Annotated in this window: 50 protein-coding genes, 4 pseudogenes and 1 CRISPR repeat array; of the genes and pseudogenes, 38 read left to right on the top strand and 16 right to left on the bottom strand. The window is 44.6% G+C overall.

The window, feature by feature from the left end; all coding sequences use genetic code 11:
- Together QUB08_RS14155 and lnt are read left to right on the top strand one after the other, a co-directional pair.
- Positions 1–156: pseudogene (locus QUB08_RS14155) on the top strand (photosystem II q(b) protein); the annotation flags it as partial.
- Between the two features lie 187 nt (positions 157–343).
- Positions 344–2,116, top strand: a complete 1,773-nt coding sequence (lnt, locus tag QUB08_RS14150; protein ID WP_445300918.1) for an apolipoprotein N-acyltransferase — start codon at positions 344–346, stop codon at positions 2,114–2,116.
- Between the two features lie 52 nt (positions 2,117–2,168).
- Here the strand turns inward: lnt and QUB08_RS14145 are convergent, their stop codons facing one another.
- A complete protein-coding gene (locus tag QUB08_RS14145; protein WP_333225281.1) occupies positions 2,169–3,074 on the bottom strand; it encodes a bestrophin family ion channel in 906 nt (301 codons plus the stop codon).
- A gap of 318 nt (positions 3,075–3,392) precedes the next feature.
- Here QUB08_RS14145 and recJ point away from each other — a divergent pair, with 318 nt between their 5' ends.
- Complete coding sequence (gene recJ / locus QUB08_RS14140; protein ID WP_333225280.1) at positions 3,393–5,486, top strand: single-stranded-DNA-specific exonuclease RecJ; 2,094 nt, start codon at positions 3,393–3,395, stop codon at positions 5,484–5,486.
- A gap of 121 nt (positions 5,487–5,607) precedes the next feature.
- Here the strand turns inward: recJ and psb30 are convergent, their stop codons facing one another.
- The gene (psb30, locus tag QUB08_RS14135; RefSeq protein ID WP_015175616.1) at positions 5,608–5,748 is read right to left on the bottom strand and encodes a photosystem II reaction center protein Ycf12/Psb30; all 141 of its coding nucleotides are present in this window, start codon (positions 5,746–5,748) and stop codon (positions 5,608–5,610) included.
- 350 nt (positions 5,749–6,098) lie between these two features.
- Between psb30 and QUB08_RS14130 the strand changes: the two genes are divergently transcribed.
- The 3 genes from QUB08_RS14130 to QUB08_RS14120 all read left to right on the top strand — a co-directional run bounded on the left by QUB08_RS14130 (position 6,099) and on the right by QUB08_RS14120 (position 8,037).
- Positions 6,099–6,473: a YkgJ family cysteine cluster protein gene (locus QUB08_RS14130; protein WP_333154073.1), complete on the top strand. Its 375-nt coding sequence runs from the start codon at positions 6,099–6,101 to the stop codon at positions 6,471–6,473.
- 202 nt (positions 6,474–6,675) lie between these two features.
- Complete coding sequence (locus QUB08_RS14125; protein WP_333225279.1) at positions 6,676–6,999, top strand: hypothetical protein; 324 nt, start codon at positions 6,676–6,678, stop codon at positions 6,997–6,999.
- A 750-nt stretch (positions 7,000–7,749) separates the two neighbouring features.
- Positions 7,750–8,037 carry a YggT family protein gene (locus QUB08_RS14120; RefSeq protein ID WP_333102770.1) on the top strand — a complete coding sequence of 96 codons (288 nt, stop codon included), beginning with the start codon at positions 7,750–7,752 and terminating at the stop codon, positions 8,035–8,037.
- Between the two features lie 224 nt (positions 8,038–8,261).
- Here QUB08_RS14120 and QUB08_RS14115 read toward each other — a convergent pair whose 3' ends face one another.
- The 3 genes from QUB08_RS14115 to QUB08_RS14105 all read right to left on the bottom strand — a co-directional run bounded on the left by QUB08_RS14115 (position 8,262) and on the right by QUB08_RS14105 (position 11,399).
- Positions 8,262–8,693: a hypothetical protein gene (locus QUB08_RS14115; protein ID WP_015175619.1), complete on the bottom strand. Its 432-nt coding sequence runs from the start codon at positions 8,691–8,693 to the stop codon at positions 8,262–8,264.
- A 107-nt stretch (positions 8,694–8,800) separates the two neighbouring features.
- A complete protein-coding gene (locus tag QUB08_RS14110; protein WP_333225278.1) occupies positions 8,801–9,850 on the bottom strand; it encodes a shikimate dehydrogenase in 1,050 nt (349 codons plus the stop codon).
- 184 nt (positions 9,851–10,034) lie between these two features.
- Positions 10,035–11,399 (bottom strand): P-loop NTPase fold protein, encoded by a 1,365-nt coding sequence (locus QUB08_RS14105; protein WP_333225277.1) that lies wholly within the window; start codon positions 11,397–11,399, stop codon positions 10,035–10,037.
- Between the two features lie 299 nt (positions 11,400–11,698).
- Between QUB08_RS14105 and QUB08_RS14100 the strand changes: the two genes are divergently transcribed.
- Both QUB08_RS14100 and QUB08_RS14095 read left to right on the top strand, forming a co-directional pair.
- Entirely contained in the window at positions 11,699–11,845 is a 147-nt protein-coding gene (locus QUB08_RS14100) for a hypothetical protein (protein WP_333225276.1), read from the top strand.
- Positions 11,846–12,362: 517 nt separating this feature from the next.
- The gene (locus tag QUB08_RS14095; RefSeq protein ID WP_333225275.1) at positions 12,363–12,569 is read left to right on the top strand and encodes a hypothetical protein; all 207 of its coding nucleotides are present in this window, start codon (positions 12,363–12,365) and stop codon (positions 12,567–12,569) included.
- Positions 12,570–12,595: 26 nt separating this feature from the next.
- Here the strand turns inward: QUB08_RS14095 and QUB08_RS14090 are convergent, their stop codons facing one another.
- A complete protein-coding gene (locus tag QUB08_RS14090; RefSeq protein WP_333225274.1) occupies positions 12,596–15,379 on the bottom strand; it encodes a phycobilisome rod-core linker polypeptide in 2,784 nt (927 codons plus the stop codon).
- 680 nt (positions 15,380–16,059) lie between these two features.
- Here QUB08_RS14090 and QUB08_RS14085 point away from each other — a divergent pair.
- Positions 16,060–17,280 carry a class I SAM-dependent methyltransferase gene (locus tag QUB08_RS14085; RefSeq protein ID WP_333225273.1) on the top strand — a complete coding sequence of 407 codons (1,221 nt, stop codon included), beginning with the start codon at positions 16,060–16,062 and terminating at the stop codon, positions 17,278–17,280.
- Positions 17,281–17,479: 199 nt separating this feature from the next.
- On the opposite strand, the gene QUB08_RS14080 is transcribed toward QUB08_RS14085, so the two are convergent.
- Complete coding sequence (locus tag QUB08_RS14080) at positions 17,480–17,761, bottom strand: hypothetical protein (RefSeq protein ID WP_333225272.1); 282 nt, start codon at positions 17,759–17,761, stop codon at positions 17,480–17,482.
- 492 nt (positions 17,762–18,253) lie between these two features.
- Here QUB08_RS14080 and QUB08_RS14075 point away from each other — a divergent pair, with 492 nt between their 5' ends.
- The 6 genes from QUB08_RS14075 to QUB08_RS14050 all read left to right on the top strand — a co-directional run bounded on the left by QUB08_RS14075 (position 18,254) and on the right by QUB08_RS14050 (position 22,199).
- Positions 18,254–18,499, top strand: a complete 246-nt coding sequence (locus QUB08_RS14075; RefSeq protein WP_190735412.1) for a hypothetical protein — start codon at positions 18,254–18,256, stop codon at positions 18,497–18,499.
- A 222-nt stretch (positions 18,500–18,721) separates the two neighbouring features.
- Positions 18,722–20,583: a CRISPR direct-repeat array (repeat unit 36 nt; unit sequence GTCCCCACTCGCTGGGGAAACTAATTGAATGGAAAC).
- A gap of 131 nt (positions 20,584–20,714) precedes the next feature.
- Positions 20,715–20,939: a DUF433 domain-containing protein gene (locus QUB08_RS14070; RefSeq protein WP_333225271.1), complete on the top strand. Its 225-nt coding sequence runs from the start codon at positions 20,715–20,717 to the stop codon at positions 20,937–20,939.
- A complete protein-coding gene (locus tag QUB08_RS14065) occupies positions 20,936–21,268 on the top strand; it encodes a DUF5615 family PIN-like protein (RefSeq protein WP_333225270.1) in 333 nt (110 codons plus the stop codon). The genes QUB08_RS14070 and QUB08_RS14065 overlap by 4 nt, the downstream gene beginning before the upstream one ends.
- A 123-nt stretch (positions 21,269–21,391) precedes the next feature.
- Positions 21,392–21,757, top strand: a complete 366-nt coding sequence (locus QUB08_RS14060; RefSeq protein ID WP_333225269.1) for a DOPA 4,5-dioxygenase family protein — start codon at positions 21,392–21,394, stop codon at positions 21,755–21,757.
- A gap of 152 nt (positions 21,758–21,909) precedes the next feature.
- The gene (locus tag QUB08_RS14055; protein ID WP_193972043.1) at positions 21,910–22,113 is read left to right on the top strand and encodes a type II toxin-antitoxin system HicB family antitoxin; all 204 of its coding nucleotides are present in this window, start codon (positions 21,910–21,912) and stop codon (positions 22,111–22,113) included.
- Positions 22,110–22,199: a type II toxin-antitoxin system HicA family toxin gene (locus QUB08_RS14050; RefSeq protein ID WP_332981394.1), complete on the top strand. Its 90-nt coding sequence runs from the start codon at positions 22,110–22,112 to the stop codon at positions 22,197–22,199. The genes QUB08_RS14055 and QUB08_RS14050 overlap by 4 nt, the downstream gene beginning before the upstream one ends.
- 166 nt (positions 22,200–22,365) lie before the next feature.
- On the opposite strand, the pseudogene QUB08_RS14045 reads toward QUB08_RS14050, so the two are convergent.
- Positions 22,366–22,485, bottom strand: a pseudogene (locus QUB08_RS14045) (cyclic pyranopterin phosphate synthase MoaA); the annotation flags it as partial.
- Between the two features lie 78 nt (positions 22,486–22,563).
- On the opposite strand from QUB08_RS14045, the gene QUB08_RS14040 reads away from it, so the two are divergent.
- A complete protein-coding gene (locus QUB08_RS14040) occupies positions 22,564–23,163 on the top strand; it encodes a Uma2 family endonuclease (RefSeq protein WP_333225268.1) in 600 nt (199 codons plus the stop codon).
- Positions 23,164–23,189: 26 nt separating this feature from the next.
- Here the strand turns inward: QUB08_RS14040 and QUB08_RS14035 are convergent, their stop codons facing one another.
- From QUB08_RS14035 to moaA, 6 genes and pseudogenes are all read right to left on the bottom strand, one after another.
- On the bottom strand, positions 23,190–23,486 hold the full coding sequence (locus QUB08_RS14035) for a helix-turn-helix domain-containing protein (protein WP_242717105.1): 297 nt from the start codon (positions 23,484–23,486) through the stop codon (positions 23,190–23,192).
- Entirely contained in the window at positions 23,483–23,833 is a 351-nt protein-coding gene (locus QUB08_RS14030; RefSeq protein ID WP_333225267.1) for a type II toxin-antitoxin system RelE/ParE family toxin, read from the bottom strand. Before QUB08_RS14030 ends, QUB08_RS14035 begins: the two co-directional genes overlap by 4 nt.
- A gap of 88 nt (positions 23,834–23,921) precedes the next feature.
- Positions 23,922–24,029 (bottom strand): annotated as a pseudogene (locus QUB08_RS14025) (cyclic pyranopterin phosphate synthase MoaA); the annotation flags it as partial.
- Between the two features lie 56 nt (positions 24,030–24,085).
- Positions 24,086–24,526, bottom strand: coding sequence for a DUF7689 domain-containing protein (locus tag QUB08_RS14020; RefSeq protein WP_333225266.1), 441 nt, complete (start codon positions 24,524–24,526; stop codon positions 24,086–24,088).
- 1 nt (position 24,527) lies between these two features.
- Positions 24,528–25,007, bottom strand: a complete 480-nt coding sequence (locus tag QUB08_RS14015) for a hypothetical protein (RefSeq protein WP_333225265.1) — start codon at positions 25,005–25,007, stop codon at positions 24,528–24,530.
- A 61-nt stretch (positions 25,008–25,068) separates the two neighbouring features.
- Positions 25,069–26,058, bottom strand: coding sequence for a GTP 3',8-cyclase MoaA (moaA, locus tag QUB08_RS14010; RefSeq protein ID WP_333225264.1), 990 nt, complete (start codon positions 26,056–26,058; stop codon positions 25,069–25,071).
- 185 nt (positions 26,059–26,243) lie between these two features.
- Between moaA and QUB08_RS14005 the strand changes: the two genes are divergently transcribed.
- The 12 genes from QUB08_RS14005 (at position 26,244) to QUB08_RS13950 (ending at position 34,522) form a co-directional block, all read left to right on the top strand.
- Positions 26,244–26,693, top strand: a complete 450-nt coding sequence (locus QUB08_RS14005; protein ID WP_333225263.1) for a nitrate reductase associated protein — start codon at positions 26,244–26,246, stop codon at positions 26,691–26,693.
- Positions 26,694–27,022: 329 nt separating this feature from the next.
- A complete protein-coding gene (locus QUB08_RS14000) occupies positions 27,023–27,484 on the top strand; it encodes an ATP synthase subunit I (protein WP_333225262.1) in 462 nt (153 codons plus the stop codon).
- 55 nt (positions 27,485–27,539) lie between these two features.
- The gene (atpB, locus tag QUB08_RS13995; RefSeq protein WP_242717111.1) at positions 27,540–28,298 is read left to right on the top strand and encodes a F0F1 ATP synthase subunit A; all 759 of its coding nucleotides are present in this window, start codon (positions 27,540–27,542) and stop codon (positions 28,296–28,298) included.
- Between the two features lie 128 nt (positions 28,299–28,426).
- Entirely contained in the window at positions 28,427–28,672 is a 246-nt protein-coding gene (gene atpE, locus QUB08_RS13990) for an ATP synthase F0 subunit C (RefSeq protein WP_242717122.1), read from the top strand.
- 97 nt (positions 28,673–28,769) lie between these two features.
- Complete coding sequence (locus tag QUB08_RS13985; RefSeq protein WP_006631106.1) at positions 28,770–29,255, top strand: F0F1 ATP synthase subunit B'; 486 nt, start codon at positions 28,770–28,772, stop codon at positions 29,253–29,255.
- Between the two features lie 87 nt (positions 29,256–29,342).
- Positions 29,343–29,870: a F0F1 ATP synthase subunit B gene (locus QUB08_RS13980; RefSeq protein ID WP_333225261.1), complete on the top strand. Its 528-nt coding sequence runs from the start codon at positions 29,343–29,345 to the stop codon at positions 29,868–29,870.
- Between the two features lie 3 nt (positions 29,871–29,873).
- Complete coding sequence (atpH, locus tag QUB08_RS13975) at positions 29,874–30,419, top strand: ATP synthase F1 subunit delta (protein WP_333225260.1); 546 nt, start codon at positions 29,874–29,876, stop codon at positions 30,417–30,419.
- A 118-nt stretch (positions 30,420–30,537) separates the two neighbouring features.
- Positions 30,538–32,055: a F0F1 ATP synthase subunit alpha gene (gene atpA / locus QUB08_RS13970; RefSeq protein WP_333225259.1), complete on the top strand. Its 1,518-nt coding sequence runs from the start codon at positions 30,538–30,540 to the stop codon at positions 32,053–32,055.
- A 324-nt stretch (positions 32,056–32,379) separates the two neighbouring features.
- Positions 32,380–33,333, top strand: coding sequence for a F0F1 ATP synthase subunit gamma (locus tag QUB08_RS13965; RefSeq protein ID WP_333225258.1), 954 nt, complete (start codon positions 32,380–32,382; stop codon positions 33,331–33,333).
- Between the two features lie 334 nt (positions 33,334–33,667).
- The gene (locus tag QUB08_RS13960) at positions 33,668–33,853 is read left to right on the top strand and encodes a hypothetical protein (RefSeq protein ID WP_333225257.1); all 186 of its coding nucleotides are present in this window, start codon (positions 33,668–33,670) and stop codon (positions 33,851–33,853) included.
- Positions 33,854–33,927: 74 nt separating this feature from the next.
- The gene (locus QUB08_RS13955) at positions 33,928–34,131 is read left to right on the top strand and encodes a hypothetical protein (protein ID WP_190657376.1); all 204 of its coding nucleotides are present in this window, start codon (positions 33,928–33,930) and stop codon (positions 34,129–34,131) included.
- Between the two features lie 16 nt (positions 34,132–34,147).
- Complete coding sequence (locus QUB08_RS13950) at positions 34,148–34,522, top strand: hypothetical protein (RefSeq protein ID WP_333054535.1); 375 nt, start codon at positions 34,148–34,150, stop codon at positions 34,520–34,522.
- 30 nt (positions 34,523–34,552) lie between these two features.
- Here the strand turns inward: QUB08_RS13950 and QUB08_RS13945 are convergent.
- Both QUB08_RS13945 and QUB08_RS13940 read right to left on the bottom strand, forming a co-directional pair.
- Positions 34,553–34,766: pseudogene (locus tag QUB08_RS13945) on the bottom strand (helix-turn-helix domain-containing protein).
- A gap of 54 nt (positions 34,767–34,820) precedes the next feature.
- On the bottom strand, positions 34,821–35,033 hold the full coding sequence (locus tag QUB08_RS13940; RefSeq protein ID WP_333225256.1) for a helix-turn-helix transcriptional regulator: 213 nt from the start codon (positions 35,031–35,033) through the stop codon (positions 34,821–34,823).
- Between the two features lie 152 nt (positions 35,034–35,185).
- Here QUB08_RS13940 and QUB08_RS13935 point away from each other — a divergent pair, with 152 nt between their 5' ends.
- The 10 genes from QUB08_RS13935 (at position 35,186) to QUB08_RS13890 (ending at position 42,344) form a co-directional block, all read left to right on the top strand.
- On the top strand, positions 35,186–35,629 hold the full coding sequence (locus QUB08_RS13935; RefSeq protein ID WP_333225255.1) for a hypothetical protein: 444 nt from the start codon (positions 35,186–35,188) through the stop codon (positions 35,627–35,629).
- A gap of 350 nt (positions 35,630–35,979) precedes the next feature.
- The gene (locus tag QUB08_RS13930; RefSeq protein WP_333225254.1) at positions 35,980–36,753 is read left to right on the top strand and encodes a hypothetical protein; all 774 of its coding nucleotides are present in this window, start codon (positions 35,980–35,982) and stop codon (positions 36,751–36,753) included.
- A 16-nt stretch (positions 36,754–36,769) separates the two neighbouring features.
- Positions 36,770–37,183 carry a hypothetical protein gene (locus QUB08_RS13925; protein ID WP_333225253.1) on the top strand — a complete coding sequence of 138 codons (414 nt, stop codon included), beginning with the start codon at positions 36,770–36,772 and terminating at the stop codon, positions 37,181–37,183.
- The gene (locus QUB08_RS13920) at positions 37,176–38,798 is read left to right on the top strand and encodes a hypothetical protein (RefSeq protein WP_333225252.1); all 1,623 of its coding nucleotides are present in this window, start codon (positions 37,176–37,178) and stop codon (positions 38,796–38,798) included. The genes QUB08_RS13925 and QUB08_RS13920 overlap by 8 nt, the downstream gene beginning before the upstream one ends.
- Complete coding sequence (locus QUB08_RS13915) at positions 38,795–39,253, top strand: hypothetical protein (protein ID WP_333225251.1); 459 nt, start codon at positions 38,795–38,797, stop codon at positions 39,251–39,253. Before QUB08_RS13920 ends, QUB08_RS13915 begins: the two co-directional genes overlap by 4 nt.
- Positions 39,254–39,354: 101 nt before the next feature.
- Positions 39,355–39,477, top strand: coding sequence for a hypothetical protein (locus tag QUB08_RS13910; RefSeq protein WP_333225250.1), 123 nt, complete (start codon positions 39,355–39,357; stop codon positions 39,475–39,477).
- A gap of 78 nt (positions 39,478–39,555) precedes the next feature.
- Positions 39,556–39,993 (top strand): CdiA C-terminal domain-containing protein, encoded by a 438-nt coding sequence (locus tag QUB08_RS13905; RefSeq protein ID WP_333225249.1) that lies wholly within the window; start codon positions 39,556–39,558, stop codon positions 39,991–39,993.
- A gap of 11 nt (positions 39,994–40,004) precedes the next feature.
- Positions 40,005–40,388, top strand: a complete 384-nt coding sequence (locus QUB08_RS13900) for a hypothetical protein (protein ID WP_172184559.1) — start codon at positions 40,005–40,007, stop codon at positions 40,386–40,388.
- A 55-nt stretch (positions 40,389–40,443) separates the two neighbouring features.
- The gene (locus QUB08_RS13895; protein WP_333225248.1) at positions 40,444–40,983 is read left to right on the top strand and encodes a Uma2 family endonuclease; all 540 of its coding nucleotides are present in this window, start codon (positions 40,444–40,446) and stop codon (positions 40,981–40,983) included.
- Positions 40,984–41,162: 179 nt separating this feature from the next.
- Positions 41,163–42,344: a GTPase gene (locus QUB08_RS13890; RefSeq protein ID WP_333225247.1), complete on the top strand. Its 1,182-nt coding sequence runs from the start codon at positions 41,163–41,165 to the stop codon at positions 42,342–42,344.
- The last annotated feature ends 114 nt before the right edge of the window (positions 42,345–42,458 follow it).

Genomic DNA, 42,458 nt, shown 5'->3' with positions numbered 1-42,458 from the left:
CAAGGTCGTGTCATCAATACTTGGGCTGATGTCATCAACCGCGCTAACTTGGGTATGGAAGTGATGCACGAGCGCAACGCTCACAACTTCCCCCTCGACTTGGCCGCCGGTGAAGTCACCCCAGTAGCAATGGTTGCTCCTTCCATCAACGGCTAAATTTAGCTTTTGATTTAACAAAAAGCGCTCCTAGAAATAGGGGCGCTTTTTGTTTTGGCAAGTAGAATTTGATAGATTTCCTTCTGTTAAATCCGTTAAATCCCATACACTGCGCGTTGCCGAGCTTCCTTCTTCCTGATTAATCTGATATATTGATTAAGAATTATTATTTTTGGCAATCATCAAAGTGGCGATATTTAACAGGCACAAATTTGAAAAACTCGTGGTTCATAAATCCCAAACATTAGCCTGGGCGATCGCATTTTTTAGTGGCATTTTGATGGCATTGACAACCGCACCAGTAAATGCTTGGCTATTGGCTTGGGTAGCCCTAGTCCCCCTCTGGATTTGGGTTGTTAGGTATGAAAGACCAAAGCAAGAAGTAAAACAACCAAAATTCTTTATTCTTCCTGCTTCATTCTTCCTTCTTCCTTCACTCTGGGGAATTGGCTATCACGGATTAGCTTTATCTTGGATTATGGGAATTCACCCGATGACTTGGTTGGGAGTTCCTTGGTGGCCGAGTTTGGCGATCGCACTTTTTTGCTGGGCATTCATCACCCTGTGGGGAGCCGCCTTAGTCGCCGTTTGGGCGTGGCTATTTGTAATTTTCAACTCCCTAACTTTACCAAGCAAAAATCCTATTCTTATTCTTAACTCCCCCCCTTTACAAGGGGGGGCTGGGGGGGGTAGCTCCGATCTTGTTCTTCTTAACTCCCCCCCTTTACCAGGCGGGGCTGGGGGGGGTAAAGCTCAATTTTTAGCATTAACTCGCGTTTTAATTGGCACAGCTTTGTGGTGTGCTTTAGAAAGTATTTGGAGTACAGGTTCGCTGTGGTGGACATCACTATCTTACACGCAAAGCCCCCACAATTTAGCAATATTACACCTCGGTCAACTCTCCGGACCCAGCGCAGTAACAGCCGCTATTGTAGGAGTAAATGGCTTAATCGCCGAAGCTTGGCTTGAAGGAAGAAGTCAGAAAGAAGAAGTCAGAAGCAAGAAGTGGATTCCTTATATTTTGCCTGCGAGTTTGTGTTTAGTTTTGCATATTGGAGGATGGAGCTTATACAACCGCCCTTTGAATCAAGAATCTGCAACAGCTTTAAAAATTGGCATTATTCAAGGCAACATTCCTAACGAGATTAAGTTTAATTCAGGGGGCTGGGCGCGCGCTTTGGAAGGTTACACTATTGGATACAAACAGTTAGCAGACAGGAAAGTCGAGGCTGTGTTAATTCCAGAGACGGCTTTGCCTTTTATCTGGACAAACGAGTATCAACGTTCTACTCTTTCCTTTTACCAAGCTATTCTCGATCGCGGCGTTGTGGCTTGGGTTGGAGGATTCGGACAGCAAGAGAATAGTATCACTAATAGCTTATTGGCGATCGATCGCACTGGAGAAATTATCGGCCGCTACGATAAACTAAAGCTAGTGCCTTTAGGCGAATATATCCCTTTTTACGAAATCTTAGGCGGGATTATTAATCGGCTTTCTCCCTTAGATGCTCATTTAGTAGCCGGCAATTCTCAACAATTGTTTGATACCCCGTTTGGCCGCGCCATTGTCGGAATTTGTTACGATTCTGCCTTTGCGGAAATTTTCCGATATCAGGCGGCGAATGGAGGCGAATTTATGCTCACAGCTTCCAACAATGCCCATTACAAACCGCCCATGTTGGATCAACATCATGCTCTAGATGTGATGCGGGCAATTGAGACGGATAGATGGGCAGTTATCGCAACTAATACTGGTTACTCTGCTTTTGTAAATCCTCGCGGCGAAACGATTTGGAAGTCGGGAATTAATACCTATGAAGTCCGAGATGCTACTATTTATCGGCGGCAAACTCGGACTTTGTACGTGCGGTGGGGAGATTGGCTGACGCCTGTATTGTTAGTAGTGGCTGGGTTAATGCGGTTTCTTGTTAAAAATCAACCAGAAGCTTTTAGATTTTAGATTTTATCTACCAATCTAAAATCTAAAATCTAAAATCTAAAATCGAATGACTCTACTTATCTTTCACGTGTTCATGAACGCTAGGAGATAAAGAAATTAAATCGTCGATATTGCGCTGCATGGCAGCACAAATATTGTCCAAAGGCAAATCATTGTCATCGTGCCCGAAGGGATTTTCTATTTCAATGCCGATTTCTTCGATACCGAACAAAGTAAAACTAATTAAAGCCACAACTAAGCCTGTTCCCCAACCCAAATCTTTCACCATTTGAAAGGGCAGTGCCAAACAGTAAAGCAACAATAGTTGTTTCAGGTGAATCGCGTAAGCCAAAGGGATAGGCGTCTTCAAAATCCGCTCGCAGCCGCCTAATACATCAATCATAGAGTTGATCAACTCCTTCATAGCAGTTAACTGATAGACATCAACGCAATTGCCCTCATACTGCTCGTGCAAGTAATCCTCAATCCAAAAGGCAATTTCTAGAGGCGGATTGTTCATCGACTTGAGCTTTTGGTACTGCGCTGGGGACATTAACGGCTCCAACTCTGGATTGACTGATTCTTGCCGCAAGTGCAATTTCAGCGCCACTGCAAAGGCAGGTAACAGGCGCAGGACTGACTTTTTGATCACGATATCCTGCGGGTCTTTTTCCTCAATTGCTACCCAGATTTGGCGCGCCAAATTGCGGACGTTGTTGACTAAAGTTCCCCAAAATTTTCTACCTTCCCAAAATCTTTCGTAGGCTGTATTTGTCCGAAAAACTAACAGTAAACCCAGGACAATACTCGGTACAATACTCGACAAAATTGGTAAGGAAACGGGCAATTTAAAAAAGTGCAGCAGGGAAATAAAAACTCCAAAGCCTCCGCACAGCAAAACCCGGGGCCAAATTGAGGGAATGACAGACCCCCGAACCTGTAATGCAATTTTAAACCAAGACGGTCGATCGACACTCATGCAAGTCTCCTCATTAAATTAAATTCGCCCTCTGGGCCCCAAGTCCATTTTCGATTTTCGATTGACTCCACAGATGCAATCTGGGGGTTGGAACTTTGGTCTAATTTTTTTTGCTCTCCACGACTCCTATCGGGCGCTGGTATAAGTATTTGCGTGCGGTGAGAGCTTCAGAAAAAAGCTTTCCTACAAACAACTTTTGGATTTTACCCAAAAAACTCATCAGCATCAATCTAAAATCTACAATCTAAAATCTAAAATGGATTGACTGATGCACTTAATTCGGTAAGATTAATCATGTATCTTTAAACCTCAGATTCCGTGCAAGAGCTACCGACATCTGTGCCCCCGCATTTTCACCGATTGCCAAACCAACGGTGGCAAATTTATTCGCCTCAACCACAGCAAGCCGAACAGTTTGCCGCTGAAATCGGTTTGTCGCCCTTGCTGGGACAGGTGCTGATTAACCGCGGCATCGATTCTCTGAAAGAAGTGCAAGGGTTTATCGAACCAGAATCTCTGGTTTTGCCCGCGCCAAAGGATGAGTTTCCCGATTTGGCTGCGAGTGTCAAATTTTTGCGGGAGGCGATTTCGGGAGGGCAAAAAATTGCGATTTGCGGCGACTACGATGCTGACGGGATGACGAGCACGGCTTTGTTGTTACGCGCTCTCAGGGTTCTGGGCGCGAATGTGGATTATGCTATTCCCAGCCGGATGCGAGAAGGTTATGGGATTAACGATCGCATTGTAGAAGAATTTCACGCCGAAGGTGTTGCTCTCATTCTGACTGTTGACAACGGCATTGCAGCTTTTGGTCCGGTGGCCAGAGCGCGAGAACTCGGTGTCAAAGTTATTATTACAGACCACCACGATTTGCCGCCAAAACTGCCGCCGGCTGATGCTATTCTCAACCCAAAATTAATTGCAGAATCTTCGCCTTATCGCGGTTTGGCTGGCGTAGGCGTTGCTTATGTTTTGGCGATTACTTTGGCGATAGATATGCAGAAAGTGGACGGGTTGGTGAATCCGCTGCTGGAGTTATTTACTTTGGGAACAATTGCGGATTTGGCACCTTTGACTGGAGTTAACCGCCGCTGGGTAAAGCGGGGTTTGCGGCTGTTGCCTCATTCGCAATTGGCGGGTATTCAGGCTTTGATTCATGTGGCAGGAGTCCAGCCGGGAAGTGGGGAAAGTCCCTCAATTCTCAAATCGCAAAATAAAACTAAGAATTCCTTAAAGCCTGAAGATATTGGTTTTCGACTTGGGCCCCGGATCAATGCTGTGGGGCGGCTGGCTGACCCTCAAATTGTGATAGAGTTGCTGACAACGGACGATCGCGAATTGGCTCTCAAAAACGCGATGCAGTGCGAACAAATTAATCAGCGCAGGCAGGAGTTGTGCCAGGAAATTGAGCAGGAAGCCATCGCTTGGTGCGAGGAAAGTGAGCTCGACTTGCAGCAAGAACGAGTTTTAGTTGTCGTGCAACCGGGTTGGCACCACGGGGTGATCGGGATTGTAGCTTCTCGGTTGGTGGAACGCTACGGCGTACCTGTGTTTATTGGTACTTTTGAGGATGAGGCTGTAGGGGCGGTGCCCCCGTGCCCGCCCGCTAAAATTGTGCGGGGTTCAGCGAGGGGAATTCCTGAGTTTAATGTATTTGACGGGCTGAATTTTTGCGCGGATTTATTAACTAAATTTGGCGGACACCAAGCGGCTGGCGGTTTTTCGATGCCGGCTGATAATCTCGAACAATTCCGCAATCAACTATCAATTTTTGCCAATCAATGTTTGCAGCCGGAACACCTAAAACCGCTGGTTTCAGTAGATGTGCGAGCGGATTTGGGTGAGATTAATCTCGACCTTTACCGACAAATTGATGCTCTGGAACCTTGCGGAATTGAAAATAAGGCTCCTGTATTTTGGACGCCTAATGTTTGCATAACTGAACAGAAAATTGTGGGTAAAGGAGGTCACGTTAAACTAACTGCAACTCAAGATGGAAAACTATCGGCTAGTGTGAAGGCGATTGCTTGGCGTTGGGGCGAATATTTTCCTTTGCCTCGGCGGGTTGATATTGCTTACCGATTACGGGAAAATAGTTTTAATGGCAAGACATCGGTTGAGTTAGAATTGTTGGGTGTCCGGCTTCCGGCAAATGCTGCTAGTTCCAGGCCGCCGATGTTCGGAAAAGTTGAGTTTGATTATTGCGATCGCACTTATTCTTGCAGTCTGTCTCCCGTCGGATCTAGCGAGGAATTGAGAATTCGCAACTCTCAAGGGCAAGTTTTGGCTGTTGCACCCGGACAAAACATCGGTTTGTTAGGCAACTCTCGCAAAGATGCTAGAGAAGTCGATGTATCTCTACCTTTTTTTGAGAATTTGATTCAAACTGCTAAACACGCCCTGGGTATTTGATAACTCGGTATTTGATAAAAAATCTCGTGCAGCATGGAAGAGTGGCGATCAAGCGTTGTGAATTTTGTATAATTTAAAACTCAAAACTCCCAACTCTCGATCGCCCCGGAGCGTGGTATAATTACAGGTCGCCGCCTTTAGCTGCCAAGAGAAAAATCACGATTGGGCCAGAAAGCACGACGGCCGCGAGTAAAGCTACCTGAACAATGAGTTGGTAGTCTACACCACCCAGACCACTGAAAAGATCGGTTATAAAGTCCATTTGTCCTCCTGACTGTAGTGATTAAGTCTAGATTGTTGAATTAGAAAATCCGCTTCTGATTTTACCGGGCGATCGACCATATTTTTTAAGGAACTTTACAAAATTCAACAAAATGTAAACTACGATCGACCTCTCAGTCACAGAAAACCAGGGACTTGATGCCCCTTCCCGGCAAGTCCCCCCAATCTAAAATCTCAAATCTCAAATCGAACCGCCCCTTCGGGATATCCGCCTCCGGCGCTGGCAATTGATATACTTGAAGAGCTTTAGTCTCCTAAAGTTTGGCATTTTCCACATAATGCTCCGAATCTAAAATCTAAAATCTAAAATCTAAAATCTAAAATCAAACTATGGCTACTTGGCGTTGCGTAAAGCAGTGCGGTGCTTGTTGTTACCTCGACCCAACAGAGCGCCCAGACTTAGACGAGTATTTATCTGAAGACGAATTAGCGCTTTATTTGAGCTTAGTCGGAGAGGACGGTTGGTGTATAAATTTTGACAAAACCACCAGAGAATGCGGAATTTATGCCGATCGACCGCGCTTTTGTCGGGTAGACTCAGAGGTGTTTGAGGAAATGTACGGCGTTGAGCCGACGGAATTGAACGATTTCGCGATCGAGTGCTGCTTGGAGCACATTGAAGATCTTTATGGCGATCGATCTTTGGAAATGATCCGCTTTAACTCTGAAGTCGGAATTCTCGCCTTACCTGACGGTGTTGCATAATTGCGGGATGATTTTGATTGTTTTGTGGGATGGGATCTCGTAGCCCGAAGGCGTGTATTTTCACAGCAGGCGGGACACCCCACAACCATCCTCCTCAAATTGTGCAACGCCTACCTGACAACAACTAACAATCTCCTGGTTTCTCACCGGGAGAGTGTCAAAATAAACAAATCAAGGAAATATCGCGCAGTTGAGTTGAGCTATGAGTAATCGAGAGGGTTTTACAGGGGGATTTATTGCCGGAGCTGCAGTTGGTGGCTTGGTGGGTGCAGTTTTAGGCGCGGTGCTGTCGCGGCGCGCTGCTGAAGCTTTGCTGAGTGAACCTTCAGACGCAAAAACCAGAAAAATCCGCCAGAGGAAAGCCAGCCAACTCGAAGCCGACGGGATGGAAGTAGCAAGGCTGAGTTTAGAAGATAAAATTGCCCAGCTAAATCAGGCAATAGATGACGTGCGGCTGCAACTGGGCGACGTAAACGGGAACGCGCAGGGACACAACAGCGAGGGTTCAATCGCCCAAGACTCCTGAATCCATTTAAAATTTTAGATTAGTCTGGCAGATCAATGGGGGCTACTAACATCTTGCGCTATTCTCAACAACTGGCTTTTGGGCCTGTTCCACAAACAGTGAATTTTATTGTGGGGAGTAGGGGTTGGGCATCCTGTCCTGCCCGCCCGTAAAAAGCCTGATGCTCCCTCTTCCTCCTCTATCACTCCCCCAGCTATGCTAAACTCAAAGTTAAAGTGTCTGTAAACTTTACCAAGAAATTGGGTCTAAAGCCCCGTCCTTATAGGACGGCTTTAATTAATTGCCTACCTTATAAGCGTTTAGTCAATTAATATTTATTTTTCCAATTTCACTGTATTCTATTAAAATAAAAATAGAGTACAATGATATTATACTACAGGTAGAATAACCGCCGATACACATGAGACACCAAGCTCAAACGACTGGTCGGGAAATAATAATGGTTAGTGGGTGGCGAAAACCACGAAAAAAACAGCTAGGCTAACTAACGTAAGCCAAAACCAGAAAAGTAAACTTTTGGAATTTAAACCGTACCGAGCGGGCATACGGAAACCTGAGAAGTAATTCTCGAACGCTTGGGGAGATAAAACCCTCTGGGACTAACTAAATTAGGCTCGATACTTGGTTCAATTGAACGGGTATTTGGTTTAAGTATTGCCGCAAGGATAGCTAGTTTTAAGGTGTGTCGCCAGAACCAAGAATCCCCGCTGCTTTAGCACGGGAGTGTCAATCAAACTAGAAGCAAAATTTATGAGTTCTTCAATAGGCCTTTTGGCAACCACGCTGTCCACATTTCTGCAAATCTATGTAGCCCTGATGATTATTCGGGTGCTGTTAAGCTGGTTCCCTAACATCAATTGGTACGACCCCCCGTTTTCAATTTTGAGTCAGTTAACAGATCCTTACCTCAATCTATTCCGCTCGATTATCCCCCCCTTGGGAGGGATTGACTTTTCGCCACTGATTGCGTTTTTTGTACTTCAGTTCGGATCGGAATTCTTGATCGGTCTTTTGACCAGCCTGCAAACATCTTTGTAGTTGGAAAAGCTTAAGTTTTTCAGCATCGAGCGTAAATTGTTTTGCCGACCTAGCTGCCGACAACTAAATTTTAGATTTGACATTTTTAGATAAACTCCCCGGTTGAAAAGCTGGGGAGTTCATCGTAAATTAGAAATGAGAAATTGCCGGCCACTCAACAATCCAAAATCGAAAACTGCATCGCAATTTCACGGGCAGCCAACCCAAAATCTCCAAGAGTTTTGTTAGCGGCGAACCACGCCAGTAAAACCTGTAGCTTTAAATTGCTTGAGTTTCAAAGGTGTTCGTTGATTGGCTGCAACGGAAATTCTGAGCTGAAAATCGCTCACTCCTGGAGGAACTTCTTCTATAGAACCCAAGCGAGTCCGGTTTTGCATCACCGGATTGTCGTCGGCATCATAAATGCGGCCGAAAATATCGGCATTGACAACGGGTTTGCCGGTACTATTTTCAGCTTTCCCAGTAATCAAAAAGCAGTTAGCTTCCATAGAACTGCCACTGGTGACTGTTCCTTCTCCCATTTCGGCGGGACATTCGCGATAAGAAAGGTCGGAAAGTTTAATCTGCGTCAGAGCCCAAGCAGGTGGAGTGAATACCAAACTAAAAATTCCGATTAGGCAAGTAGCAAAAAAAAGGCTGATAGCTCGAAATTTCATAAATTGCGGGGCAAGTATATTTTAATTCTCAGCTTAGCGCGAATTGGGCCTCAAATTCCTCCTTATAGGAATTCGGAAAACTCAAGCTACTTTTTGAAGAAATGGCATTAATCTAGACCTAAATGCTGTCGCAAGGCTTGGCGCATCACATCGACTGGGACAGATTCTTTATCCAGCCAAATTTTTAAGGCGGCTGCTCCTTGTTGAACTAGCATTTCGAGTCCGTCAATAGCTCGCGCTCCCCGAAGCTGTGCGTCTTTGAGAAACTTGGTAGGATTAGGGGTGTAAATTAAATCATAGACGATCGCACCTGCGGAAATTCGATCGATCGCACCAGCCGCAAGCGGCGACTTTTCCCCCTGCGGATACATCCCCACAGGCGTCGTGTTCACCAGCAAATCTGCCTGCGAGATTAAGCTTGACAAATTATCCCAAGTATGCACCTGCAAATTCTGCACGGGCATCGGAGAATTGACCCAACTCTGCTGAAATTCCCCTAAATTTTGTTCGCTGCGGCCGACAACGTGAATCTCTGCACATCCCAATTGAGCGCATCCAGCCACAACAGCTCTCGCAGCCCCGCCATTCCCCAAAATTACCGCTACTTTCTGACTCCAATCGGAACCCCCCCTAGCCCCCCCTTGGTAAGGGGGGGGACAGGATTCAACAGCCCCCCCTTGGTAAGGGGGGGGACAGGATTCGACAGCCCCCCCTTGGTAAGGGGGGGGACAGGATTCGACAGCCGTATTGCCCCTTTCTAAGGGAGAGGTCGCCTCTTTAGCCTCCCCTTGGTAAGGGGGGGTTGGGGGGGTTTGCAGCGGCGCGAGAAAGCCTTCAACGTCAGTATTTGTGCCACACCAACCTTTGTCAGTCAGGTATACGGTATTGACTGCGCCGATCGATCGGGCGATCGGGGAAACGGACGACAGCAGCGGTAAGATGGCTTGTTTGTGCGGAATCGTAATACTAAATCCCCGAACGCCGATCGCCGCAAATCCTGCAAGAGCAGCTTTTAAATCCCCTGGTTTTACCGGAAACGGCAAGTAAACAAAATCGACTCCCAAGTGGGAAATAGCAGCATTGTGCATCGCCGGCGACAGAGAATGTTCGACGGGATGACCAATTACTCCTAACAGTTTAGTAGTGCCTTTAATCATTTTTGTTAGTTGAGTGTTGACTGTTGACTGTTAACGGTTGACTGTTGAGTTTTGTTAGGTTTCATACCACATCCTGCTACAGTTGGGCCCTTATTCTTTAGTCAGCTAGCAGTGAACTTCGTTGGTTCAGAAGCGATTTTCCTCGCCGAGTGACTGTCAACCGTCAACTGTTAACTGTCAACTGTCAACTGTCAACTGTTTCCCGAAACTCTTTGGCGTCAGCCAAAATCGGATTGACATCAAACCAGTAATCCTCGCCGTAACGGTATTCAAACACCCAGAGACTCCGCAGCAATATTTGGTATTTAGTTTCCCCGTTCACAGTTTTGGTAGCGGATACTTGGCGCAGCAATTGCCACTCATCAGGTTCGATCGCCAAAGTAAGCTGGTGGCGGCGCTGGACGATCACATTTTCCAAAGTTTCCCGCGACAGAGGAGGGTCTTGTTTCTGCAGACAGCCATACAGTAGTTGCAGCAAATTGCGGACATGACCGCCGCTGACTCGACACAGGCGATCGAGAGTTTCCGCAGAGTCGAAAACTTTGCCCACCAAAGCATAGCGCTGCGAAGGATGCACCGTCGGAAAGGCACGCGCCAGAACCATCTGCCGCAGCAATTCCACACCCTCAGAGCACTCAGAACCATCGCTCAACTGTACCGGCACCATCGGCAAAACCTTCGGATCTACCCCAAATCGATTGGTCAACTGGCCCAAATCGTTAGAGAAAATCAGCACCAAAGGAATTGTATACACGACGTGGCAATTTAGTCTTGCCAATTGTTCGCCGCGATCGACAAACAGGTATTCCGGCTGCAGCCGCCCCGTCGGTTTCGCGCACAGGTGTATGCGATCGAGATTGTCGATAATTACTACAAGTCCTTGTTTCCCTTGGCGTTTGAGTTCTTGATTAGCCGGCTCCAGCAACTCCTTATTAAGCGCATCTAAAATTACGTTAGTTCGCGGCTCCAAATATTGCCTCAACTCCGATCGCAGATTCGGAGCATCTTTCGCCTTAGCAGTAATTTTGCCAATTCCCAACGCCAGAGAAAATTCTCCCTCCGTGCTGGCATTTATTTCCCCCAAACCAGGAACATTAGCTTCAGCCCTCAAGTCTATTTGAGTTTGAAAAACCTCAGCAACCCCTTTGAGCAAAGCTTTAAAACCCGTCGGTTGCAGCTTGATTTTCATTTTCTCAATGCTTTCGCTCACCTGACGAGCAACGCTCAACAAAATGTCAGTGATATCGACATCTGCCATGTCTAAGTCTTTACTCGACTCAAAGTAAACAACATGAAATCCTTCTTGCTGCAATTGAGCTTGCAGCCGCAGCAATTCTGTTGATTTACCAGAGCCGATGTGACCGGTGAATAATTGACAGGTAGGTGCATCCGGGGACAGACGGCTGATGGTGCGCTCCAATTGTTCTACGATTGTGCCGCCCCGCACTGATGAGAAATCGATATAGTATTGTCGGTCTTGTTGATTTGCTACTGCCAGGGTGTAGCTGGGATTGCAGGCGCTATAAAATTTCTGTAAATTTAGTTCCATACCCTGTTCCATCTTTCACAACATTATGCCCTAATTCCTTATTCGTTTCGCTACTTTACTAATCAGAACAAGTGGCCCGTTTATTGTACTGTTTTATTTTTCGGTCAATATCTTGATGTTGCTCATACAATTTGAGATTTGAGATTTGAGATGGGTAATGACTAATCACTATCGGGTTGGCTTATTCCCTCCCTGGCTATTCTTTTTTTAAACTTTTATCATCATACGCACTCACCAATTATACCTAATTTTTGCCTACAGGGAATGAAGGGAAGTCACTAATACCCGATAACTAGGCAATGGCTCTGTCTGTGCCGATCGCAATTTTGTATATTGAAATCAACGACGAAGAGTGGGCGGTAATGTTCTCGCGTCAAAGTGGCTATTTGAGTACGGTTAACCGAATATATAAAGGACGGGTGCAAGTTCCCGCCCCGACTTCATAAACCAATATATTGTGTTTTCTATGCTGAATAGTCCGATAAATTATCTATATTCAGCCTCGGATACAAAAAATACTTGTTGTCAGTTTGAATAAAAAAGACACGCTAGTATATAAACCGCCTTGGCGGTTGCTATATCGCCATTAACCGATTAATCATGGCTATAATTACTAATCATAAGGTTAGCGAAATCAAGAAGCTAATCCGCATTTAAATTGCAGAGTAAAATAAATTTTTCCTCTTGTGGGGAGTAGGGGTTGGGCCCGAAAGCCCGCCCTCAACATACAAATTAAATGCACAACAGCTTAGATCAACAAACCCATATTCTTTTCGTCCTATACTTTGTAGTTTGGTATTCTTGAGTGGCAGTTAGTGTGATTATTCAAATCCTAAATATACTCAGTACGGTCAGAGACCATACTGAATTGCCAACCATTTCTCACGCTTGCCAGCCCGTTATCAAATTTCTCTGTCTCATCAAACTGTGGTTCAATTTAGTCCACTTAAGTGGACTTCAGCTATGAGACAGGGATTTCAATCCCTGTCGGATTCTCGGACTCATCGATCGACCCCGATCGCACTTTTGGGGCGATCGGGTTTTGCTTTCAGTCCGCCGGGGATTGAAATCCCTGTCGGACTATGGAACTCGCCGATCGATCAACAGCGTAACATCACCAAAAATCCCCCGCTACAGCATTACCATAGCGAGGGATTTTTGTCAACCTAGAAAATCAACTTTCTTGCAGTTTGTTGTTAGCTTCTGTCGATCGCAGCCACAGGCTCAAAACTCGGAACCACAATCTCACCATTCTGCTTAGTCAACTGGTTGTACAGTCTTTCAGTATTCGGGAAATTAGCAGCCGGTAGAGTCGGAAAGCGGCGGTAAGGAACAGTATCCTCACCAAAAGCCTCAGCATATTCAACGCTGTTCAACATCGCGTTGATAAAGCCCTTAATCCCTTTACTTGCCAAGATTTGGTTATAAGTCCGAATCTCCGCTTGATTGCGGGGAGCACGGCCCAAGAAGTGCTTCGTACCCAACTCAATCACCTTAGTATTGGGATAAGGTGCGTAGAACTGTTTGACGTACAGCGACGAGCAGCCCAAAGCCTCAATGAACTCCTTCAGATTGATTTCATTGTTGCCAAGTTTGCTTTCTAGCGCCGTGAATTCATTCTTCACAACGTAGGGATTCAAGTCGCGTTCAAAAACTTGACGGTAAGCAGCTTGAATTAAAGTTTTCAAAGCTACTTTGTCCGAAGTAGTCGTCAGCTTGAACACCTTAGTTTGTTCGCGCCGCTTGCTGACACCTTGAGCAATCCGACTTTGCAACTCGATATCGCCCCGGTTGCCTGCTGTACCCAGTTCAATAAACCGAGGAGTTTCGGGCGTCTGAGCTTGGAGATTTTGCTCAGCGACGGAACCCGATCGCATCGTCCGCATCGACAAACCAGCGGGAGTTACATAGCGCTCGTAGGGTACTGTATCTTCCCCAAAAGCTTCGTTGTACTCCGTGCTGTCCATGATGCTATCAACCAGCGCGTAGAAACCCTTCTTAGCGCAAATGTCAAAGTAAGCGTTCATTTCCTGACGGCCATAGGTAGGGCGTCCCAGGAGTCGGCGGTGAATGTACTCGATCGCCTTACAAACGTAGAGCTTGCTCCAGTACATATTGCGGAACACATCAGACTTCGCCAACATCCGAATAAATTCGCGCATCGGAATCTCGCCGTTTTCCAGCTTAATTTCCGCCACCTTTTGGCGCTGGCCGTCGAACACATCGCGACCAAACACTTGCAGGTAAGCAGCCCGAATCACCGCTTGAGTCGAACTTTCGGTAAATTTGACACTGGAAGCATTGCTGTAGCTGCTAGAGACACCGCGGGCAGTTTTCTTGGAAGCGACATAGTTGCTCGGTAACTGGTCTAATTTAAAGACCTTGGGGCCCAGAGAACCAGGAGCAGCACCGCGAGCCGCCGGATTGCTCAACTGATTGTCAATACCTGCACCTTGACGGATCAGGATGCGGCGGGTGTCCTTGCCGAAGGGAGCCGGACGGCTCTTGGGGTTGCGAGTTTCTTTCGGGAAAATCGCGCCAAACTGAATTTCTAAGGGGTCATTACCAACACCGTAAACGTGCTGGTCTGGCAGAGGCTGCGTGTAGCCGGCAAACAAGGTGATGAACTGAGGAACCTTGCGGAACGGAGCGCTGAAATTGAACAAATCAATTTGCGGGCCCCAGTTGCGACACTCCTGAGCTTCTTGGCCCAAACCGCGCAGGTAAGGCACTGTTTCTTCACCGAAGTAGTCGGAATATTCCTGGGAATAAACCATCGCGTCTACGAGGGCTGGCAGGCCGCCTTTGCTGACGATCGCAAAATACTTGCTAAATTCCTCCCGCGAGCTCAAACCGCGGCCTAGGAAGTGACGGGCTGCCAATTCTACAGCGCGGCTGTTGACAAACGGCTCGTAGAATTGCTGACGGTACAGAGGAGATTTACCAAGGCGGCGAATAAACTCTTTCATCGAGATTTCGCCATTTTTGACCTTGGATTCCAAGTCAGAAATGCTTTGGCTGTATGCGCGGCTAATGTCGCGCTCGAATACTTGGCGGTAAGCTGCTTTGATTACTTCTAGCTTTTCGGCCGAAGACAGGCCGGTTTTCATGACGAATTTCGACCGTCGCTCCGCTGCGTTGAAGTAGATTTGAGGCAGTTGCAAGCCTTGCTGGTCGTTGCTTTCGCGTTGCCGCACCTTGTCTGAAGGTGTCGGAGCTTTGAATTCGGTAATTGCTACGTCGAAATACTGTCCGACGATCGCCGCTGCCTCTGCATTGTTTCTGAAATAGCCCAAAGATGCTGCCTTCATTTCCTGCATTGCCACAATTGTGGCCGCCGAAGAGCAAGCATTTTCGATGATTTCCCGCAATCCGCGCACGTTCACCGAAATAATATTTGGGTCGCCAGCTACGATCGCGTAGGTGATGTAACGCAAAAACCAGCTCAAATCCCGCAGAGATTTGGTCATGTTGCCCGGGCCGTAGCGCGAGACATTGATCGGCTGAAATCCTGCTGGGATTGGGCCGCTGTAGCCGCCACCGTTGCCAGAAAATAGATTTCCTAGCCCCAAGAAACCACCGCCACCGCCACCGCCACCGCCGTTGCCGCCGCCTGCGCGACCTTCAACGTAGGTAACAGTTCCCAGTTTCATGCCTTCAGAGACATTGCCCGATCCGCCACGAGCCGCACCGGCCATAGCCATCGCAGGTTCTTGTGGTCTTTCCAAAAATGCCAGCGGGGAACCGCCGGTAAAAATCCGGTTGGCTGCGCGGGATACTATCAGTTCCGAGTTTTGGGTCAGCGTCGCAGAGATATCGATCCGAAGAGCCCCGGAACTGAAATAACTTGCCAGTTCGCTGAGTTCGCCCCGCTGTAGGAAGCGGTCTTGCTGTTCTGCTTGCGAAATTGTTGCGACCGGTACAGTTTGATATAGTTGCGGACGCGCAACCGAGCTTCCACCACTTGCTTTTACAGTCATTAGACTCTTTCGCTCCCTATCCAAATAGTTGCAGCATTTAACCAGACTAACCTTGCCTTCTGATGCAGGTCAAAGTAGGTATTTTTGCTTTGTTTACTTTTTGCCTTTACCTGTCACGAGGTTCGGGCGCGCTTACTTTCTTAGATTAAAATGTTTTGGTTTCATCTTTCTGCCTGCGGGGAAATGTCCGATCCGAAGGCAGGCACGGGGTACTCCCTCCGCTGCGATCCGCCGGTATACCCGTGGAAAAAAAGACTCGGCAGGAGAGTTGCCTTTGGGCGATTGCAGCCAGTGCCTTGAATTAAAGGAAAAGAAAATCAAAAATTTTCTTCTGCCTGTTTCGGGGCTTTTGACTTTCTGCGGAAAGACGCCTCCGCTTTACCCGACAGTTCAGCGGTGGGCTATTGACAGTCCTTGTTTGTTAAAAAGCCTGTCGAGATTTATTGTATAGATTTAAGAGAGCTTATATGAGAAAAAATGATAAGTTTTATTACGCAGAAGCTGTCAGGGCTTGCTACCAGGGGTTAGTCGATCGCCCGATCGCTCTCTCTTAGGCTTCCCAACTTGGCGAGACGCCACTTTGGTTGCCAGTAACGCAGCAACAGAAGTGCATGGCGTAGCGCTGTTACCCCATAGCTACTGACAACCAATCTCAAAACTCACGCACAATTGCCTCACTTATGGATACTACGCCTGATATCAGTGCTGCCGTGCGGCGGCTTTACGATACTTTCCCTTTCCCGCCCGATCCTTTGTCAGATGAACCGCCCCCTGGGTACAACTGGCGCTGGAGTTGGCCTGATGCTTACAATTTTTGCACCGGCCAAAAGCCGCCAAAACTCGATATTCGGATTTTAGATGCTGGCTGCGGCACTGGTTCGAGCACCGATTATCTGATTCACCTCAATCCTGAAGCTTCGGTGACGGCGATCGACCTGAGTGAAGGTGCTTTGAAGGTAGCACAAGAACGCTGTCGCCGATCGGGCGCGCGAGAAGCTGATTTTCGCCACCTCAGCCTGTACGATGCCGCCGAGTTAGACGGCGAGTTTGATTTGATCAACTGCGTGGGCGTGCTGCACCACTTACCCGATCCGATCCGGGGCATTCAAGCGCTGGCGGCGAAGTTGGCGGAGGGTGGTTTGATGCACATTTTTGTGTATGCTGAGCTCGGACGCTGGGAAATTCAACTCATGCAAAGGGCGATCGCCCTTCTCCAAGGCCCGCAAAAAGGTGACTATCCCGATGGTGTGAAAGTCGGCCGTCAAATCTTTGCTTCCTTACCAGAAAACAACCGTCTTGTCAAGTACGAAAAACAGCGTTGGGCAGGAGAAAATCAGCGGGATGAATGTTTTGCTGATATGTACGTTCACCCGCAGGAAATTGATTACAATATTGAGACTTTGTTCGAGTTAATCGACGCTTCGGGATTGGAATTTATTGGTTTTTCAAATCCGGGATATTGGCAGTTAGAAAGACTTTTGGGGAAAGCACCGGAATTGATAGAAAGAGCTCAGGGTTTGACGGAACGGGAGCTTTATCGATTAATTGAATTGTTGGATACGGAAATCACTCATTACGAGTTTTTCTTGGGCAAAAAACCGGTTAATAAAATTGATTGGTCGGACGATAAAGCACTTTTGGCTGCTGTTCCTGAGTTGAGTGGTTGTATGCACGGTTGGCCGAGTCAACAAGTGTTTGATTGCAATTACCAATTGGTCAATTTGTCAAGTGCGGAATTTGAGTTTTTGCAAGGTTGTGTACCCCCCCCAGCCCCCCCTTGCCAAGGGGGGGAGAAAGAGGTACAGAAGACTGTTGGGGAGATTTTGGCGGATGTGGAGATGGGATTGGATGAAGTGCGATCGATCTTATCAAAACAGCTCATTTTGCTAACACCGAAATAAGACTTAGGCATAGGTCAGAAACCGGGTTTTTTACTAAATCTTGGTTATACACGGTAAATTCTGTGAAAAACCCGGTTTCTCGCTCGGAGTATAATTTCTGTTAAATTCCCGTAATCACTGCATTGACAGCATCAGGATTCATTGGGTGTGCTGTATCGATGCTACGCAGCAGTATGTTTGTATCTACGAGAAACGGCATTTAACCTCTGTCTCCATAAATGCTCTCTCTGCTAATAGCTTCATCTGAAAGAGTGGGGAGATTTAGGGTACGATGACTGTCAACCCATTCTTGAAATGCGATCGACCATTCTGTTGGGGTAGCTGTTTCATAAAATGGACGTTGTTGAGGTTCAATTAGCTGTTTGAGCATCGCATCTAGTAATTGTTTAATCTGATCCGCCGTGCGGTTGGTGATTTTTCCCAAAACTTGAGTAATCGTCTGTATCTCTTGTTCGTGAGATTGCTGAAGATTGTGCAGCATAATTATCCTTGAGTGCAAGTTTTTGGGCTGATGATAGCGGGGTCGATCGCACTTTTTAAATTGATTTTAATATTATAACTGTAGCGCAAAGCCTAGGAAGTAGGCGATTGGTCGTTCCCAGGCCAAAGCCTGGATGCACGTACTAGGATTTTCTGTGATTGCGAACGTAGTGAAGCAATCTCAAAGCTGACGCACCTTTCCCAAATCCAAAATCCCAAATGGATTGACACAGGCCCCCGTCTGCGGCTACGCTTTGAAGTTAGAGGTTGCTTTGCTCGAAGAGGAAGTAGCCCGCGTCGCCCAAAAATCTAGTTGCACTGCCCAAAGCTGTTGGTAGCAGCAATGGACAGCTCACCGCCAAACTGGTATCAGCAGTCTGGAGGCTAACGGAGTATCTTAACATCCTCTGTAGCCGCCCTGCTATGCGTTGAAAAGCGGGGCGGCTGGGTTTTTGGGTTTTTCTAGAAAACCCAAAACCAGGAGAACATAATTATGTCACAGGAATTCTTGCCTGACGACAACAAATTTGCACGGCCAAATGACGACTCAGCAGCAGAATCGGAACAGGATGTGGTTTGTGTAACGGTGACAGGTTCGCCCAAGGGTGTCAGGGAAACCATACTCACTTTGTACCGCCTGGGATTTGCCCAAGTCGGCGATTGGAGTCCCGTACAGCGTGCGGCTAATCCGAAGCAAGTGATGAGTGTGCTGATTCGCCGTCGGAAGCGCAAAGCGTAGGTGTGACAAAAGCACCTGAGCCAGCGATTATTTAGCTGGTATTGCGAGGCTCGCGGTAAAATAGCTCAAAGGCAATTTTTGCGTCGCGAGCCTCGCAGCATTACTGGGTAAGGGTTTCAGCTATTTTCCTGAACGAGTAGTGGTGCGATTTCTGAAAAAAATCCCTGAGCCTCGCAAATCGCCTCTGGACACTTTGCGCTGTATGGGATGTACAATGCAGGAGTCCCCACTCGCTGGGGAAACTAATTGAATGGAAACTTAAGGTATGCCGAATTGGGCGAGGTCTACCCACCTGCGTAAGCAGTCCCCACTCGCTGGGGAAACTAATTGAATGGAAACTCAGAATATGAGATTTTAATGTTGCAATATCCCCCATGAGTCCCCACTCGCTGGGGAAACTAATTGAATGGAAACATGATTGCTAGTTGGTATCCGTGATGTTCAGAGGTTGTTTTCAGTCCCCACTCGCTGGGGAAACTAATTGAATGGAAACTAAAACTGCTATTACCGGGAAAAATAAAGATGAGTCCCCACTCGCTGGGGAAACTAATTGAATGGAAACTCTTCTAGATCGAGGTCGATCGCTCGGTATTTAAAAGAGTCCCCACTCGCTGGGGAAACTAATTGAATGGAAACGTGTCGATCTCTTCGACTTCTATAAACCAAGGGCTTTGTGTCCCCACTCGCTGGGGAAACTAATTGAATGGAAACAATGTAAATCACTAGGCAATGCAAAACTAATTGGGTCCCCACTCGCTGGGGAAACTAATTGAATGGAAACAAAGCATCTGGGGCTTTGGAGCCAAATACTGAAAAGCTAGGACGTTGTGTCCCCACTCGCTGGGGAAACTAATTGAATGGAAACTACCTAGCGTTCCGCTGTAGGGCGAGAAAAGTGGTCCCCACTCGCTGGGGAAACTAATTGAATGGAAACTTTTTAGCTTCTGCCTTAGTTTTGATCCGGTTGAGTGTTTCAGTGGTCCCCACTCGCTGGGGAAACTAATTGAATGGAAACTTCACTTCGCACTTGAAAGCGATCGCAAAATGGCGATACGTCCCCACTCGCTGGGGAAACTAATTGAATGGAAACACAAACCAGACAATCGGGTCGTTTAGATAGAGAGTGTCCCCACTCGCTGGGGAAACTAATTGAATGGAAACTGAATATTGATTGGTTGGTTGTTGAAAGTTAGACTTGTCCCCACTCGCTGGGGAAACTAATTGAATGGAAACACTGCTAGCCTGTAAGAATGTAGTTTGTCATCTGTTTGATGTCCCCACTCGCTGGGGAAACTAATTGAATGGAAACACTCCGCACCATCTCAGGGCGTTCTGCTGTTAATTCGAGGGGTCCCCACTCGCTGGGGAAACTAATTGAATGGAAACCGGGCTATTACCCTATACTTTTTTATCAATAGGGCTACTTTACGTCCCCACTCGCTGGGGAAACTAATTGAATGGAAACTGTCCTTTGGTTAGTAAATATAGGGAATGTACTTTCAGTCCCCACTCGCTGGGGAAACTAATTGAATGGAAACGTTGTTATGTTATCCACGTAGAATTCGCGCGGCGGTTTGTCCCCACTCGCTGGGGAAACTAATTGAATGGAAACATTACAGTTGAATCAGTGAATCCGACAAATTGTCCTGTCCCCACTCGCTGGGGAAACTAATTGAATGGAAACTGTAAACCTCCATGATGTATGCCTTTGCAGCCCAAAAGATTTCAAGTCCCCACTCGCTGGGGAAACTAATTGAATGGAAACAAACCTGACAGATAGAGGTGGATGAGAGTTTGCTTGACTCGTCCCCACTCGCTGGGGAAACTAATTGAATGGAAACTCCTTTATACCCAGCTTTCCAAGCACTTTTAGCCCCTTGATTAGTCCCCACTCGCTGGGGAAACTAATTGAATGGAAACTTCCAGAAGAAGTGGGTCTCACTAGGCTGGTAGCTGATGCCCGAAGTTGTCCCCACTCGCTGGGGAAACTAATTGAATGGAAACAAGGTAGTAGTCCCGTTTGTTACAACGGCTTTGTTACTCATAGAGTCCCCACTCGCTGGGGAAACTAATTGAATGGAAACTAATCTCCTTGGCTACTTTCAACGTCAGGCTTCTTTTTTTCTCACTACTTGCTCAAACCTGAAATCCTGACCTAAACCAACCAGGATTATTTGCAACTATAATTACGCTTATTAGTACAAAATATTGCTTTATGGACTACCACGACATCATCACAATTGAACCGGGAAAACGCAGTGGCAAACCATGTATTCGGGGAATGCGAATCACCGTCTACGACATCTTAGAATATCTCGCCGGTGGCATGACGGAAGCAGAAATTCTGGAAGATTTTTCAGAATTAACTTCGGCAGACATCAAAGCCTGCCTTGCTTTTGCGGCAGATCGTGAGAAAAAGTTATTTGTGGTATCCCTGTGAAACTGCTATTCGACGAAAACCTCTCAGACCGAATTCTTCAGAAAATTCTCGGTTTGTATCCCGATTCTGTTCATGTCAAAACCCTAGGACTGACAAATACTGATGATGCAGAAATTTGGGAATATGCAAAGACAAATGATTTTGTGATTGTTTCCAAAGATTCTGACTTTCATCAACGGAGTTTACTTTACGGTCATCCTCCCAAATTTATTTATCTCCGTGTTGGCAATTGCTCAACATCTAAAATTGTTCAAATTCTGCGAGATGAAATCGCTATCATTAGTCAGTTTGGAGATAGAGAAGCAGAGAGTATACTGGTATTGTCCTAGCATGAAACCAAAAAAGCAAAGATTGAGGAGATATCAACTTAAGGATTTTACAGGAGTGAATAAAATATCCAGCAAGTTAAGCTAATATAAAGTTGTTGATCTCTGCTCAATAATTTACTAAAAATGATGAAAGAAGACACCATTAACATCGTTGGTTTTCATGGACATATTTACTTCGACGCTGATAATCGCGATGCAGCAGCGCGTGTACGAGAAGGATTGACTCAGTTTGAAGTACAGCTTGGGCGCTGGCACGACAAACCTATTGGCCCCCACCCCCAAGCAATGTATCAAGTTGCATTTTTACCAGACCAGTTTGGCAAAGTGGTTCCCTGGTTAATGCTGAATCGTGAGGGGCTCGATATTCTCATTCACCCTGAAACAGGCGACGATGTGGCCGACCATACGAAACATTCTTTGTGGCTAGGAGAGAAACTAGAGTTGAATATCGAAGTCCTGCGACCTAGGACAGGTAACGCCAGCTTTTGATCGATCCGCGCAAGGCGAAGGCGTTACTCCAGACTGACTTATCGCTGATAATAGATAATTAGCCGCCGATTTGAGACATTGTGCGGCGACTATAATTTCCTGTATTTATTAATAATCGTTATAATATCCTTAACAAATGACTGAATAAATGTATGAAAATTAGAGCAATCATCCATCCCGCAGAAGAAGGTGGCTATTGGGCTGAAGTTCCCGCACTTCCTGGGTGCATTACCGAAGGAGATACTATGGAAGAAGTGATGGCTAATTTAAAAGATGCGATTGAAGGTTGGCTCGATGTTGCTAATAGTCGTGAAGCAATTGCCTCCACAGATAAAATTGTTGAAATTGCTGTATGAAATCTATTTCAGGGAAGCGACTGTGCAAAATAGTAGAGCAGAAAGGTTGGGTTTTGAAAAGAGTTACTGGCAGTCATCATATCTAGGAAAACGCCGAAATAGAACAAATTTTGTCAATTCCCGTTCACCGGAATCAAGATTTGAAAGTTGGAACCTTAAAAGCCTTGATGAAAATAGCCCAGCTATCTGAGGAAGATTTACAAAGTTTGTCTTAGGTATAATCTATTTTGAGAGCGCTCGATTTCGGGCACTTCACCCGCCGATTTGAGACATAGTGCGGCTGTAATTTCCTTGAGTAGTTCCCGAATCTCGCTGCTTGAAATTAATCTCCGGTTTAATATTCAATATCTGCTGCACTCGATCGCGCAATTCGCTTAGAATCACTGCTGTCACCACTTCCTCCGGCTGAGGAATTGCCTTAAAAACTATAGCAATCCTGGAAGGTAAAAGATGATACAAGCCCACAAGCCAAAACTTACCTTTGAAGAATACCTCGCCTACGAGGACGACACCGACAACCGCTATGAACTAATTAACGGAGAGTTAATTACATTGCCGCCAGAATCGGGCCCCAACAATTTCATTGCTAACTATCTACTATTCACTCTGGCTAGTAGCGGGTTCATCCCACTGAGGCTGATCAGAACACATCTGTGCGAAATCCAAGTTCCGATCCTGCGCGAGGGCGATGCAGCTAACCGTTACCCCGATTTGGTAATTTTGCAGCCGGAACACATCTTGCTGACAGCTTCCAGGCTTACTGTCACCATTGATATGCCGCCCCCTCAGTGGGTTGTCGAAGTTGTTAGTCCCGGTAGAGTTGGGCGCGATCGCGATTACATTAGCAAACGAGCCCAATATGCAGCGCGGGGTATCCCTGAATATTGGATTGTTGACCCTCAAGAGCAGATAGTAGCGGTACTTCAACTAGAATCGGGTGAGTATGTCGAAGTTGGGATGTTTCAAGGGGAACAAACACTTGTTTCTCCAACATTTCCGCAGTTGAATTTAACGGCTGGACAAGTTTTGGGAGGAGAGTTTCAGTTGTAGAATGCGCCAAATTGCATAATTTTCACCTAAGCTACCTTGGGGCAAATTTCGACTTTGACAGTCATACCTACTTTATTGAGCATTGCAATCAGACTGTCAACGGAAAACTGCCCTATTTTACCTTGAGTTAGAGCTTTGATTCGATCGTTGGACTGTTGGAGATGTTGAGCCGTTTGATCGAGAGTCCAACCGCGCTCTTTAATCTGATGAGTCAGGGCGAGAATTAGTTGCGATCGGATTAGTAAGTTATCAGCTTCTTCAGATGAGAATCCGAGGTCTAGAAAGATATTATCGACTGCTTGGGTAATAGTATTTTCGCTCATTGTTCCGGTTCTCTTGAGTTTAAACGATTTTGTAACAACTCTTGGTAGCGTTTCTGCCCAACTTCGATATTTTTATGGGCTGTTTTCTGAGTTTTCTTTTGGAAGGCATGGAGCACATAAATAGCTTCTTCAAATCTAGCAATATCGAAAACCCGATAGGCATTTTCTGTCCGAATCCGAATTTCTTCAACGCCTTTACCTACGATCGACATCGGTTTAAAGTCTGGTGGTTGTATGCCCTGCTGGAGAGTCCAAAGTGAAAAACCGGCTTCTTTTCGGGCATCTTCAGGAAGAGATTGGATTTCTTCGCGGGCAGGGCCAACCCACCGAATCGGCTTGATGGTCATCGAGTTTGTTGAGAATCGAATACTGTGACAATTATACTCAAGTATTGCCTTAAGTATTTTATTTCTTCAGCGCTCTATGTCGGTTAGTTCAGCCGCCGATTTGAGACATGGTGCGGCTGTAATTTCCTTGAGTAGTTCCCGAATCCCGCTGCTTGAAATTAATCTCCGGTTTAATCTCTAATATGTGCCGCACTCGATCGCATTTAATATAATTATTTGTAAATTGGGTTGAGTTAAAGTGATCGCCTTTCCCTAATTTATCGCACGTTTAAGAATTTGACCGACAACTCCGTACCTGTCGCCTGTCAATCCATCCAATTCGTGTTCAACATCTTCTAACCATCCAAGTTTACTTGTCCACTTACCATTAGGCAACTGTCTGGCTGCATGAGTTGGGATACCGCTAGAGTCAACATATATTGCTATTTTCTGATATCCAGCTTCTAATCTATCACCATTACAAAATTCATATCCCAGTGTTTGATAAGCCTGAATATATGCGTCTAAAGTCTCCTCTTGCGGCACGCCTTCTGGCCAATAGAATTGCTCTCCAGGTATCGGTTGCCACCAGCGATCGTCTTCACCAGCAGCCCACGCAAAACAGTTATATTCCTGTGACTTTTGGCTAGTAACTCGATAATCAGTGCGACACAAGTTCGGCCATTTAATTTCAAGTTCCGGTATTCTATACATTCTATTCAATCGCGTAGCCTCGCTCTTTACCCCACTCTATCCAAGCTGAGGCCATCTGTTTTACCCTTCCCCTTTGTTCCGGTTTAATGGGATTTTCACCCGTAATTGCATTCAATGCAGCTAACCAGTAAAGGGGATTTTTTTGCAGTTCCGATAGCAACAGCGGCACGACTTTAGATCCCATATTAATAATTTCCTGATATGCAGGATGCTGAGACATTTGAGCTGTCGAAGACATTCCCGCAACTTCACTTTGCCATTCCGTAGCAAGAGTATAAAATTTGTCAATTACCTCGATCGCAATTTCAGCATTTTGATTGCAAATATCTCGATCGGTATTTGCTGCGGGATTTTCTCGTTGCGCGATCGAGCTTTCAATGTTCATCAAGACTAATTCTTCGATCGAGACATTCATCTCAGCAGCAACTTTTTGTAGCTTCAGCATCAGCAGGTCTGAAATGGCGATCGAGATGGTGTTCATCTGACTTACAAAATTGGATGATGTCTTAAGTGTACCAAATAAATTATCGATTTCGAGCAGTTCACCCGCCGATTTGAGACATGGTGCGGCTGTAATTGCCTTGAGTAGTTCCCGAATCTCGCTGCTTGAAATTAATCTCCGGTTTAATCTCTAATATGTGCCGGACTCGATCGCGCAATTCGCTTGTAGGAGTCCCACCACGGAGAGCAGTTTTTAAGTCAATTTGACCAGTTTCGTTCAGCAGACAAGGCCGCAGCCACCCGTCAGCAGACAAACGCATCCGGTTGCAGCGATCGCAAAAACACTCCGACATTTGACTGATAAATCCTAAAGTGCCCTTCGCCCCCGGAATTTGAAACACATCCGCCGGCCCATTTCCGCGAACTCCTGACTCGGCTAAGCCGTATTTGTCGTTAATTTGTTGCCGCAATTCGGCTGAGGCTACCCAACCCTTATCGCCAAATAAATCCCCATTGCCAATTGGCATAAACTCAATAAATCTAACGTGCCAATTCCGGTTAATTGTTAACGCCGCTAAATCCAATATTTCGCTGTCATTCACACCGGGAATTACCACAACATTCAGTTTCAGCGGGTCGAATCCAGCTTGATAAGCCGCTTGAATTCCCTCCCAAACCTGCGTCCACCGCGATCGTCCCCGACTACCAATTATCTTATCAAAAGTCTCCGGTTCCAGCGAATCCAAACTAATATTAATCCGGCGCAAACCAGCATTGTAGAGATTTTCGGCCATTCCCGCCAGCAAAAAGCCATTAGTTGTCATTGACAAATCTCGCGTTTGGGGCATCGAGGCGATCGACCTTACCAATTCCACCACCCCAGGCCGCAGCAGCGGTTCCCCACCCGTCAAGCGAAACTTAGTAAATCCCACGGGTATAAAAACTTCCCGCAGCAGAGTTAGCAATTCCGAGTGAGTTAACAACTGCTGCTGCAATACATAGTCCAACTCGCTACCTTCTGGCATACAGTAGAGACAGCGGAAGTTGCAGCGGTCTATCAAGCTAATCCGAAGGTAGTCTACGGTATCCATGTCAATAGTTTGTAATATTATTTAATTATAAATGCTGACTCGATTTTCTGCAATTATTGATAGAGAGCAATAAACCTGCATCAATTTCTTTTCACCTTCCCCCTCCTCTCTTACTCTGCGCCCTCTGCGCCCTCTGCGGTTAATAAAAAAATCTCGTTCACAACTGAAATAAACTTGCTAAATATATGTTTTTTGAATTTGAAGCTGATTTTGTGGAAGCTTTGCGCTGTATCCCCATGCAGGTACGTCTCAAGTTAGATACTTGCGGCATTAAATTGAAGTTGCAGGATTGGAATCATTTTAACCAAGCAGAACGTCAAATGCTTGTAGAGAAACCTTGCTTGACAAAAGCAGAAATTATTGATTACCGAGAAAAGCTAAATCAAATATTAATTCAACAGACAGGCAAACCGGGAACAGATTTGAGCGTTGATGAAAATCCCCCGTGGATGGATGCTGCAATTGTACCAGAGTCTGTTTCTGCAAAAGCGCAAGAGCTCGGCGTGACAATTACTTTGGCACAGTGGGCGAGTTTGCAGCCGCTACAGCGATTTGCTTTGATTAAGCTTAGTCGATCGAGCCACGAGAATAAAAACTTTCTCCCGGCGCTTCAAGAGTTTAAGGTTATTGAATGAGATCGAATTTGAATTAACTCTTGTAGCGCGCAGAGGCAGACAAGGGAGAGTTACCTCATCGGTTCGCGCGATCGGCCTCTGTCAATTCTCACTAAGTGAGGCTTACTTAGTGAGAAGCAAGAGAACAATGTGTAACCAAGTGCAGTGTGGCCGTGGGAGAAGTAGAGTGAGGTCGATCGGACATTTAACGGCTTGAGGTTTCCGAAGCGCCAGACACCAAATTCCGAAAATATGATTAATTTTATTTTAAGTATTGTTACCGCAGCGTGGTATGATTTTTCTGAGTTTGCAAAGCACTCGCCTGCTACCTGCATTAGTTTCTGAGCTTCGTGAACACGCAAAACACACCCACCGAACCCGCAGCAGCAAACGAGGATATTCCTCAAGCTGGCACAGTCTCGACAGTTTCGACAGCCTCGTCCGAGACTAGCAATCCCATGCAAGACTTTTATCGCCTCCAACAAGAGTTGTTGGCGTACACCCTTGCTTTTACGGCGATTATTTTTATCTCCGTTTGGATTTTTTACTCGCTCAACATTGCCCTGAATTATTTGCTTGGGGCGAGCACAGGTGTGGTTTACTTAAAAATGTTGGCTAGAGACGTTGAACGAATCGGCAGCCAAAATCAACGCATCAGCAAGACAAGGCTCGGTTTGTTTTTCGCGGTGATGATAGTAGGAACACAGTGGAATCAGCTACAGATTTTACCGATATTTTTGGGATTTCTGACTTACAAAGCTGCGCTGATGGTTTACGTGATCCGAAGTGCATTAGCACTAGATTACAGGTAAGTCAGGTAAGAAGAGCAAAACTCAACTCATCGATTTGTATGGGGAAGCCCGTTGAATGGCAATGCTTGACGTTCTAAACACCTTTAATCGTTTCCCCCTCGCCAAATTGGAAGTTGGCCAGCAGTTGTACTGGCAACTCGGCAATCTGAAAGTTCATGGACAGGTTTTTCTAACCTCGTGGTTTGTAATTGCTGTTTTAGTCGTAGTTTCGATTTTAGGAACCAGCAAAATCCAGCGAATTCCCAGCGGAATGCAAAATTTTATGGAGTATGCGCTGGAATTTATTCGGGACTTGGCTAAAAACCAAATTGGGGAAAAAGAATATCGCCCTTGGGTACCGTTTATTGGTACATTATTTCTGTTCATCTTTGTGTCAAACTGGTCTGGCGCTCTAATTCCTTGGAAGCTGATTAAGCTGCCATCAGGTGAATTGGGAGCTCCTACCGCTGACATCAACACGACGGTAGCATTTGCACTGCTGACTTCTCTAGCATATTTTTATGCAGGTCTCAGCAAAAGCGGCTTGGGGTATTTCGCCCACTATGTTGAACCGGTGCCTTTCATGTTGCCGTTCAAAATCATAGAAGATTTCACTAAGCCTCTGTCCCTAAGTTTCCGTTTGTTTGGCAACATTCTTGCGGACGAATTGGTGGTCGGAGTGCTAGTGTTGCTAGTGCCTTTATTTGTTCCTCTGCCAGTGATGGTTCTGGGACTATTTACCAGTGCAATTCAAGCTTTGATTTTTGCAACCTTAGCCGCAGCCTACATAGGTGAAGCTCTAGAAGGCGGTCACGGCGAAGAACACCACGATTAACTAACGATAAACGGCGAAGAATGAAGGAGGAAAAAGAAAATTTCTGAACTCAAACTTTCTCCCGTTAAATCGGACAATTCTCTAGACTATCTGTTCTCAATTTTGTACTTTAGATAAGGAAAATCATCATGGATTCAACAGTTGCCGCCGCTTCCGTAATTGCCGCCGCTTTGGCAGTAGGTTTAGCTGCAATCGGCCCTGGCATCGGTCAAGGAAATGCAGCAGGTCAGGCTGTAGAAGGGATTGCCCGTCAGCCGGAAGCAGAAGGTAAAATTCGCGGCACCTTGCTGTTGAGTTTGGCGTTCATGGAAGCGCTCACAATTTACGGTTTGGTCGTAGCCCTAGTGCTGCTGTTTGCCAACCCCTTCGCATAATAATTGAAAATTTTAGATTTGAGGTTTTGGCGATTCTAATCCAAAATCTCAAATCTAAAATCGATTAAGCGAATTAGATGGAAGCCGTCAAAAAATCATGATGCACTGGACAGTATTACTAGCAGTTGAAGAAGCGGCTAAGGAAGGGGGACTGTTTGATATAGATGCTACGCTGCCTCTGATGGCGGTGCAGTTTTTAATTCTAGTCGCAGTCTTGAATGTAATTTTTTACAAGCCGCTCAGCAAGTCAATTGACGATCGCGCCGATTACATTCGCAACACTCAAGTCTCCGCCCAAGAACGCTTGGCAAAAGCTCAGCAACTAGCGCAGCAGTACGAGCAAAAACTGGGAGAAACTCGCAAACAGTCTCAATCAGTAATTGCTGCTGCTCAAGCTGATGCCCAAAAAATTGGGGCAGCAAAAGTAGCTGAGGCTCAACAAGAAGCTCAAGTCGCGCGAGAAAAGGCTGGGCAAGAAATAGAGCAGCAAAAGCAAGAAGCAATGCGCTCACTAGAACAACAAGTAGACGCGCTCAGCGGCCAAATTCTCGAAAAGCTATTAGGGCAGTCGCTGGCCAAATAGCGAGACCGAAGAATTTTAGATTTTTGATGGAATCTTAAATCTAAAATCGCTTCACCCAATCTGCACGCGCAATTATGGAAGAGTATCATGGGGACTGTTTTATTGCTAGCCACAGAAGCTAGCGGCGAAGGTGGTTTCGGTTTAAATTTCGATATTTTAGAAACCAACCTGATTAACCTGGTCATTATTATTGCAGTGCTGTTTTATTTCGGGCGCGGATTTGTAGGTAAAATCCTGACAGAGAGGCGTTCGGCCATCCAAGAGGCGATTCAAGAAGCAGAAAAACGCCAAAAAGATGCAGCAGCAGCTCTAGCAGAGCAACAGCAAAAATTGACTCAAGCGCAAGCAGAAGCGGAACGAATTCGTGCCGCTGCTGAAGAAACTGCCAAGAAAGCAAAAGAAACAATTCTAGCTCAGGCAGCGCAAGACGTTGAACGCATGAGAGCAACAGCAGGTCAAGAGTTGGAAGCGGAGCGGGAAAGAGCGATCGCCCAACTGCGATCGGCGGTTGTATCTCTGGCATTAGCAAAGGTGGAAAGCCAGCTAAAAACTAGCTTGGACGACAGCGCTCAACACCAATTAATCGATCGCAGCATTGCGTTACTGGGAGGCTAAAACGTGAGTACAGTCAGCACAGAAGTCTTACAGCCTTACGCATCTGCCTTGATGTCACTGGCTCAGTCCAACAATCTCTCAGAGAAGTTTGGCGAAGACATTCGTTCCTTGTTGAGCCTGCTAGAAGGTTCGGAAGACTTGCGTCAGTTTTTAGCCAATCCGTTGGTAAAACCGGATGCTAAAAAAGCTGTGATTCAGCAAATAGCGGGTGAAGAAATGAACCCCTTGATGCACAGCTTTCTGAAGCTATTAGTAGACAAAGGAAGAATTCTTTTTTTAGAAGGAATTGGCAAACAATACTTGGCAAAGCTCCGAGAACTCAACCAAACAGTATTGGCTGAAGTTACATCGGCAGTCCCGCTTTCAGACGCTCAACAGCAGACTGTTCGCGAGAAAGTGCAGGCGATGACCAGCGCTAGAAGCGTAGAAATTGAAACCAAAATAGACGCAGATTTAATCGGCGGTGTGGTAATCAAAGTAGGCTCTCAAGTAATTGATGCCAGCCTGCGGGGACAATTGCGCCGTCTGGGAATTCGCTTGAATTCCTGATAGTTAATAGCTGATGACTATTAGCTAATTTAATTAGCAGTTAACGGTTGGTAGTTTTGAACAACTGATAACTGACAACTGACAACTGACAACAAACAACTGACAACAAACAACTGACATGGCAGCAATCAGACCTGACGAAATTAGCAGCATTATTCGCCAGCAAATTGAACAGTACGACCAAGACGTAAAAGTCTCTAACGTCGGTACTGTTCTGCAAGTAGGCGACGGCATTGCTCGGATTTATGGCTTGGATAAAGCCATGTCTGGGGAATTGCTAGAATTTGCCGACGGCACTGTGGGCATTGCACTGAACCTCGAACAAGATAACGTCGGTGCAGTGTTGATGGGCCAAGGTTTGGGAATTCAAGAAGGTTCGGCAGTTACTGCTACTGGCAGAATTGCTGAAGTCCCCGTTGGTGAAGCAATGTTGGGACGGGTAGTTGATGCTTTGGCCCGTCCTATTGACGGCAAAGGAGAAATTAAAACTACTGAATCTCGCTTGATTGAATCTCCGGCACCGGGGATTGTTTCTCGCCGTTCTGTTTACGAACCCATGCAAACAGGAATTACCGCTATTGATGCGATGATTCCGGTGGGAAGAGGACAGCGGGAACTGATTATCGGTGACAGACAAACCGGTAAAACTGCGATCGCGATCGACACGATTATTAACCAAAAATCGGAAAACGTGATCTGCGTTTACGTGGCGATCGGTCAAAAAGCATCTACAGTAGCTAACATCGTCAACGTCCTGCAAGAAAAGGGCGCGATGGACTACACGATCGTAGTAGCAGCCAACGCTAGTGACCCCGCAACCCTGCAATACTTGGCTCCCTACACAGGTGCTAGCTTAGCCGAGTATTTCATGTACAAAGGTAAGCACACTTTGGTCATTTACGATGACCTTTCCAAACAAGCACAAGCTTACCGCCAAATGTCTCTGTTGCTGCGCCGTCCTCCCGGTCGCGAAGCTTATCCTGGAGACGTGTTTTACCTGCACTCTCGCTTGCTAGAACGCGCTGCTAAATTGAGCGACGATTTGGGCGAAGGCAGCATGACTGCTTTGCCAATTATCGAAACCCAAGCTGGTGACGTTTCGGCTTACATTCCGACGAACGTAATTTCGATTACCGACGGTCAAATCTTCCTTTCTTCTGACTTGTTTAACTCTGGTTTGCGTCCGGCTGTAAACCCCGGTATTTCTGTATCGCGGGTAGGTTCAGCGGCTCAAACTAAAGCAATGAAAAAAGTAGCCGGTAAGGTGAAATTGGAATTGGCGCAGTTTGAAGAACTGGCAGCATTTTCTCAGTTTGCTTCTGACTTGGATAAAGCTACTCAGAATCAATTGTCGCGGGGTCAACGCTTGCGGGAACTGTTGAAACAGGATCAAAGTTCCCCTCTGCCGATGAACGAACAAGTGGCTATAATCTATGCCGGTATTAACGGCTATATGGATGACATTGCTGTGGAAAAAGTCAGCAAGTTTACTGTTGGTTTGCGCGACTATTTGCGGACTAGCAAGCCGAAGTACGGCGAAATTGTTCAAGGCGGAAAAGCCTTGACTGATGAAGCTGAAAAGCTGCTGAAAGAAGGCATCACTGAATACAAGCAAAGTTTCTTAGTTTCTGCGTAATTAGCACCAAATCTGTAGGGACACGGCAATACCCCTTGGTATCAACTTAAGGTAAAACCCACATTCCGGCAGGGGTTGAAACCCCTGCCTCAAAGCGAAAGTCCTCGCTATGAGGACTGAATACCCAGAAGAATAATTTTTCAACTCATTAGTCCTCTTTTAGAGGACTTTAGCTATTAGACAGGGGTTTCAACCCCTGGCGGACTAGCGGGTGAGCGGAAAGACTGGCGGACTCAAAGCTTAAGTTGACACGCTTTGGGCTCTTGGAGTGTCCCTACTACCGCTGAGAACTCAGAATAAAGGCTAAGAAAAAAGGAGAAAGTTATGGCAAATCTGAAAACTATTCGCGATCGCATTAAGTCGGTCAAGAACACTAAAAAGATTACAGAAGCGATGCGTTTGGTGGCCGCTGCAAAGGTGCGCCGCGCTCAAGAACAGGTGACTGCTACTCGGCCTTTTGCCGATCGACTGGCAGAGGTATTATACGGTTTGGCGGAACGATTGCAGTTTGAAAACCTGGATTTGCCGCTGCTGAAAAAACGCGAAGTGCGATCGGTGGGACTGTTGGTAGTTTCGGGCGATCGGGGTTTGTGCGGCGGCTACAACAGCAACATCATCAGATACGCCGAAAATCGCGCTAAGGAAATCAAAGCTGAAGGCTTAGACTACAAATACGTGTTGGTAGGACGCAAAGCTACTCAGTATTTCCAGCGCCGCGAACAGCCAATTGATGCTACTTACGCTAACTTAGAACAAATTCCCACAGCACCGGAAGCGGCACAAATTGCTGACGAATTGCTTTCTTTGTTCCTGTCGGGAACTGTGGACAGAGTTGAGCTAATTTACACCAAGTTTGTGTCGCTAATTAGTTCGCGTCCGGTAATTCAAACTTTGCTGCCCCTCGACCCCCAAGGTTTGGAAACTCCCGATGATGAAATCTTCCGCTTGACATCGCAAGGCGGACAGTTTCAAGTATCGCGCGAAAAGGTTTCTGCACCTACTAAGAAGAGTTTGCCCCGCGACATGATTTTTGAGCAAGATCCGGCGCAAATTCTGGATGCTCTTTTGCCCTTGTATTTGAACAACCAATTGCTGCGGGCTTTGCAAGAGTCTGCTGCTAGCGAGTTGGCTGCGCGGATGACGGCGATGAATAATGCTAGTGAGAATGCTAGCGATTTGATCGGTAGTTTGACGCTGACTTATAACAAGGCGCGGCAAGCGGCAATTACTCAGGAAATCCTGGAAGTTTGCGGCGGTGCTGAGGCTTTAAATGGCTAGGTTAGGGTTGACAATTTGTTGATTTTATGCTATGCGTCTGAGGGAACTCAGGCGCTTTTTTTATTTATAAAGTTGTTACAATTGACCACAATGTACTAACAAAGCCAAACTCAAGATTTTTTGCAGAAACCGGGTTTATGAGCGTAAATCATACCTAAATGACTTAAATTAACGCTCTGTAGCGTTTTTCGCGGAAAACAGCCTTTTTTGCACTATTGCATTAGTATGCACTATGGTTTATTATTAAAATAATGCACCTGTATGCAAAAAGCTGGTTTTTAGGCAAACTACATAAAAATGTCACAATGTATATGTTGTAAAGCCTTGAGCCTGTATGGATGAAAACAAGACTGTGGCTATTAGAGTAGAAATGCCCCCGGAATTGCGGAACCGATTTAAGTCGGCTGTTGCTAGGGAGGGTAAAAATATGAGAGATGTTTTGCTTGAATTTATGGAGGGATATGTCAAGCAGGCTGAGCAACCAAAAATAGAAGCAAGTCAAAACCAAAACAACACATAGCTGCTGTGTGCAGTGGTGGAGCGATCGCATACAGGGCAAGACATTTAGTTTTTAAACTGTAAGGGAAGTCTGAAGTGAGGAGCGATCGCGTACCGAATCCAAAGCCAGAAAACGTACACCATGTTACAGATCCCGAACTCTGTGAAAAGATGGGCGAAAAATACCACTGGCGGTTAAAAGAAATCCGAGTGACTCGTAACACCCCCCCTGATGTGGCTTGCGTGTTTGACGGGGAACAAACCTCGTTTCAGGATATGTGGCAAGATTACCAAGATTAAAGGAAAGGGAGGAAAAATGGCAAAAAAAATCTGGATTGTCTACAAAACCGAAAGCATGAGTGCTCCGGGTTGGGAAGAACGTCAGCTTATGCCGAGGGGCGGTCTAACTAATATACTTTGGGAAAATTGGACTTGGGAAGAAAACCCAGAAATTCCTCAAGTAGGGGACAAAACCCGCGATTATGAAAATCTCTCTGACCCCGGTAATGGAGTCACCCACGGGAAAGATGGAGATTGGGTAGTTACTCGCGTTCAGCAGTTTTCTGCTTCCGATACTGAGGAGCGAATTGTGGTGTGTTACTGTTCTTACCAACCTGTTACATCGGATTGGGAAGCACTACAACGGGGTGAGTCTGTCAATCAGATGCTAGCAACTGTCGAGCAGTATTGAGTGGATTAATGAGTTCCTAAAAGCGATCGACTATTCCTGCACAATCTCATACAAATCTTCGATCGACAAATCAAAAGTCCTCGCTTTCCTTGTGCAAGGCCCTCACGTCAACTGTTGCTAATCCGGGCGATCGGGCATAGGTTCTGAGCGTGCTGTAGACGACGCCCGATCGCTCAGAAACCTCTTTGATCGTCGGGCCTTTCTCAGCAGCAAATTCTTTAACCCGCAATCTAATTAAACCCATTGACAAAAAACTAGATTTACTCTGGGATAAAATTTTATCGTAAAAAGCGATCGACTATTCCTGCACAATTTCATACAAATCTTCGATCAACACATCAAAAGTCCTCGCCAACTTGTGCAAGGCTGTCACGTCAACTGTTGCTAATCCGGGCGATCGGGCGTAGGTTCTCAGCGAACTGTACACCACTCCAGAGCGATCGGACACTTCTTTGAGCGTCCAACCCTTCTCGTCCGCAAATTCTCGAATCCGCAATCTAATTAAGCCCATACGCTCTTGACAGATGATCTATATAGGTCGGATAATAGTTTTATCGTAAAAAGCGATCGCCCCTACGCCTGGAAAACTGAAGGGCGATCGCCTATCCAAATTCAATCCCTTTACAAAAGTTTGTACTCTTTACAAAGGATTTGCTTAACATCATGTTAACAAAATTTTCGCGAAAATCAACCCCCAGACACAGATTGAGCCGGTTTGTGACGAAAGAGGCGATCGCGCGGCTGCTGAAAATCAAGGTAGAACAAATATATCGCTTCGAGTGCTGGGCGCATATCCTGTACGTGCACGCCAAAGGCATGAGTCGGTTTGTCAGTTATGCCGACTTTCCGCCTGTTTTGGGAGTGGAATCGCCCTCTGGTTTAGATTTTGGTTATTGGAAGCGCCGGATAGCGAGTCAGAAAGAGAGACACGCGCCGGATTTTTGGGTAGATTTCTATGCGGATAGATTTCAGAAAGCTGTTTCTGTTTCTGAATTGTTCGAGTGGGGAAATTTGGTGGGGGTGATTAAATTGATGTTGGGGGCGATCGGGCTGGAGTCGCTGCGAAAGGTTTACGCACAAGAGAAATCCCTGCTGGAACATTTCTAAATGCTGTCTGAACTCTTGTCCCCCCCCTTGTTAAGGGGGCTAGGGGCGATCGCGATCGCTTAGCCCACTTATTAGTCCAAGTCGGAAAGGCAGGCAATGAGGGGGCGAAAGTTCAGCTATTCTTTGAGTTGGCAGATCAATTGAGCGATCGCGTTGGTGAAGGATAGCAAGAAGGCGGTTCTAGGACTTATCACAGAAGTCAGAAGGCAAATTCAATAATTGCATTTTACTTATGACTCCAAAACCGCTATAATCTCTTAAGAATATGTTTTTTCACTAAGATGGTTGTGTTTTGACTGTCTTGCGATCGCTAATTTAATTATCAATTTCCCAAAAAACGATTAGACCTTATGCCCAATAGTCCCATTCAAAAAATTCTTTTCGGAAGCCCCGGAACAGGAAAAAGTTATAGAGTTGAAAATAAAATAATTCCTGATGAGTTGAATATAACTGACCAATCAAATATTATTCCAACTGTGTTTCACCCAGAATACACCTATGGTGATTTCATGGGTAAACTGATGCCATTAACTGACGATAGTGGCACGGTTGAGTATAAATACTACTCAGGACATTTTTTAAAAGCACTAGCTAAAGCATACAAAAATATAATAATAAGCTGTATTAAGTATGAAAAGGATAAAAAAGAAGTAACAGAAGAATACAAAAAAGAAATCGGGAAAACTCGTCAAGAAGATTTCTCTAGCGAAGAAATGTCTGTTTTGAAAGAAAAGCACAGTAAGATCATAAAACAACCTGAAAATGTTGTTTTGATAATTGATGAACTTAATAGAGGTAATTCAGCAGCAATTTTTGGTACTGTATTTCAACTCCTTGATAGAAACACAAACGGTTGGTCACAATATCCAATAACAATTTCCGATTTAGAAAAAACTGGATTGTTGCAAGCAATAAGCTTAAAAAAATATTTTCATAAAGAAAAGGGATACTCATTTGAGTATGATGGAAATTCTTGTAAAGATAAAAGTGAATACAATAAATACCTTGACTATATTTTCAGCGATTTAAGCGAAGAAGAAAGGGTTACACTTCGAGATCAAGAGTGCAAAATTAAATTGCCCCCAAATCTATCTATCATTCTTGGCTACCATGAATACGTCTGATAACTCAATCTATTTTATGGATAGCGCCTTTAAACGCCGTTGGGATTGGGAGTTTGTAAATATTGAGGATGATGGACAAAGAAACGTAGTGTCCAGCCGAAAAATAAAACTTTACAACCATGATACTTGTGCATGGAATGATTTTGTTGATAAGTTAAATGAATTCATCCGCAGTCATTATAAGACAGTCAGGAAAATCGAGGACAAACAGATTGGTTACTTCTTTATTAATGAAGAAACTATAACGGAAGAACACATCAAAAATAAATTGATGTTCTTTATCTGGGATAGTGTTTTTAGTAACAATCGCAAGCCTTTGACTGAGCTTCTGCAAATGGAGGAAAGAGATTTAGTTACATTTGGACAATTTACCCAAAAAGATATCGTTCAAAATTTTGTTAAAAAAATAGTTGAATTTGTAAATGTTTGACCTCAGTAATATAGATATCATTAAAACCGATCAAGAACGTGATTACAGTAGCTATTCGTTCGTTGGTCTTCAGAGAAATAAGCAAACTGATCGCTTAGAGTTTTGGCTTCCGTTAGGATTCGATGATTTTGATCATACAGATTTTAACCTAGTCAAAGGTTTCTTCTTCAAGATGTACCGAACGTTCAAAACGTATCTGCAAAGAAAACAGAACTATATGCAGAGCAAAGACATAACTATTGATCGAGACGGAATTATTGAAAATGAAAATGGATTTAGTTTTATTAATGAAAATAATGAACAGGTTGTTTTTTATGGCAAACTCAATTCTTTAGAGAAAATACTTGAGGGTTACGATGAATTGCGAATTTCGTCTTTAGAAAAAAGACAAAGGAGAAGCCCCGAAATTGACTACTCAAAGATTCATCGGTATATGCACCAAGCTATCTATCTTGATAAGGATGTGATTTATATTGATGAAATGAATATTGCCAAAAATATCTTAATCAAAGAAAGTCCCCCTATTTTGCAAATTTTTTGTTTTATTTACACCGAAATCAAGAGAGAGTTGGAAGAATTAGAAAATATTTCCGATAGGGCTGCCGAGCTTGCCGAGGAGTTTAAAGAAAAATATTTGCAACCTAACAGTAGTTTATTTGGCGAAGATACATTTGCCGAAACCCTAGATATTTTGAGGGAAACACTAGAAGATATTGACACTAAAACAGCCTATAAAGATGATGATTATTGGCATTTTTTTGAAGCAGTAGAGGCGTTTTTATACGGAGAGCGACAAGAAGATAATAAAGGTATTTACTGGGGTTTTAGCAGTTTCTATGATATATGGGAGGATATGTGTCAAACTTATGTACTCAATACACCTGAATATAAAGAAAGAGCAATCTTTGCGGATCTTAAAGGAAGTCTTGAAAACTTACTAAATGTCACTCTCAATCCATTTGAATTGACATTAAATAATTATAGGGAAAAGCGTTATTTACGACCTGATGTAGTATTAAAAGAAAAAGAATACGGAATAGAAGAGTTTGATAATATCAATATAGAAGATTTTTATAAAATCAATAAAATTTATAGGCAAAAAAAATCTGCGTATGGTATATTTTTTGTAAATTATTCAAGTTTGTTGGCCGATCACCCTAAAATTATTAATAAATTTAATGAGCTTTGTGAAGTAGAAACTAATGAGCAAACAAGGAAAAAATTTAGCTATATGTTTGAAGAAAATTTAGAAAAATTTAGACTATTTGTTGTCGAGCAGATACGGAATATCTCACTTTTTTATATCACAATTATTGACTATAAGTATATGCGTATTTGGGATTATGAAATATACTCACCAGATATTGATAAAAATGACGAAAATAAAGTAAAAGATGATATACAAAAGCAATTAATTTATGAATGGACAGTACAGCAAAATTGGAAAGCAAAAACGGAAAGTGAGTTTTGGATACCTTATTTCTCTAATGACCCGTTAGAGTTTAAAAAAATACATCCAGTAAAGAATCCTGAGTTTAACAAAAGCCAGATTAAACTGGTTAAAATTAATTTCAAAACACTTCAAAATTTTTATATTAAGCAAGGATTGGTATGATTAAACATAAATCTGCGAGTAGTGTTATCAGTATTTTTAATCCAGTTATTTCACTAAATCCGCTAGTTCGGCAGAGAGTGAATGAAGAGTTTATTTATCCAATTTTAGATAATTTTTTTAAAGATAAAGGAGGGATTAATTCTTATGAAGAGTTAGATCCTGATAAGATTCAAACTGAAATTGAGTTTAAAAAAAAGGATACCATAGAAAGCTATGTAAAGTCCTATGTTTACAAAGAAGTGATGAATACAATAAGTAAAAATGATGATGGCACGATCAATTTCAAGCCCAGATATGTTGTCTCTTTTGACCAAGACTTAACAGATTTTGAAGAAAAAAGGGGTATCAAATACGGAGAATTAAGACTAGGAAACGCGGCTATTTTATATTTTATTTATATTGATTTACAGGAACTTATACGATTTATCAAGAATATTCCAATTGATGTAAGATAATGTGACACAAACCAAGGAAAATATAGCGAGTGAAATAGTATCAATAGAGAGCTGAGAACTAGGACTTACAGCCTTTAGGCAGTAAGGAGTTGACACAAGTAATGCTGATATCCAATGTCGAGGAATTTGTGACTAAAATTGCCGATAGCAAAAAGATTGAGGTTCAAGTTTTGGTCAATGAATGGCTGAGAAATAACATTAAACTAATTCAAAGTATTGAGTAGGTGAGAAACCCTGTTCTTTTTCTCAAGTGACTTGGCTCATAATGTGCGATAATTCACCAAAATTTTAAATAACCAAAAATGGTGAATAACGGGACTAACCAAACCCCTGAGCAAAATTCGGCTAATTGTGGCAGTATTGATGAATCAGAAAGAGCTTTTGCTGCAACCGAAAGAGCGATTGCAGAATTTCTGGAAAGAGAGGGAAAGAATGTTAAAGCCTTGGTGGAAAAAACCGATGGAGGTAGAAATCCCGATGCTGAGGTAGATGGAAAATTCACTGAATTCAAAAGTCTGGATGCCGGTGCTACAAGCGCTACAGTAAAAAATCAGATCAACAACTCGATTAGACGAGGCGGACAGGCTAGGGATATAATTATAGATGCTAGGGTGTCTGGGTTGATAGAGGCTGAGGCTGAACGAGGTTTGCAGAGGGCGAAAAATATTACACGCGGAAAAATTGATAGCGTCCGAATTATTGGCGATATCTATGACATCACTTTTACTGAGTTTCAATAAAGGAGGTTTTTATGTCTCGCACACTAGATATTTTTGTAGACTTTCCACAGGACATCGAACATTTAATCAAAGAATTAGAGTTTATATTGGCTCTTAAATTAGAGCTGGTTTCTGATGGCATTGACCACTGGTATGAGTTTCGTGACTCAACAATCACTCTTACAGTAGGAAAGCATGATTTTGAAAATGATAAAGAGCTCACATTTGAAGAATACCCTTACAACCTATCAATCAGGGCCCTGAATATCTCGAATGAACTTGATAGAAAAAAGTGGCGAGATGAGTTTGCTAGTTATGTTCTCCACAAGTTGAAAACTACCGAAAGGTATCGTTTAATGCTGGTGGATGACTTACAAGTGAAGTTAGAGGAGTTTGCGCCATTGGTGAAGGTTTGATCGAACATCGTACAGGCAAGTTCTGAAACCGATTTGTAAAAACGAGGAAATGACTATGGTCACTGCTACTGCCGCACCAAATAATTTTACTCTAGAAGACTTCATGACCAATCCCCCCGACAACATGGAATGGGTGGACGGGCAACTCGTGGAGAAAACTGGAGCCACGCTCAAGCATGGTAAAATTCAATCAAGCCTGGGTTGTGCTTGGGCAAATTACATGATTTTCAGCAAACAGGGAGGTGAAGTTTATATTTCACCACCTTGCCGCACTAAGCAACAAATTCGCCGCCCCGATGTCGCTTATCTCACACCAGAATTAGTTGCACAATTTGGCAACCTTGCCACTTTACCCCAAAGTTTCCCTTTAGTTGCCGAAATAGTTTCACCCACCGATATCGCTGAAGATGTCTTTCTCAAAGCACAGGAATATTTAGAATCTAGCTGTCAGGAAGTCTGGTTAGTTTTTCCCGAAAGTCGTTTAATATTCGTGATGACTCAAAATCAAATATTGACATTTCGATCCGGCGATACCGCCAGCACCCAACAAATCCTGATCGGTTTTAGCATCGAGGTCGATCGATTGCTAGCTTAAACATCAAACTAAATTGCTACAATATCTTTAAGACTCCCCCAGTCCGCGTAGGCGGACTTCGTTTGTATAGCCCCGAATTCTATTCGGTGGTGTTTAATCCTTCGTTTGTATAGCCCCGAATTCTATTCGGTGGTGTTTAATCCAGATTTAATATCCCACCATTATCGGAGCAAACCGCCATGTCAGACGACTTTTCCCTAGACGAGCTTTTAAATAGAAGTTACTACGCCTTCAAAGACGCAGAAAACCAAGTGGGACAGTGCAATGTTTTAGTCATCGGCAAAACCGGAGTCGGCAAAAGTACCCTGATCAATTCCGTTTTTCGCCAACGCTTAGCAGAAACCGGAGTCGGCCGCCCCATCACTCAAGGCATTCGCCAATATACCAAACCGAATTGCCCAATTACAGTCTACGATACTCCCGGACTCGAACTCAACGCCGAACAAATTAAAGTTATTCAATTAAACGTTGCTAAACTAATTGAAGACCAAAGACTCCTGCACCCAAAAGAACACATTCACGTCATCTGGTACTGCATCAATCACAGCGCCAATAGAATAGAATCTGTGGAGGAAAGCTGGCTAAAAGAAATGGAAGTCAAAGATGTACCAGTGATTTTAGTTTTGACTCAAACTACATCTAAAAAGCCTAGCGAGTTTTTCAAGCAACTGGAACACATGAATTTGCCCGTCAGTCAAATCATCCCCGTCATGGCTGAACCGGAAGAAATAGATGAGGATTATACAGTAAAATCTCACGGTTTAGATAAGTTGGTAGATGCAACCTTTCAACTGCTGCCCGAAGTAGCTAAAAAAGCTTTTGTTAAAGAACAAATTGCAAATATTGCGCTCAAATCCGATATGGCATTTAAGTATCTAAGTGCTTATGTTGCAGGTTCTGCAATTGTCGGTGCGACTCCTGTACCGTTTGCTGATGCGCCGATTTTGATGACGATGCAAACGGCAATGATTGCTAATATTACTGTGATTTTTGGAATGCCCTTTGATAAGGGGTTTATTTCGGCGATGCTGTCTGCTATTAGCGGGGCTGGCGGGGTTACTGCTGTCGGCAGAAGTATTGTTACTAATTTGATTAAAATGATTCCTGGTGCGGGTACTGTTGTCGGCGGTGCAATCTCCGGTGCAACGGCAGCAACTCTCACGCTTGCCCTCGGTTTGGCTTACATTGAAGTGCTTAAAGCTTATATGAAAGCTCAAGTTAATGGGGAACAACTTTCTTTGCAGCAGTTGACAAAGATGTTTGTGGAATTGTACAAGGATTATGCTAGTTCAGGGCGTAAAACTTTGAACGATGACAAACAGAATCAACCTAAGCCTCCCAATCAAATTAATATTGAGTAAATAGGGCATGGGGCATGGGGCATAGGGCATAGGGCATAGGGCATAGGGCATAGGTTATTTGTTAGTTCCAATTCCCAATTCCCAATTACTAATTCCCAATTACCCATTACCAAT

This window comes from Microcoleus sp. BR0-C5 (genome assembly GCF_036705045.1).
Classification (GTDB): Bacteria; Cyanobacteriota; Cyanobacteriia; order Cyanobacteriales; family Microcoleaceae; genus Microcoleus.
The sequence above is the reverse complement of the archived record's forward strand: the minus strand, read 5'-3'. Positions and strand labels throughout refer to the sequence as shown.

Excerpts from the sequence above, each read along its gene's own strand:
- QUB08_RS13890 (WP_333225247.1), top strand. The coding sequence starts at position 41,163 with ATGTCAGACGACTTTTCCCTAGACGAGCTTTTAAATAGAAGTTACTAC.
- QUB08_RS13910 (WP_333225250.1), top strand. The coding sequence starts at position 39,355 with ATGCTGATATCCAATGTCGAGGAATTTGTGACTAAAATTGCCGATAGC.
- QUB08_RS14070 (WP_333225271.1), top strand. The coding sequence starts at position 20,715 with ATGGACTACCACGACATCATCACAATTGAACCGGGAAAACGCAGTGGC.
- QUB08_RS13905 (WP_333225249.1), top strand. The coding sequence starts at position 39,556 with ATGGTGAATAACGGGACTAACCAAACCCCTGAGCAAAATTCGGCTAAT.
- QUB08_RS14005 (WP_333225263.1), top strand. The coding sequence starts at position 26,244 with ATGTTTTTTGAATTTGAAGCTGATTTTGTGGAAGCTTTGCGCTGTATC.
- QUB08_RS14120 (WP_333102770.1), top strand. The coding sequence starts at position 7,750 with ATGAGTTCTTCAATAGGCCTTTTGGCAACCACGCTGTCCACATTTCTG.
- QUB08_RS13985 (WP_006631106.1), top strand. The coding sequence starts at position 28,770 with ATGATGCACTGGACAGTATTACTAGCAGTTGAAGAAGCGGCTAAGGAA.
- QUB08_RS14125 (WP_333225279.1), top strand. The coding sequence starts at position 6,676 with ATGAGTAATCGAGAGGGTTTTACAGGGGGATTTATTGCCGGAGCTGCA.
- QUB08_RS13965 (WP_333225258.1), top strand. The coding sequence starts at position 32,380 with ATGGCAAATCTGAAAACTATTCGCGATCGCATTAAGTCGGTCAAGAAC.
- QUB08_RS13935 (WP_333225255.1), top strand. The coding sequence starts at position 35,186 with ATGTTAACAAAATTTTCGCGAAAATCAACCCCCAGACACAGATTGAGC.
- QUB08_RS14020 (WP_333225266.1), bottom strand. The coding sequence starts at position 24,526 with ATGTATAGAATACCGGAACTTGAAATTAAATGGCCGAACTTGTGTCGC.
- QUB08_RS13930 (WP_333225254.1), top strand. The coding sequence starts at position 35,980 with ATGCCCAATAGTCCCATTCAAAAAATTCTTTTCGGAAGCCCCGGAACA.
- QUB08_RS13920 (WP_333225252.1), top strand. The coding sequence starts at position 37,176 with ATGTTTGACCTCAGTAATATAGATATCATTAAAACCGATCAAGAACGT.
- QUB08_RS14095 (WP_333225275.1), top strand. The coding sequence starts at position 12,363 with ATGAGACAGGGATTTCAATCCCTGTCGGATTCTCGGACTCATCGATCG.
- QUB08_RS14090 (WP_333225274.1), bottom strand. The coding sequence starts at position 15,379 with ATGACTGTAAAAGCAAGTGGTGGAAGCTCGGTTGCGCGTCCGCAACTA.
- QUB08_RS14015 (WP_333225265.1), bottom strand. The coding sequence starts at position 25,007 with ATGAACACCATCTCGATCGCCATTTCAGACCTGCTGATGCTGAAGCTA.
- QUB08_RS14115 (WP_015175619.1), bottom strand. The coding sequence starts at position 8,693 with ATGAAATTTCGAGCTATCAGCCTTTTTTTTGCTACTTGCCTAATCGGA.
- QUB08_RS14105 (WP_333225277.1), bottom strand. The coding sequence starts at position 11,399 with ATGGAACTAAATTTACAGAAATTTTATAGCGCCTGCAATCCCAGCTAC.
- QUB08_RS14050 (WP_332981394.1), top strand. The coding sequence starts at position 22,110 with ATGAAATCTATTTCAGGGAAGCGACTGTGCAAAATAGTAGAGCAGAAA.
- QUB08_RS14130 (WP_333154073.1), top strand. The coding sequence starts at position 6,099 with ATGGCTACTTGGCGTTGCGTAAAGCAGTGCGGTGCTTGTTGTTACCTC.
- QUB08_RS13900 (WP_172184559.1), top strand. The coding sequence starts at position 40,005 with ATGTCTCGCACACTAGATATTTTTGTAGACTTTCCACAGGACATCGAA.
- atpA (WP_333225259.1), top strand. The coding sequence starts at position 30,538 with ATGGCAGCAATCAGACCTGACGAAATTAGCAGCATTATTCGCCAGCAA.
- QUB08_RS14110 (WP_333225278.1), bottom strand. The coding sequence starts at position 9,850 with ATGATTAAAGGCACTACTAAACTGTTAGGAGTAATTGGTCATCCCGTC.
- QUB08_RS14145 (WP_333225281.1), bottom strand. The coding sequence starts at position 3,074 with ATGAGTGTCGATCGACCGTCTTGGTTTAAAATTGCATTACAGGTTCGG.
- QUB08_RS14085 (WP_333225273.1), top strand. The coding sequence starts at position 16,060 with ATGGATACTACGCCTGATATCAGTGCTGCCGTGCGGCGGCTTTACGAT.
- QUB08_RS14100 (WP_333225276.1), top strand. The coding sequence starts at position 11,699 with ATGGCTCTGTCTGTGCCGATCGCAATTTTGTATATTGAAATCAACGAC.
- QUB08_RS14080 (WP_333225272.1), bottom strand. The coding sequence starts at position 17,761 with ATGCTGCACAATCTTCAGCAATCTCACGAACAAGAGATACAGACGATT.
- QUB08_RS14060 (WP_333225269.1), top strand. The coding sequence starts at position 21,392 with ATGATGAAAGAAGACACCATTAACATCGTTGGTTTTCATGGACATATT.
- atpB (WP_242717111.1), top strand. The coding sequence starts at position 27,540 with ATGGCAATGCTTGACGTTCTAAACACCTTTAATCGTTTCCCCCTCGCC.
- QUB08_RS13960 (WP_333225257.1), top strand. The coding sequence starts at position 33,668 with ATGGATGAAAACAAGACTGTGGCTATTAGAGTAGAAATGCCCCCGGAA.
- QUB08_RS14075 (WP_190735412.1), top strand. The coding sequence starts at position 18,254 with ATGTCACAGGAATTCTTGCCTGACGACAACAAATTTGCACGGCCAAAT.
- QUB08_RS13950 (WP_333054535.1), top strand. The coding sequence starts at position 34,148 with ATGGCAAAAAAAATCTGGATTGTCTACAAAACCGAAAGCATGAGTGCT.
- QUB08_RS14035 (WP_242717105.1), bottom strand. The coding sequence starts at position 23,486 with ATGAGCGAAAATACTATTACCCAAGCAGTCGATAATATCTTTCTAGAC.
- QUB08_RS13895 (WP_333225248.1), top strand. The coding sequence starts at position 40,444 with ATGGTCACTGCTACTGCCGCACCAAATAATTTTACTCTAGAAGACTTC.
- atpE (WP_242717122.1), top strand. The coding sequence starts at position 28,427 with ATGGATTCAACAGTTGCCGCCGCTTCCGTAATTGCCGCCGCTTTGGCA.
- QUB08_RS14030 (WP_333225267.1), bottom strand. The coding sequence starts at position 23,833 with ATGACCATCAAGCCGATTCGGTGGGTTGGCCCTGCCCGCGAAGAAATC.
- QUB08_RS13915 (WP_333225251.1), top strand. The coding sequence starts at position 38,795 with ATGATTAAACATAAATCTGCGAGTAGTGTTATCAGTATTTTTAATCCA.
- QUB08_RS14055 (WP_193972043.1), top strand. The coding sequence starts at position 21,910 with ATGAAAATTAGAGCAATCATCCATCCCGCAGAAGAAGGTGGCTATTGG.
- QUB08_RS13925 (WP_333225253.1), top strand. The coding sequence starts at position 36,770 with ATGGATAGCGCCTTTAAACGCCGTTGGGATTGGGAGTTTGTAAATATT.
- psb30 (WP_015175616.1), bottom strand. The coding sequence starts at position 5,748 with ATGGACTTTATAACCGATCTTTTCAGTGGTCTGGGTGGTGTAGACTAC.
- moaA (WP_333225264.1), bottom strand. The coding sequence starts at position 26,058 with ATGGATACCGTAGACTACCTTCGGATTAGCTTGATAGACCGCTGCAAC.
- QUB08_RS13940 (WP_333225256.1), bottom strand. The coding sequence starts at position 35,033 with ATGGGCTTAATTAGATTGCGGATTCGAGAATTTGCGGACGAGAAGGGT.
- QUB08_RS13980 (WP_333225261.1), top strand. The coding sequence starts at position 29,343 with ATGGGGACTGTTTTATTGCTAGCCACAGAAGCTAGCGGCGAAGGTGGT.
- QUB08_RS14040 (WP_333225268.1), top strand. The coding sequence starts at position 22,564 with ATGATACAAGCCCACAAGCCAAAACTTACCTTTGAAGAATACCTCGCC.